Genomic DNA, 57,671 nt, shown 5'->3' with positions numbered 1-57,671 from the left:
AAAATTTTGTACACAAAACCGTCGGTTAATTCTCCGGTTCTTTGATGTTGTTTTTGAATAATCTCAACTTCCTGTCCTATTTTAATATTGCTTCGGTTTTTGCCTGAAAGTTTTGATTCTTGCATTATATATTTTTCATATTTGCTTTAATAATTTCATAAGTTTCATTACTTACAGATGCTAAAGGCAATCGTACGTGTTTTTCGCAAATACCCAGTATTTCCAAAGCAGCTTTTACACCTCCGGGGTTACCTTCTCTGAATAGGCTGTTTGATAAATCAAGTAATTTATAATGAAGTTTTTGTGCAGTTTTGAAATCATATTTTAAAGATGCTTTTACCATATCGGAAAACTCTTTCGGATAAGCATTTCCCGTTACTGAAATTACACCGTTCATTCCCATAGCAATATAAGGCATTGTGTATGTATCATCTCCTGATAAAACAGAAAAACCCTCAGGTTTATTCTTAATTATTTGCATTATTTGGTCTAAATTACCGGATGCTTCTTTTACGGCAATTATATTTTCGAAATTATTTGCTAATTTCAAGGTAGTTTCTGCATTCATATTTACTGAAGTTCTTCCCGGCACGTTATACAAAATAACAGGAACAGGACAAGCTCCTGCAATTGTTTTATAATGAGCATATAAACCTTCTTGGGTGGGTTTATTATAGTAAGGTGTTGCAGATAAAATTGCATCAATATTCGTGAAATCGGTATTTTTAATTCTGTTAACAACAGCTTGTGTATTATTACCGGCAATACCGAATACAATCGGTACTTTTTTTTCTGAAACTTCTGTAATATAGTCTAAAACAGCCGTTTGCTCTTGTTCGGAAAGAACAGGGTTTTCTCCGGTTGTTCCCATAACTACTAAAAAATCAACTCCTCCGTTAATAATATGTTCCGTTAGCTTTTTTAAAGCTCCGAAATCAATACTGTCGTCATTTCTGAACGGTGTAACCATTGCTACTCCGGTTCCTGTTAGTTTGCTTTGCATATCTTTATAATTTTTTAAGCTTTTTTAATAGTATTCAAATAATGATTAATTTGAGAAATCATATATTGCAAGCCTTTTTCTCGTTTGAAGTTAATATTTAGGTCGGAATATTTGCAATTAATAATTCCCGAAACTTTAAATTTTGCTTTTGATAAAGCAAAAATGTATTCAACATAAAAGTTATTAATACAAGATAGGTTAATTAAAATATCAAATTCTTGTTTTATAAAGTTGTTTACAACTTCTTCTTTAATTTTACCGATATTTGTTATGTGTTTTTCGGAATAAAAGTTGAAATTGCCTTGTCCGAAATATACTTGTCCTATTTCGTCCGGTTTTTTTACAAAACCTAAAGCATGTGTATTAATATTTTTTGCTTCAATTTCTTTATAATAATTTTTTACGGTATCAAATTCAGGTTTATTTCCTATGGTAAACAGAATAGCAACAGATTTTGCAGTTTCAAAATTATGAAATTGAACATTACGATTTATTTTTCGTATTTTTTTTGAAATAATGATGTCTTTTAATCCCACGATATTTTTTTATTATTCTTTACAATAATACAAAATGATGTTGAAATTATGAATTTATTTTAACATTTCAAGAAATTCATCTTCCGAAATTTTAGTAATTCCGAACTTTTCAACTTTTTCAAGTTTCGACGGACCTACATTTTCGCCGGCAAGAAAAAAATCAGTGCTTTTAGAAACAGAACTTGTATTTTTACCTCCGTTTTGTTCAATCATTTGCTTCAACTCGTTTCTTGAATGTTTTGAAAATGTTCCTGATATAACAATTTTTTTTCCTTTGAGAATATCAGTTTCCCCTTCAACTTCTTTAACTTCAAACTGTAAGCCTGCATTTTTCAGAGTATTAATGATCTTAATATTTCTTTTATTCCTGAAGAAATTAAAAACGCTTTCGGCAATACGTTCTCCTATTTCATCAACTTTTGTTAATTCTTCGATAGTTGCTTTTTCAATATTTTCGATATTTTTAAAGTTTTTTGCCAGAATTTTTGCAACTGTGTTGCCGACAAATCTTATTCCGAGGGCATACAAAACACGTTCAAAAGGAACTGATTTTGATTGGTTAATACTTTCAAGCAGATTATTTGCAGATTTTTCTTTAAACCCCTCTAAATCATATATTTGCTTGAAGGTCAAATTATAGAAATCTGCAATGTTATTAAGGTGTCCTGCATTATAAAGAGCATTAATTGTTGCTTCTCCGCAATTAATATCCATTGCTTTTCGGCTGACAAAATGTTCCGTTTTTCCTTTAATCTGCGGAGGACATTCAAGCGAATTTGTACAATAATGCTGGGCTTCTCCTTCGATTCTTAGAAGTTTACTGTCGCAAGCAGGACAATTTTTAATATAAACGGTTTCTTTTGAAAAAATATCTCTTTTATCTTTATCAACAGCTACAATTTTGGGAATAATTTCGCCTCCTTTTTCAACAAAAACAATATCACCTTCTCTTACATCCATTTCTTTTATTATGTCGGCATTGTGCAAAGATGCTCTTTTAACAGTTGTTCCTGCCAATTGAACGGGTTCAAGATTTGCAACCGGTGTTATTGCTCCGGTTCTTCCTACTTGATACGTTATTTTTAGAAGTTTGCTTACAACACGCTCTGCTTTAAATTTGTATGAAATTGCCCAGCGTGGTGATTTTCCGGTAAAACCGAGTTCATCTTGCTGTTTTTTTGAATCAACTTTAATTACTATTCCGTCAATATCATAAGTCAGGTTTTCTCGTTCTTTGTCCCAAAAGTTTATAAAGCCAATTACTTCATCAATATTATTTGCAAGTTTTTTGTCATCGGATATTTTAAAGCCCCAAGTTTTTGCGATATTTAAATTTTCAATATGAGAATCGGAAGGCAAATTATCTCCGAGAAGAAAATATAAGAATGCATCTAACTTACGTTTAGCAACTTCTGATGAATTTTTCATTTTCAAACTTCCGGAAGCAGCATTTCTGGGATTTGCAAAAGGGGTTTCTCCTATGTCTTCTCGTTCTTTATTTAATTCTTTAAAAATATTGTGAGGCATTATAATTTCACCTCTTATTTCAAAATTTTCAGGGTAGTTGCTTCCTTGCAGTCTTAACGGAATTGAACGAATTGTTTTTACGTTTTCCGAAACATTATCTCCTTTTGTGCCGTCGCCTCTTGTTACTGCTTGAAAGAACTTTCCGTTTTTATATTTAATGCTTATTGCAGTTCCGTCATATTTTAGTTCGCAAGCATACTTATATGAAGTTTCAGCACCCAGTAATTTTTTAATTCGGTTATCGAAATCTTTAAGTTCTCCGAAATTATAAGTATTCCCGAGAGAAAGCATAGGATATTCATGTTCAACTTGTATAAACGTATTATCTCTGTCGGTACCTACACGCAAGGTAGGAGAGTTTGGGTCATTAAATTCAGGATATTGTTTTTCTAATGCTTCTAATTTTTTGAGCATCATATCATAATCGTAATCCGAAATTGTAGGCTGCGAAAGTATGTAGTAATTATAATTATGTTTTGAAAGTTCTTTTCTTAATTTCTCAATTTTATTTTGAATATCTTTTTTATTCATTTTTTGATACAGAATCAGTTTCGTTAACAATAATTTTTTTTCCGAAGTTTATAGCTGAAAAACGAACATATCTTTTTGGGTTTTCTTTAATATCAATAAGAAGTTTGTCAAGTGCATCAGACGAGTTATTAAGTTTGTTATACAATTCTTCGTCTTTTAGTAATAAACCTAATGTGCCTTCGCCTTTTTCGATTTTATCCATTACTTTGCTGAATTTTGTAATAGAATTGTCGGCTTGATGAATTATGTTTATAAAATTAACAGCTGATAACGAGTCACTTATTTCGCCAAAGTTATCTAAGATTTTATTTATATTTTCATTGTTGCTTTTAAGGTTTTTTGTAATTGATTCTGCGTTACTTATAATAGCCGAGATACGTTTTTTCTCTGAAGTCATTAATGTATCTAATGTAAGTGATGTACTTTCAAGATTTGTTAAGGTTGCTTGAATATGTGCGAAACTTTTTTTAATATTTGATCTTGTTGTCGGATTAAAAACTGCCCTGAAAGCTACTAATAACGAATCCAGTGTTCCGAGCATACTTTCAGTTTTCAGTTTCAACGGAAGTATTTGCTCGTTAACTTCTTCTTGTATACTTGCTTCAACCTTTGAAATTAAAGTGTCTCCTGACGAATGAAATTTGTCAGTTTCTTTATTAATAATTATTTTAATTCCCATAGTACCCATAATATCAGTGCTGGTAATCATGGCTATTGAACTGTCCGGTATTTTAATGTCATTTCGAATATGAAATTCAACAATTAATTTATCTAAGTTTCCGTCAATAAAATCAACATGAGCAACTTTTCCTATTTTTGTACCGTTAAGAAAAACATGATTTCCTTCCGACAGCTCTTTTACGTTACTATATACACCGAATAATTTAGTTTTACTCGATAATATATCGTTGCTTCTGATATAATTTACACCCCAAATGGTAAGAAATGTTATGATGGTAAATAATATACCTGTTTTAGTTATTCTTTTTTGTTCTTTTGTCATTTTTTCAGATAGAATTAATAGTTTAACAATTGCAAAGCATCTTTAACTGTAATCAGTTTACCGTTGTTGAGTGCTACAACATAAGCTGCCGGTATTTTTTTTCTGATTTTACTTTGAAGTTCTGCAATTTCTTCATAGGTTTTAGCATTTCCGGTAAAATACCTGTAATATTTTCCGTCTTCAACTCTTTCTACATTTTCTACTCCTTTAAAATTTTCAGGAACAGTATTAATTTTTTTTCCTGAATATGCAATTTGGATTTTAAAAACAATGTTATTTTCAATAACAGGGTCTTTTATTCCTTCAATAATATTTTTATAATCTTTTATTGCTCTGTATATTGAAGAAGCAATTATTGATTGTCCGTCTTCTGTATTCAGGAATTTTTCTTCTTCCGGATTGGTTATAAAGCCTGTTTCAATTAAGATACCGGGCATGGAACAATTCCAAAGAACTACAAGTCCTGCTTGCCTTACATCTCTGTTTACTCTTTTTGCTTTTTCTGCAAATTGCTCTTGAACTTTTCCGGCAATTTTAATACTTTGTTCTAAGTATGCATTTTGGTATAATGAGAATATTATTTCAGTTTCGGGTGAATTTGGGTCAAATCCTTCATATTTTATTTTGTAATTGTCTTCTATAAGAATAACAGAGTTTTCTCTTTTAACAACTTCAAGTTGTTTTTCTGCTCTGTTAAGCCCCATAACAAATGTTGAAGTTCCTGTAACATGGCTTGCTCTACTGGCATTTACATGAATTGAAACGAATAAGTCTGCATTGTTTTTATTTGCTGTCTCAGACCTTTTATGCAGTTCGATAAATTCGTCAGTATCTCTTGTGTAAATTACTTTAACATCAGAAAGATTAGTCTCGATATATTTTCCTAATTTTAAGGCTATTGCCAAAGTTAAATCTTTTTCTTTACTTTTTTTTCCGATTGCTCCGGGATCTTTTCCTCCGTGTCCTGCATCAATAACTATTATATCAACATTATCTGTTTTATCTTGAGCAAAAGTTGTGTTAAAAAAAAGCGTGCTTACAGCAACAAATATTATTTTAAAAAGTTTTATCATTTTTAATATTGCAGTTTTAACAAATATTAATATAAACGAGTTTTAATAGTTATCTTTATTATTATAATTTTGCAATGAAAATTAACTCTTTTGAATTTCAACAAAATTAATATATTAATTATTAAAAATAGATTTTTTTATACAAAGTATTTACTGCTGTCGTTAATTTTATTTTCTGTGAAAATAGTTTTGTCTCAAGAAGATTCAATTTCGGTTGAGAAGAATATTATATTAAAAGATTCAATTATCTTGTCAGGTATTCAAACAAATAGTATCACTGCTGACAGTATTTCTGTTGATTCTGTAAAGACTAAAACAATTTCTTCGGATGCAATTGACCAAGTTATTGATTATACAAGTGCAGACTCAATATTGTTTGATTTAGCAGCAGAAAAAATGTATTTATACGGGATAGGTGATTTATCCGCAACCGACATGAATTTAAAATCTGCCTATGTTGAAATAAGTACAGATGAAAGTTATTTGTATGCAAAAATGGTTGAAGACAGTTCAGGCACAACAAAGCCTATATTAACACAAGATAAGGAATCATTTACCGTAAAAAGTATTAAATATAACTTTAAAAGTAAAAGAGCTTTGGTTATTGATACAAAGATGGATCAAGAGCAGGGTTTTCACCTACATGCTGACAGAGGTAAGATGCAATCTAATAAAGAGTTTCATATAAAAAACGGAAAGTTTACGACTTGTGATTTAGATCATCCGCATTATTATATCAGGCTAAGCAAAGCAAAAAAAATTCCTGATAAGCATGTAATTTCAGGACCGATGAATTTTGTAATTGCAGATATTCCTCTGCCTATCGGTTTACCTTTCGGTTTATTGCCTAACCAGAAACAGAATTCTTCCGGATTAATTATTCCCGAATACGGAGAAGATGTAGCCAGGGGGTTTTATTTAAGAAACGGAGGGTATTTTATGGCAATTAACGAAAAAGTAAATGCTTCTTTAACCGGTGAAGTTTATTCAAAAGGAAGTTGGGGTTTAACTTTGAATTCTGATTTTAAAGTGCTTTATAAGTTTTCGGGAAAATTAAATTTTGTTTACAGTAAACACAGAACCGGAGAAAAAGAATTGCCTAATTCTGTTGTAAGAAATACTTTTTGGGTAAAAAGCTCATACAGACAAGATACAAAAGCAAATCCTAACAGTACTTTCTCAACCAATTTAGACTTTGGAATGTCTGGACATAATGATTTGAATGCAAAGAACATTTCTGAAAATGCAAATACTCAGAAATCGTCAAATATTTCTTATATGTGGTCTAAACCCGGAAGTGTTTTTAACTTTTCTGCAAAGCTGGGGTTTAGTCAAAACACAAAAACACAGATGACAAATTTAAACCTTCCGACATTTTCTTTTAATGTAAAAAAACAGTTTCCTTTTAAGAATTTAGGAACAGGAAGTTCAAAATGGTATCAAAAAATAGGATATTCACTTAATATTAATGCAAAAAATACTGTAAATACGGTTGATACTTTACTTTTTACTCGCCAAACATTAAATAGGATGCAAAACGGTTTGCAATATTCTGTTCCTGTCAGTACATCTTTTAGTTTGTTCGAATTTATTAATGTTGCTCCGTCAATAAGCTATACCGGACGTTTATATGCAAAATATTTAAACGAAAGAAATGTATTTGTTGTCAATAATAATGAAATTATCCAAGAAGCAACACAAGATACAATTAATAAAATTTCTCATCCTTTTAATTTTAGTATTTCTGTTCCTTTTTCAACCAAACTATACGGAACTTTAAATATTAATAAAGGTCGAGTACAAGCAATAAGACATGTAATGTCTCCCGCAATTTCATTTAATTATAATCCTGATTTCAGTCGAGAATTTTGGGGTTTTTACGGTTATAACAGTTTAGACAGCATATCTCCGTACTATTCACATACAGCCGGGTTTATTTACGGAACACCTCCTACCGGAAGACGAGGTGCAATAGGTTTAAGTATAGGGAATAACTTTGAAATGAAGTTGAAAAATAAAAACGATACTATTGAAGAAGCAACAAAAATTAAGCTTTTAGATAATCTGTCAGTAAATACATCTTATAATTTAGCCGTAGATTCTTTAAATATGGCACCGATAAGAATAGCCGGTAACACAAAATTATTCGGTAATTTTTCTGCAAGATTTGCCGCAAGTTTTGAACCTTATGCTGTTGACTCTGTAGGAAAAAAAATAAATGTTTTTGAACTGGTTGAAAATAAGAGAATTGCAAGGTTTCAGAATGCGAGCTTTTCAGTTTCCGGTTCATTAAGAACTAATAAGAAAAAAAATAAATCTGCTTCAAAGACTTCCGGGTTTCTCGGCAATTCTTTTTATTATTTAAATCCGGATATCCCGTACACAGATTTTAATATTCCTTGGAATTTAAGCATAAATTATGATTTTGTATTCAATAAAACAGTTTTTGATGCCGCCACTCAATCATTTATTCCTAAAACTACGCAAACTGCATCTTTAAACGGTAGCTTTTCTTTAACAAATAACTGGAAAATAACTGCAAGTTCACGATATGACTTTTCGGCAAAAAAGTTTATTTCGGCAAATTTATCGGTGTACAGAGATTTGCACTGTTGGGAAATGAGCTTTAATGTTATTCCTTTCGGATCATGGAAAAGTTATACATTCCGTATAAATATTAAATCTTCGGTTCTTAAAGATTTAAAATACGAAAAACGTAAAGAAGTAATAAGAAATTACAATTAAACTACTCTTGTTGCGAATATGTATGAACACTGTTTTTTGCAGACGGCATATAATTTACACCAAACCAAGCTGCCAGTAGAAAAATAAAAGAAATACTTAAAACCCGTAAGTGCATTTTTGTTCTGTCTTTGTGGTGTGTTCTTATATGAATATAAATAAGGTAAACTAAAAAAGTTAATAATGCCCATGTTTCTTTCGGATCCCAAGTCCAATAATTACCCCAAGCTTCTTTTGCCCACAAAGCTCCGAATAATATGCCGAGAGTCAGAAATGCAAAACCGATAAATACAATATTGTCTGCCATTTTCAGAACTTTTTCGCTGCTTTCGTCTTCATCTTCTGAGAAAAGCTGTATTAAAAAATAAAACGGGCTTAAAAGAATCGAAACATTTTTTGCAAAACCCTTTAATTTAGAATTTGATATTGTTAAACCTTTTATTGCTACCAACCATGAAACACTTAATACTGCATAAGAAAGTATATAAACAATAACATGAGGCACAAACCAAGGGCTTTGTAAGGCTGGCATTAAAGTTTTGTTATAAGTTTCGGGATGCGATAAATTTATCAAAATAAATACAACAGCTAAAAGATTACTGTATGCCAAAAACCAAAAATACTTCCAACGATTAAAAGTTATTAAACCTAAAATCGGCAAAAATACTGCATACCAAAGGCGTGTTTCTCCTAGGGTTCGTAACGGAGGTCTTTCAAGACTTACCCATAACGAAGTTATAAAATAAGCAAACAGCAGAATTGCTGTAATTGATAAAATATTTGCCAATAAATACTTAATTTTCTTTTTAACCGGAAAGAAAAAAACAGTAAATGAAAAAGTTAAAAGCATAACAGCTGTATATGCAATATACGGGAAATCTATCCAGTTCATTTTCTTAATTTTTATTAGTTATTTCATCTTCATTTTTAATTGTTGTACCGCCTAACCAAAACAAATAAAATGCTCCGATTATCAGCAAAAATATTCCGGAATATACAACCGGTAACCAAGGATCTTTTCCTGCTTCTAAAATACTTTGATTAGACCATTTTCCTCTGGTTGTATCATAACCTGTTTGATATATTTTCCAGCCCATAATTGTTTTAGGTTTGTTAACTTTTATTATGAAATTTTCTGAAGTTCCGTCAGGCAAAAAAGCAGTTACAGCAGAACTGAATTCTTTCGGTTCGGGCTTTAACATTGCAAAATAATAGTTGTCATTAACAGCAATGTTTTTTCTGTACCAAACAAAATTTCCGGCAGTAATCCAATCTTTGTTTATTAATTCATTATTTTTATTATATATTTCAACTAATGCAGAAGGCAGAGAACCGATATAATTTGCTTCAGTGAAATTTGAATATAAACTGTCAGTAGGATATGATGATTTTAAATATTTAACAACTTTAATTTTCCATTCCTGAAATTCTCCCGTTAATGAATCTCCAGCAATAAAATGTTTATTATTATCAGGAAAAATTAAACTGTCATTTTTTGATTTAACAAGAACAATCTTAGGATTATACTCAATAATATTAAATTCTCGTAATTTCAATTTAAAAGGAGTTTTATACATTTTATCAGAATAAAAGTCCCTGACAATATTTGTAGGAATCGCATCTTTTTCAAGAGAAAAATAAGTTCTCATTGCATCTCCGCTCCCGGCAATTCCTGCAATAATGATAATGTATAACCCTAAGTGGCTGAATAGTATTCCTAATTTTTTCTTTTTAAAAGGCATAAACATTTTTACCGTAGCAAAACCTAAAGAAGTCATAAAAAAGAAATATCCGAATACCAACAGCCAACTTGTTGCCATATGTTTTAAGCCTAACGAAAAGAATATATCATCTTTTAAAACAACCCCTGTATTTACTTGCGGAACAATGCCGAGAATTAAGGAAAGAGCAGTAAATAGTATAATCGAACTTACAGCAGCAGGAATTCCGGAAAGCCATTGTACAACTTTATTATTTCTTTCAAATTTATATATAGCTGTTAATAATAATGTGTATGTTATTACAAAGGATAAATTTGTCGGGAATCCCGGAAAATTTATCGGCTCTTTTGTAATTAAGCCTAAAATCGATCCGAGTATTATTAATAATAATGAAATTACAAACCCTTCTTTGTATTGCCACGGAAATTTAAATAGTTTTCTTTTTTTATTATTATCGCTCACGTCTTTTTTTTGCAAATATAAATAATAAAAGATAATCTCATCTTTTATTATGTGTATTTGTTTTTTTAAATAGTTATTTTATATTTATGTATAACTTTAACCTTTTTTTTGATGATTTTGACATAATATATTAAATTTGCGGTCTGTATTAATTTATGTTCTATCACTTTTTAATTTAATAAATAAGAACCCATGTCTGAAAAAAATACCGAAAATACTGAAAACTTGCAAGATACTGTTAATGAAAAAAAAGAACTTAGCAGTGCTGATAAAATATTACAAAAAATAAAAGAAAAACAGAATAAAAAAAATGCTGATGATAACTTAAACAAGGAAGTTAACTCTGAATCAGAAAAAAAAGCTGCTGAACCTGAAAAAAATGAAAATTCGGAAAAAAATACTGAAAATATTTCAGAAACTAAGGAAGCGGTAATACAGCAAGAAGATACTAAAGAACAAGACATTCCGGAAGAAGAAGTATTCGACTATTCTTCTAAATCAAAAGAAGAAATAATTGTTGTTTTTAAAGAACTGCTGTTAAATGATGATACCACAAAATATAACAAAAAAGCAAAGAGTTTAAGAGATAATTTTTATAACTTAATAAAAAAAGAAGATCAAGAAAGAAAAGATAAATTTATTGAGGACGGAGGAAATGCAGATGACTATGAATCAGTTAAAGATGAAAAAGAAAATGAATTTAAAGATTTATTCCAAAAGTTTATTGATAAACAGGAAACCTGGGAAAGAAAATTAAATGATGAAAAAAAGAATAATCTTGAGTTAAAATATAAAGTTATAAAAGAAATTGAGGAACTTATAAACAAACCCGAAACATTTAATAAAACATTTAATCATTTCAGAGAATTACAAAAAAAATGGAATGCTATAGGTTTGGTGCCTAAAAATGATGTAAAAGTATTATTTGACGAGTATAATAAAAATGTTCAAAAATTCTATGATTATTTAGAAGTTAATAAAGAGCTTAGAGAACTCGATTTTAAAAAGAATTTTGATGCAAAAATTAAATTATGTGAACAAGCAGAAGAACTTCTTTTAGAGTCAAACTATTCAAAAGCAAAAAAAGAATTACAAAATCTACATAAAAAATGGAAAGAAACAGGATCTGTTTCTAATGAAAACCGAGAAGATATTTGGAGCAGGTTTCAAGCTGCAACAATAAAAATAAATGAAAAATTTTCGGAATATATTGAGGAAATAAAAGTTCAACAAGAGAAAAATCTTGAATCAAAGCAATTCTTAGTCAGCAAAGCTGATGAATATGCAATAGGAGAATATACAAATCATAAAGAATGGAAAGATGCTTCCAACCAGGTAGTTGAACTTCAAAAACTTTGGAAAAAAATAGGATATGTTCCGAAAGAACATAATAATGAAATTTATAAGCAATTTAAAACTGCCTGCGATAAATTCTTTGTTCGCATAAGAGAATTTTATAGTGAGAGCGAAAAACATAAAGATGATAATTACCAGAAAAAATTAGATTTATGTGTGCAGGCTGAAAGCCTCCAAGACAGTAATGAATGGAACAATACTTCCGAAATATATAAGCAAATTCAAAACGACTGGAAAACAATAGGACCCGTTCCTAAAAAATATTCTGATGAAATATGGACAAGATTCAGAAAAGCTTGCAATAACTTTTTTGACAGAAAAAAAGAATATTTTAAAAGTAAAAAAGCAAACGAAAAAGAAAATTTATTTCTTAAGAAAGAAATAATAAAAGAAATTGAAGAATTCAATTTTTCAGATAATCAAATTGAAGACTTGAAAAGTTTAAAAGAATTCCAAAACAGATTTTTGGAAATTGGATATGTCCCTTTCGACAGTAAAGATGAAATTTATAAACAGTATCATAATGCTATTGACACTCAATTAGGGAAGTTAAATATAAGCAAAGAAAAACAACGTGAACTTAAATTTAACGAAAATCTTGAAATTATTAAAAAATCGCCCGGTTCAGACAGATTAGCTTACAAAGAAATATCAAGACTTCAAAATCAAATCGATAAGTTAAATGATGATATCAGAATATGGGAAAATAATATTGGGTTTTTCAGTGGCTCAAAAGAGTCAGATTCGTTGATAAAAAATATTCATGATAAAATTGAAACCGCAAAAGATAAAGTTTCAATGATGAAAAAGAATATTGAAGAATTAGAAAATATAAGTGACGAATAAAATAGTAAACTCAATTTAAACCTTGAAAGAAACAAAATATATATTTATTACGGGAGGCGTTACTTCTTCTCTGGGGAAAGGCATTATTTCATCTTCTTTAGCAAAATTACTTTTGGGCAGAGGTTTTAAAGTTGCTATTCAAAAGTTAGACCCCTATATTAATATTGATCCCGGAACTTTAAACCCCTATGAACACGGAGAATGTTTCGTAACTGACGACGGAGCCGAAACAGACTTGGATTTAGGTCATTATGAGCGTTTTACCGATGTAAGAACAACACAAGCTAACAATGTTACAACAGGTCGAATTTATCAAACAGTTATTGATAAAGAAAGACGCGGAGATTATCTCGGGAAAACCGTACAAGTTATACCGCATATTACCGACGAAATAAAACGAAGAATCAAACTTCTCGGAAAAGAAGATTATGACTTTGTTATCACAGAAATTGGAGGAACAGTCGGAGATATTGAATCCTTTCCTTATATTGAAGCAATAAGGCAATTAAAATGGGATTTGGAAGGGCAAATCATTGTAGTACACCTTACTCTAGTACCTTATTTATCAACCTCCAAAGAACTAAAAACTAAACCTACGCAACATTCGGTAAAAATGTTATTGGAAAACGGTGTACAACCCGATATTTTAGTTCTCAGAACAGAAAAACCACTTACAATTGACATCAGAGAAAAAGTTGCAAAATTTTGTAATGTCAGTTTAAGTTCCGTTATCGAATCAATAGATGCATCAACAATTTATGAAGTTCCTCTTTTAATGCAAAACGAGAAGTTAGATGAAGCCGTTTTAAGAAAATTTCATTTGCCTGTTAAGGGAACACCTGAATTAAAGCAGTGGAAATCAGTTGTTGACAGAATTAAGAATGCCGAATGCACAATTAAAATTGCATTAGTCGGTAAATATGTAGAATTACCCGATGCATATAAATCAATAAACGAATCTTTAATTCATGCAGGTGCAAGAATTGATTGCAAGCCGAAAATAACATTATTGCATTCAGAGAAAATTAATAATGAAAATGCAGATGAGTTATTAAAAGAATTTGACGGAATTATTGTCGCACCCGGTTTCGGACACAGAGGAATTGAAGGAAAAATAAATGCAATAAAATTTGTAAGAGAAAATAATGTGCCTTTTCTCGGTATTTGTCTCGGAATGCAATGTGCAGTAATTGAATTTGCACGCAATGTACTTAATCTGAAAGAAGCACATTCAACAGAAATGTATCAAAATACCCCTTATCCTGTTATTGACTTAATGCAACAACAAAAAAACATTATTGATTTAGGAGGCACAATGCGACTTGGTGCATATAATTGTAAACTTAGTGAAAATTCAAAACTTTTTAATGAATACAAAAAAGCAAATATCTCTGAACGTCATCGTCACAGATACGAATTTAATAATAAATATTTAGAGGATTTTGAAAGCAACGGAATGAAAGCAACAGGATTAAATCCTGAATCAGAATTAGTTGAAATTATAGAGCTGGAAAAACATAAATGGTTTACCGGTGTTCAATTTCATCCTGAATATAAAAGTACGGTAATAAATCCGCATCCGGTTTTTATTTCATTTCTAAAAGCCTGTAAAACAAAATAGTTTAATTATTTAAAAAAAATAAGAAAGAAAAAATGGATAAAAATCAAATTATCGGAATTATATTAATTTTTGCATTGCTGATCGGTTACGGAATATACACTGCCCCGTCAAAAGAAGAAAAAGCAGCAATGCAGCAAAGACAAGATTCAATTAGCAGAGCCCGGGCAGAGCAACTTCGTTTTGATTCAATTAAACGAATTCAGGACTCAATTGAAAATGCAAAAATTAAAGAAACTCAGAATATAGTTGACACATCAGTTGTAGATTCTGTAAAAAATATAAACTTAGAAAAGGATTACGGTGTATTTGCAAATTCGGTTAACGGAAAAGAAGAGTTTATAACACTTGAAAACCAATTAATCAAAATAAAATTTACAACAAAAGGTGCATATCCGTATTTTGCTCAATTAAAGAACTTCCAAACATACGACAGCCTACCTTTAATTCTGTTTGATAATAATGAAAATCAATTTGATTTAAGCTTTTCCGGTAAGAATATTCGTATAAATACATCAGGCTTATATTTTGAAAATATGAACGGAGATACTTTAATAGATGCAAGTTCTTCAAAACAATCAGTTTCTTTAAGAATTAATGCCGGACAAGGAAAGTATATTGAATATTTATACACATTAGAACCCGAATCTTATATCCTGAAATTTGATGTCAGATTTTACGGGTTAGAAGCTGAATTAGCATCAAATTCAAGTTATATTGATATTTTATGGAAAGCAAAATCCAGAAGACAAGAGCACGGTGCTAAATGGGAAAATCAAAATACTACAATTTATTACAAGCAATTGAATGATAAAGTAACATATATGACAGGTATGTCTGATGACGATGAAGAAATATTAGACACAAAAGTTAAGTGGATTGCATATAAAGATCACTTTTTTTCAACTATTTTAATTGCACATGACAGTTTTAGTGAGGCTAAAATTAAATATAAGAAAGATGAGTTACAAGAGAAATATATAAAAGATTTTGAAAGCAATATTTATTTAGAATTTGATAAATCTAACGACCAAAAATATGAATTTTCATATTATATGGGACCGAATGACTATGATATACTAAGAAAAATTTCTGTAAGAGGTGAAGATAATTTAGATTTAAAGAGGATGATACCGCTTGGTTGGTCTGTTTTCAGATGGGTAAATCAAATTATTGTAATTCCCTTATTCAATTTCTTAGGTTCAATTTTCGGATCAAATATGGGATTAATCATTTTAATTATGACTTTAATAATTAAATTGGCTTTATTTCCTTTAACTTTTAAATCTTTTAAATCATCTGCAAAAATGCGTGTTTTAAAACCGCAAATTGATGAAATAAATAAAAAAATTCCGAAAGAAAAAACAATGGAACGCCAACAAGCAACCATGGCACTATACAAAAAGGTTGGTGTTAACCCCATGGGCGGCTGTTTGCCCATGCTGTTGCAAATGCCTATATTAATTGCGATGTTCCGGTTTTTTCCGGCATCTATTGAACTTCGTCAAAAAAGTTTCCTTTGGGCAACAGATTTATCATCTTATGATTCAATTTGGACATTCCCGGACGGATTCAGCATTCCGATGTACGGTGATCATGTCAGTTTATTTACTATATTAATGGCTGTTGCAATGTTAATCAGTCAATTGTTAAATAAAAATCAAATGTCAGGCGGTAATACTCAAATGCCCGGTATGAAATTTATGCTTTACTTAATGCCGGTTATGATGCTGTTGTGGTTCAATAATTATTCGGCAGGTTTAAGTTATTATTATTTCTTATCAAATGTTATTACAATTATTCAGACACTTGTTATAAGAAGAATGATTGATGAAAAAGCACTACTGTCTCAATTAAATGCACAAAAGAAAAAGCCTAAAAAGAAATCTAAGTGGCAAACACGCCTTGGTGAAATGCAAAAGCAACAAGAACTTCAAAAGAAAAAAAGAAGATAAATAACTTATTTTAAAGTAATATATAAAACCCGAAACCTGCAGTTTCGGGTTTTATGTTAAAAATACTTAATAATTAAGAAAAAGCATTACTAATATTTGCAAAAATCGCAAATACCAGTTTCCGGTTTGCAAAAATTGCAAATAATACTGATAAACGAGTTAATATATCCTGTTTTTTGTATTTCTTAACATATATTTATAAATGTATTGCAAATATCCGTTTTGTTTCCATCTGCTCATGTCATATCTTTGTATTAAAATAATTAAAAAAGAAGTTATGAAAACAAAAATGAAATTAACAGTTATTGCAAGTTTATTCATTTTTTTTAATCTGAATATATTTGCTCAAAAACCAAGTTTATCAGTATTAAATTTGGATTCGCAAGGACTTGAATATACTCCCGTCCAGTTAGGAAATTTGGTTAGGATGGAAATAGAAAAACTTAATAAGTTTGAAGTTATGGACAGATATGATGTTTCATATCTTGTGGAAAAACACAATTTAAAAATTGAAAATTGTTACGGAAAAATTTGTTTGGTAGAGATTGGTAAACTCCTAAAAACAGACAAAATGATGAGCGGAAGTGTTGAAATGTACGGAGATAAAATTATTTTATCGCTCAGATTAGTTGACGTAAAAACAGAACATATTGAAAAAGCACAAGTAAAAGAGTTTTTAAAATACCCTAAAGAAATACAAACAATGATAAGAATTACAATGTATGAAATGTTTGAGCTTCCCATGGATGATTTTAAGAACCAAATTAAAAGCCTGACAAATGAAGAGCAATACGAAAATGTTTTAATAAACCCCGATAAAGATAAACTAAATTTATCCGGTCCCAGATTAGGACTTACTTATTTTCAAGGTGAAATTGCCGACATAATGCAAAACCCTAGATATGAAGGCGGATATGACATGTTGCCTGTATCATTTATGTTCGGCTATCAGTTTGAAGTTCAATATCTTAATTCAGGAAACTTTCAAGCATTATTTGAGTTTTTGCCGACAATAACAGGTGTTGATCAAGGCTTGTTTATGCCTAACTTATCTGTTTTAATGGGATTCAGACACAATATAAGGGGATGGGAAATTGCCTTAGGCCCTACCGCAGGTCTTACAAAGAAAGCAAAAGGTTACTATACTGATGACGGAGAGTGGCATTTATCAACTGATTGGATAGGACCCGAAACAAATCCGAATCCTACTGAAAGACGCCTTGACAGCAGAGGATATGTTACAACTCATACAGGCTTTGTTTTCGCATTCGGTAAATCATTTAAATCAGGTCGAATGAATTATCCTGTTAATCTTTATGTAATTCCTTCAAACAGCGGAATCAGAGCAGGGCTTACTTTCGGCTTTAATGCTAAAAGTTAACAAATAGCTTTATTAATATTCGTGGATTTATTACCTTTGTTAGATGAAAAAAATATCTTATAAGTCATATATCCCCGTTTTATTCATCGCTTTCTTATTTATTTTACCAATGAATGTCGAGGCGACTGAAGCCACAATAAACATAAAGGAAACATTTAATGTTGAGATAAATAAAAGTGAACTGAGAGGAGAAAAGACCACAGACAAAGGCTTTATAAAAAAAATAATTATTAAAATAAAGAACAAAGTAAAAAAAGTTTACAGGAAAATTGCAAATAAAATAAAACGCAAAATTTCTAAACGAAAATCTAAAAAAGATAAAATGAAAAGCAGTTTTAAAAACAGAAACAGAAATTTATATAACATAATTATATTCGGAGCAATTTTTTGTTTGCTTGCCGCATTAATTATAACTGCATATTTTATTTTTCAAGGAACTGTACTTGCATCAATAATGTTAGGTTTAGGAATAGGTCTTTTAATTGCGGCAATTGTAATAAGCTTAATTTATTTTTCAAAAAGGTATATTTTAAAGCCTAATTATTAAGAAAAAGCAGAAAGAATTTTAAGGCTGTTTTTTGATTATTTTTAGCTATTTTGGTTGGGTTATTTAAGAAATGATTTTTCAGCCTTATAATTTAAAATCAAAACAATGTTTTACACAATATCAAAATGGGAGTCTGAAAATAAAAAAATTGTGGTGCAACATTATTAGTTAGGCGTTTTATCCGAAAATAAAGAATAAGAAGAACTAAGAAACTAAATGAAAATGAAAACAATTAAAAATATAGCTTTTTTATTCTTAATAACCCTCTCTGCAAGTTGTTATACTTACAATATTCCGTCAGGTGCAACTATTCCTCTGATTACCGAAGAAGGAGAAGCGAAACTATCAGCTTACGGAAATTTTAATGAAATAGGAGGAAGCTTTACTTATGCACTAACCGAGCATGTGCTGTTCTCAGCATCAGGAAACTATATTCTTGATAATGCTGACTATATTCAAGATTATGACAGTATGTTTTTAAAAAAAACACCTAATAATTTTGAGGTAGCATTCGGCTATTTCGGAAATTATAAACAACTTGCAAATCATATATCATTCGGTGTAGGTACCGGAAATATGGCTTATCAACACGGAAAAACAAATGATTATCTCAGCGGTTATTTTCAAACAGAATATGTTCAATATTTTTTACAATATACGGCAGGTTTTAAGTATCAAAAAGGAGGTCAAACTAAAAAATATAGAGAACAAGGTTTGTCTTTAAGATACGGATATCACAATTATCATGTTTTGGGAATCAGTAAAGAATATTCATATACAGAAGTTTGGAATGATGCCGGTGAATACTATGATTATATAGATGTTTGGAAAGACATAAGCATTGAAGAAACGAGTTTTTTCAATTCATTTTCTGCATATTATTTTTTCAGAACAGGAAACGAGAAAATTCAATTTGAAGTTAGTCCCGGGTTTTCTTTTTACGATAATAAACCAAATTATTATAATTATTCATTTTTTACTTCTGCCTTACATTTTAATGTAGGAATGGTTTTTAATTTGAATCAATTTAAGAAAAATAAGGCCTTATAAAAAAACTCCCAATTTTGAGGGAGTTTTTTTAAAAACTTTATGCAGCTAATATTTAGTCTGCCAAACTGTGAATAATAAGTCCGCTTCTGAGTTTTGGCTCAAACCAAGTAACTTTCGGCGGCATAATCATATCATTATCAGCAATATCCATGAGTTGCTCCATCGAAACAGGAAACAATGCAAATGCAACTTTCATTTCACCTGAGTCAACTCTTTTCTTTAATTCTCCTAAACCTCTGATTCCTCCGACAAATTCAATTCGTTCAGAACGACGAAGGTCTTTTATATTAAGGTGCGGTGCAAGAACTTGCTCTGTTAAAATGGTAACATCTAAAACTCCCACAGGGTCACTCTCATTAAAAGTTCCCGGTTTTGCAGTTAATTTGTACCAGTTATTATCAAGATACATTGAAAATTCATGAAGTTTTGTCGGTTTGTATTCTTCACTTCCGACTTTTTCAATTTCAAAACTTGCTTTTAATTTTTCAATAAACTCATCATTGCTTAATCCGTTAAGGTCTTTTACAACACGGTTGTAATCAATAATTGTTAATTGACTTGCAGGAAAATTTACAGATAAAAAGAAGTTATATTCTTCATTTCCTGTATGATTCGGATTTTGCTCTCTTCTTTCTTTTCCAACCAGTGCAGCTGCTGCAGTTCTGTGATGCCCGTCAGCAACATAAATGTATTCAACCTCTTCGGCAAAAGTTTTTTCAATTTTTGCAACTGTTTCAGTATCATTTACAACCCACATTTGATGTCTTATGTTGTCTTCCGTTGTGAAATCATATTCAGGTGTATCTTTTGTTTTTCCGGCAACTATTGTATCAATTTTTGCATTGTCTTTATACGCAAAGAAAACCGGACCAGCATTAATATTTGCAGTTCTTACATGATTCATCCTGTCTTCTTCCTTGTCTGGACGAGTTAATTCATGCTTTTTTATAATGTTATTTTCATAATCTTCAACAGCAGCACCCGCAACAAGTCCGTATTGTGTTCTTCCGAACATTGTTTGTGCATATATATAATATGCAGGTTTATCATCTTGCATTAAAGCATTTGTAAATAACTTTTCGAAATTGCTTTTTGCCTTTTCATAAATTTGTGTTGAGTGAATATCAACATCTTCGGGCAAATCAATTTCAGGTTTTATAACGTGATAAAATGAATACGGATTTCCTTTCGCTTCTTTTTTTGCTTCTTGCGAATTAAGTACATCATAAGGTCTTGATGCCACTTTTTCTGCCAATTCAGGCTTAGGTCTTATTCCTTTGAACGGTTTTAATATTGACATATTTAATTTTTTTTATTATTTATTAACTTGAAAAGTAGTATCTCCGTTTTCAAAAAAGTTAATGATTTGTTTTGCAGATGCAGCAGCAGCATTTAAATTTGCTTCAACTGTTTGTGCTCCCATTTTTTTTGGAGTAAAGAAAACTTGACTTTCAAATTTGCTCTCAAACTCGTCTTTTTTATCTGGTGCAATATCCGAAATATATGAAAAATCATTTCTTTCAGACATTAATTTTAACATATCATCTTCGTGTATAACTTCTTTTCTTGCCGTATTTACAAGTGTTGCATTTTTAGGCATTTTAGAAAGTAATTCGTAGTCAACAGATTCTTTCGTGTCTTCATTTGCAGGAATATGTAATGAAATATATTGACAATTTGAATATAGTTCTTCTGCTGAATCATAGGCTTTTATACCGTCTTTTTCAATATCCTCCTTTTTAACAAATGCATCAAAAGCTGAAATATTCATACCGAAACCTTTTGCAATTTTTGCAACTCTTTTTCCTACATTTCCGTATGCATGAATGCCCAGTGTTTTTCCCGATAATTCTGTTCCTGATTGTCCGTTGTATTTACCTCTTGCCATTAATACCATCATTCCTGCTGCAAGTTCTGCAACGGCATTTGAATTTTGCCCGGGAGTATTCATAACTACAATTCCTTTTTTTATTGCCGCATCTAAATCTATATTGTTATAACCTGCACCGGCTCTGATGATTATTTTTAATCTGTCAGTTGCTTCAATGACTTCTTTTGTTGCCTTGTCGCTTCTGATAATTAGTGCATCAGTATTTTTAGCCGCTTTAATTAAGTCATCTTTGCTTTCATATTTTTCTAACAATTCAAATTCATATCCTGCATCTTCTGCTGCTTCTTTTATAAGTTCAACTGCTGCCGGTGCAAAGGGCTTTTCTGTTGCTACTGTTATTTTCATAATCTTTATTTTATATCGGTTAATGATTTGCTTCAAATTCTTTCATAACATCAATTAAAGCATTAACGCTTTCAATTGATAAAGCATTATAAACAGATGCTCTGAAACCGCCTACGGAACGATGTCCTTTAATGCCTGTCATTCCTCTTGAAGCAGCAAATTCTGCAAATTCAGCTTCAAGACTTTTATATTCATCATTCATTACAAAACAAATGTTCATTATTGAACGATCTTCTTTTGCAACAGTTCCTTTAAATAATTTATTTCTTTCTATTTCATTGTAAAGTGCATCTGCTTTTTCTGTATTTCTTTTATTCATGCCTTCAACTCCGCCGTTTGCTTTAACCCACTTCATCGTTTGAAGTGCCGTAAAAATAGGAATTACAGGAGGAGTATTAAACATAGAATTTTTATCAATATGGGTTTGATAATTTAACATTGTAGGGATTTTGTGTTCAACTTTTCCCAAAATATCATTTTTAATTATAACAAAAGCCACACCTGAAGGAGCAAGATTTTTTTGAGCTCCTCCGTATATAATTGCATATTTTGAAATATTAATTTTTCTGCTGAAAATATCAGAAGACATGTCTGCAACTAAAGGAACATTAACGTTCAAATCTTCATGCAGTTCAGTTCCGTAAATTGTATTATTTGTTGTAATGTGAAGATAATCAATATCATCAGGAACATTATATCCTTTAGGAATCGAAAAGAAATCATCTCCTTTAATTTCAATAACTTCACCGAACATTTTTGCTTCTTTGACAGCTTTTGTTGCCCAAGTTCCGGTATTAATATACATTGCTTTCTTTCTCATTAAATTGAAAGGAATCATTGCAAATTGTAAACTTGCACCCCCACCCAAAAATAATACTGAATATCCTTCCGGAATATCTAACAGTTCTTTGAATAAAGCAACTGCATCATTCATAACCGCATCAAATTCTTTTGAACGGTGAGAAACCGATGCTAAAGTAAGACCTGTGCCATCAAAGTTTTGTAAAGCTTTTATTGTTTCATCAATTGCTTCTTGCGGCAATATTGAAGGTCCTGCATAAAAATTATGTTTTTTCATCTTATTATGTTATTAAATATGATAGTTATAAAATCAATTTTTGCAAATTTGCAATAAAATAATAAAAAACGGAACTGTTTTTGAATGATTTTTAACAGTTTTATAAAAAAACATTTTCAAACGTATAAATTTATTGATTATGAGGAAAATACTACTTTTAACATTGTTACTAATTTTCGGTATTTTAAATTCTTTTTCCCAAAGTGAGATTATTTTTGACAGGACAGAAACGCAATCTTTTCTGATTAGATACGGACAAGGTGAAAACACATATAAAAATCAAATTTTCACTAAATTAGCTAATAGTTATAACAAACCTCGGAATGCCGTAAGTTTTACCTTCTCATATAAATTGTCAAGGCAAGTTTTAAGAACCGGAAATCAACTTGAATTCATAGTAAATATGTCAGATATCAGATTGTCAGGAGATAATTTGTATCGAGAATTTGATATAAGCAATGCTTTGGTTCCGAGTAAAATGTCTTTTAAAATGCAATGGTTGAACGGTCGCAATATTATTAATACTTATACTTTTAATGATGTTTCGATTTCTGACAGTTATATTTCTTTAGTTAATATGACAGTAACAGAAGCCGAACAAAGTGTAAACATCAGTATTAATTTGATTGATAAAGTTTTTAAGTATTCGTATGATAATATGCAACTGTTTAATAATACCGTAGATTTAGTTGACAATTATTATGATGAAAATATTGTTGCACGAAATAAAATCAGAAAGTTAAACGGAATGAATATAAGTGAAGACTATTTAAGTCATTTGCAAGATTTGAATCAATTATTTACTTTAAGGGATGAAGCAAATACTTATATTGAATATACCGTAAATGTAAAGCAAAAGAATTTTTACAAAAACTTACCGATTGATACTTACGACCCGAGCGGAATAAAAAATAAATTAATTGCAATTGAGGATAAGGCAGAAACATTAAGAGATATTTGTAATGATATAATTGATAATTTCGACAGGATTTATTATGAAAGAGGAATTGAAATGTTGTCGCAACGTAAACCTGACAGAGCAGATTATTTTTTTAATAAATCATTAGAAATAAATCCGAATTTTGCTCCTTCTCATTATCAATTGGCTCGTTTATACTACAACAGCGGCTATGTTGATAAAGCAGTAGATAAGGTTTTTGAAATCAGAAGTATGAATCCTGATACGGAAACAAAATTACAGACTGTAGAACTTGCAAAAGGTATTTACAGTGATTTTCTTTTAGATGCCGGAGAATTAAATAATGACAGAAGATATAACGATGCAATTGCAATATTAAACAGAGCAGCAGAAATATGCAGAGAATTTCCCGAAGTACATTGCAGGCAAAATATGGATATTGAATTTTCAAGAGCTATAAACGGAAAATATCAAGCAATTTTAAATGAAATTGATGTTAATTTAAGAAATAATAATTACAAAGAAGCAGAAAGAATAATAGGAGTTGCACTAGATTTTGCTCAAAATAACAGAACATTTATTTCTGATAATTCTGCCGTAGCCGATAAAATTTCAAATTTATATTTCAAATATGTTGAAAACGGAAATAAATACAACTATCAATCAAAATTTTCAAAAGCAATTAACGAATTTGACAATGCTGCTCGTGTTTGTAACGGTTACAGAGAAATAAATTGTACAAATGAATTAGAAAAGGGGTACTTCAGAGCCAGAACCGGTATGTATAATTCTTTTATAAAACAAGCCGAAAATGTGTTTCGTTCAGGAAATAATTCGGAAGCCGAAAGGTACATTGACAAAGCAATTTCATTCAGGAAAAAATATAATTTAAAACAAAATGCAAAAGAAGACCGATTGTTTTTAGATATTAAGCAGTCTGTTTATGCAACTTTAATTGATGACGGAAGAAAATTCTCAAATGCAGGAAATTATAAAACAGCATTAAATAAATTTGACGAAGCTGATAATTTAGAAAAAAGTTTCGGCTTACGTTCAAATCCTAAATTAAGAACATACATTACCGATGCTGCAAAAAAAATGGTGCTTCAAACTGTTGATGCCGGAAAAAATAAAGTTAGAGTTAATAATTTAACAAAAGCTCGTAAATTATATAATAAAGCAAAAAGCTTGGTTGCAAAATATAATTTAGGAAATAATACTATTGTTAAAAGAGAATTATCTGATTTAAAAGGACAAATTTTTGCTCAAGAATGTATTAACGCACAACAAGCATATGATGTTTACGCAAATGAAGTTCAAAATTTAATTTCAGCAAAAAAATATATTGAAGCAGATAATAAGATTAATCAAGCATTTTCTCACTCAGACAGTTATGCACAGTGCGAAATTGACACACGAGAGTTAAGAGATAAAAAAGATTATATTTCAGTTGCCGTTAATTATTTGAAAAAGATTATTGCGGTTAATGATTATTTAAAAAGAAGAAATTATAAATCGGCAATTGAGAATTATATTGCTGCTGAAAATTATCATAAAGTTCAAGTTATCAGCAAATATGGCATAGCACATAAGCCGTTATTTGAATTTATTCAAGCAAGTTATACCGACTTTATAATTTATTCGGTAGGTTTTTATAATCATAATAAAGAGTATAACAAAGCATTAGATTTGTTGAGAGAACTAAGCAGAAGAAAAGTTAAAAGCAAATATACGAAAGATATGCAAACAATTCTCGGAACTGACATGGCAACAAATGATTTCGGAGAAAATTCGAGAGGAAACCTAAATTCTAATATTGCAAGTTATATTGCCGGAGATAAGTTTTTTAAATACTTTAAAAAAGCATATAAAAAACAATGGAAAAGATTGGATTAGGTTTATACATACGTTGCCAGCCATAAAAAAATAAAAATATCAAAAAGTTCCCAGAATGAGAATTTTGTATTTCCTTTGTCCATATAATAAAATAAGAAATGGAAAGAATATTTGCCAAAAGCACATTGAGGGAATATTGGGAAAATCATTCTGACACAGAACAATATTTAAAGACATGGTATGATACAGCAATGAGTTCGGACTGGAAAACACCCAATGACATAAAACAAACTTATGCAAAAGCAAGTATTTTAAAGGACAGCAGGATTTTTTTTAATATAAAAGGGAATTCATATAGACTGGTAGTAAAATTGAATTTTGAAAAACAATGGATTTTTATCCGGTTTATAGGAACACATCTAGAATATGATAAAATTGACGCAAACACAATTTAAAAGAAATATTATGAAAATAAAACCGATAAAAACTAAATCAGATTATCAAAAGGCTTTAAAAAGACTTGAAGTAATATTTGATGCAGCAATTGGCTCACAGGAAAGTGACGAAGCTGACATTCTGGGGTTATTGATTGATGACTTTGAAAAGAAACATTATCCAATTGAAGCACCTGACCCAATTGAAGCAATTAAGATTCGTATGGAAGAAATGCAACTTAAACAAGTTGATTTGGTAACTGAGATTGGCGGGAAAAGTCGAGTTTCCGAAATATTGAATCGCAAGCGTAAATTGACTGTTGAAATGATTCGTAATTTGACAACAAGGTTAAATCTTTCAGCAGGACTATTAATCCATGATTATCAACTTGCTGTATAGAAGATACGGTTGGCAACAAAAGCTAAACCCAATAAGGGTAACTTTCTGTAATTTAGCTGTTTGTATTAAGTAAACATCGCAAAATATTTGATTTTGCTTTTAAAATGATTATTATTGTAAAATCAAAAATTTGGCTATTCGCTTAAAGTAAAGTTCTAAGTTTTAAAACCTTACTGGGCTTAGCCAAACGTTAGGGGCAATCCCCCTACCGAAAAATTCCGTTGAATATTTTAGCTGACAAAGGGATAAAAAAGAAAATTAAGTGAACTAATAAGAAAAATTAAAAAAACATAAACAGATGATAATCATCAACTAATTTTGACGTTAGTCAGAAGCTAAAAGAACGAACATAGAATGATAAATTTGCCACAAAAAAATATTGAAATGAAACGCCAACGCACCGTTAATAATGAGAATTGAAATATGAAGAATGAAGCTCATGCAAGAATAAAGATTAATAAACTGCTTGAAGAAGCAGGCTGGCGATTCTTTGACAATGAGCAAGGGAAAGCAAATATATTGCTTGAGAATCATGTAAAGATTACTCAAACGGAAGTTGATGCTTGGGGAAATGATTTTGAAAAAGTAAAATCAGGTTCATTAGATTTTTTACTGGTTGACAGCAACAACAAACCGATTTGTGTTCTTGAAGCAAAGAGAGAAGATTTACATCCTTTGGCAGCAAAAGAGCAAGCAAGAAAATATGCAAAAACCGTAAATGCTCAATTTATCATTTTATCAAACGGAATTGTTCACTATTTATGGGATTTGGAAAAAGGAAATCCAAAACCAATTTATAAATTTCCTTCGCCAAACGAAATTGGAGCAATAAAAGAATGGAATCCTGACAGAGAGGCATTAGCAAACGAAATTGTTGATGATGATTATATTGTTACCGTTCAAATGCCCGATTACAAAGAAAGACCGGCTTGGAACGGTTCTATTGAAAACAGCAAAGATTTTATTTGGGATAACGGACTTCGTTTTTTACGCCATTATCAAAAAACTGCAATTCATAAATTACAAGAAGCAGTTACAAATGGCAAAGACAGATTTTTATACGAAATGGCAACAGGAACAGGAAAAACCCTGACTTCTGCTGCGGTAATTCGTCTCTTTCTGCGAACTGAAAATGCAAGACGAGTTTTGTTTTTGGTTGACCGTTTGGAATTGGAAGACCAGGCATGGAAAGCTTTTACAAATTATCTGAAACCTGATTACACTACATTTATTTACAAAGAACATAAAAGCGATTGGAGAAAAGCGGACATTGTTGTTACAACTGTTCAATCTTTGACATTCGACAATAAATATCTTTATCTGTTTTCGCCTACCGATTTTGATTTGATAATTTCAGACGAATCTCACAGGTCAATTTCAGGAAATTCAAGAGCAGTTTTTGAATATTTTCATGGTTATAAATTAGGTTTAACAGCCACACCAAAAGACTATTTGAAAAATGTTGACATCAACAAAGTAAAAGAGAATGACCCAAGAGAAATAGAACGCAGAATGTTGCGTGATACTTATGCAACTTTTGGTTGTGAAGGTGGCGACCCGACTTATCGTTATTCGTTGATTGACGGAGTAAAAGACGGATTTTTAATTAATCCGAAAGTTCTTGATGCAAGAACGGAAATAACTACTCAACTTTTATCTGATGAAGGTTATGCGGTTGCTATTCCAAAAGAAGAAGGTGAAGAGACCGAAACTTTTGTTTCCCGTGATTTTGAAAAGAAATTTTTCTCAGAAAAAACAAACCGTGTTTTCTGTAAAACATTTTTAGAAAATGCCTTGCACGACCCGATTACAAACGAAATTGGTAAAACTTTGTTTTTTGCAGTTAGTCAAAATCATGCGAGAAAATTAACCGAAATATTAAACGAGTTTGCAGAAGAACTTTATCCGGGCAAATACAAATCTGATTTTGCAGTGCAAGTAACATCGCAAATTGATAATGCTCAACAAATGACTATCAATTTCACCAACAATAATCTGAACGGTAAAACAAATTGGTTAGAGGGTTACAAATCGAGTAAAACAAGAATTTGCGTTACAGTAGGTATGATGACAACAGGTTACGATTGCCCCGATTTATTAAATCTTTGCATGGCAAGACCTATTTTCAGTCCTGCCGATTTTGTTCAGATAAAAGGCAGAGGAACAAGAAAACACACTTTTGAATTTAAGCACAAAAACGAATTGGGCGAAGATGAAATAATTCAACACGAAAAAGAGTATTTCAAACTCTTTGATTTCTTTGCCAACTGCGAATATTTTGAAGAAAAATTTGATTATGACGAGAAATTAAAACTTCCTAAACCAAGAACCAAAGGCGGTGAAGGTGGTGGTGGCGGTGTTGATATTGACAAATACACAAGTTTACGCCCCGACCCATTGGTAATGGTCAAAGAACAAGCAATCGGTTATGAAGGAATGAGAATCGACCGTGAACTGTTCAAAAAGTTTGAAGACCGCATTGTTATGGACGACATTATTAAAAAGAATGTTGAACTTGGCAATTGGGAGCATGTAATTAGTCATATTCAAAGCGAAATATTTGATAAACCCGAAGAATATTTCAATTTAGAAAAACTGCGTAAAGCAGCTAAAATTGACAGAAAAGTTTCAATTCGTGAAGTGGTAGAAAAGATTTTTGGTATTATTCCGAAATTCAAATCAAAAGACGAATTATTGGAAGAAGAATTTGACAAATTCATTTCCATTTATCCGCCTGATGAAGATGTAAATGTAAGAGCATTAAAATACTTTTTCAAAGCTTATGTTGTTGACCAAGATATACGAGAGATTTTAAAAGCAAAAGATTTTCAAGCATTACAAACCAATGCAACTTTGCCGATTTCGGAATTTAAGAAAGTTGCACCAAAGTACAGAAAAAAAGTTCCCGAATATATTGAAGATTATATTAACTTAGAGCTGTTTGCAGCATAAAAATAGCCACTAATTCACGAATAAAATTAATAACCATTCGTGTATTCGTGGCAAGCAATAAAATAAAAAATAATAGATAAAGTTTTAGGAGAATAATAATAGCCGCAAATTCACGAATAAAATTAATAACCATTCGTGTATTCGTGGCAAGCAATAAAATAAAAAATAATAGATAAAGTTTTAGGAGAATAATAATAGCCGCGAATTCACGAATAAAAAGCAAAAACAAAATTAGTGCATTCGCGGCAAATAAAAGAGAAGTATTATGACAAGTATTATTTATAAAGAAGAAAGCTATCAGATAATAGGCAAATGTATGGATGTTTATAATAATTTAGGAGCGGGATTTTTGGAGATTGTTTATAAAGATGCTCTTGAATTGGAGTTTAAAAAAGCTGATATCCCATACGAAAGAGAAAAAAAATATGAAGTAAACTACAAAGGCGTTATTTTGCCGCACAAATTTTATGCTGATTTTGTGGTGTTCGACAAGATTATTTTAGAGATAAAAGGAGTTGCAGGCATAGCTGATGAATTTACAGCACAGGCATTAAACTACCTGAAAGTATCGGGCAATAAACTTGCTTTAATTGTAAATTTTGGAGAATTGAAATTAAATTATAAAAGAATTGTATTGTAATAGCCACTAATACACGAATAAAGAAGCAAAAACAAAATTCGTGCATTCGTGGCAAACATAACAGGATTGAAAGAGTTTTGGAAGAATAATAATAGCCACTAATTCACGAATAAAAAAGAAAAAAACAAAATTCGTGTATTCGTGGCAAACATAACAGGATTGAAAGAGTTTTGGAAGAATAATAATAGCCACTAATTCACGAATAAAAAAGAAAAAAACAAAATTCGTGTATTCGTGGCAATAAGAAAAAAACAAATTTATGTTAGATAATACAACCAAAAAGAGAATAGACGATTGCAGGGATATTCTCGTAGGGAAACTTCCCGACCCGAAATCGCAAATTGAACAGATTACCATAGCTTTGATTTATAAGTTTATGGACGATATGGATAAAGAATCCATTGAGTTAGGCGGAGAAGCAAAATTCTTTTCGGGAGATTATGCCAAATACAGTTGGAACAGTCTTTTTGATGCAAAAGTTACAGCAACCGAAATGCTAAAATTATATTCGGAATCCATTGAAAGCATGGAGAAAAACCCGAATATTCCACAGCTTTTCCGCAATATTTTTAAAAATGCTTATTTGCCTTATCGTGACCCCGAAACGCTGAAACTGTTTCTGAAAACCATAGGCGAATTTGAATATACCCACAGCGAAAAGTTAGGAGACGCTTTTGAATATTTACTTTCGGTAATGGGAAGCCAAGGCGATGCAGGACAATTTAGAACACCACGCCATATTATTGATTTTTTGGTAAAAGCCGTTGACCCGGGCAAAACGGATACCATTCTTGACCCGGCTTGCGGAACAGCAGGTTTTTTGATTTCTGCTTTTAAAAGAATTAAAGAAAAAAACAATAACCAGCTTACACCTGACGAACGTAAAAAACTGATTAAAAACTTTATCGGTTACGATATTTCGCCCGATATGGTGCGACTCAGTTTGGTAAATCTTTATCTGCACGGTTTTTCTGACCCACATATTTTTGAATATGATACCTTAACAAGCGAAGAGCGTTGGAACGAAAACTTTGATGTAGTTCTTGCCAATCCGCCGTTTATGAGTCCGAAAGGCGGAATACGACCGCATAAAAAGTTTACGGTTACTTCTAACCGTTCGGAAGTGCTGTTTGTAGATTATATTGCCGAGCATCTAAACCCAAACGGAAGAGCAGGTATAATTGTTCCCGAAGGAATTATTTTCCAAAGCGGAAAAGCCTACAAAGAGCTGCGTAAAATGTTGGTTGAAAATTATCTGTACGCAGTAGTAAGTTTGCCCGCAGGTGTTTTTAATCCTTATTCCGGTGTAAAAACTTCCATTCTGCTAATGGATAAAGCCATTGCCAAAAAGAGCAATAAAATCCTTTTTGTAAAAATTGAAAATGACGGTTACAACCTCGGAGCACAACGAAATGCAATTAAGGGCGGACAGCTTGGCGAAGCTATTGAACTGCTTGGGAAATATAAGGAAGCCACGAATACACGAACGGAAGACGAATTTATTCGTGAATTAGTGGCTAAATATAAAATAGCCCACGCCGTTGAAAAAGCAAAGATTGCCGAAAATGGGGAGTTTAATTTAAGTGGGGAGAGGTATAAAAACAATAAGTTAATTAGCCACTATTATAAGTTAATTGCATTGGGTGAAATTGTTGAAGTTAAAGGTGGCAAACGGTTACCAAAAGGTTGTAAATATTCTGAAAGTATAACTAAACATCCATATATAAGAGTTGCTGATTTTGGAAAGAAAACAATAAATCAGTCAAATTTGAAATATATTTCTGAATCAATTCATAAAGGAATTTCAAGATACACAATAAGTTCAGAAGATGTGTTTATCTCAATAGCAGGAACAATTGGTCTTACAGGAACAGTACCAAGCAACTTAGATGGAGCTAATTTAACTGAAAATGCTGCTAAACTTGTTATTCGCGACTACAGTGTTATATCAAATATATATTTATCTAATATTTTGAGTTCTGATAAAGTTCAAGAGCAAATAAAAAGTTTAACTCACGCTGTTGGTGTCCCCAAACTTGCATTATCCAGAATTAGAACTTTAAAAATCCCCCTACCGCCCTTATCCGTTCAAGAAGAGATAGTAGCCGAAATAGAGGGCTACCAAAAAATAATAGACGGTGCAAAAATGGTAGTGGAAAACTACAAACCCCAAATTGATATTGACCCCGATTGGGAAATGGTGGAGTTGGGGGAGATTTGTAAAGTGAAATCAGGAGGAACACCAAGCAGAAATGAATCAAAATACTGGAATGGTGATATTCCTTGGGTTAAAACAGGCGAAATTAATTATGAAATAATTGCAGATACAGATGAAAAAATCACAGAATTAGGATTGAAAAACTCATCAGCAAGTATTATTCCCAATGGAACTATTCTTATGGCAATGTATGGTCAAGGAATAACAAGAGGAAAAGTTGCAAAGTTAGGTATTGATGCGAGTCTAAATCAGGCATGTGCTGCATTAATAATTAAAACCGAAAGACTTTCTTCTGGGTACTTGTTTTCGATATTACAAAGCAGTTATGAAAAATTACGAGAAATTAGTGATTCAAGAGGAGGAAATCAAGGCAATCTATCTGCAACAGTAATTAAACAATTCAAAATCCCCCTTCCCCCACTCGAAACTCAAAAACAAATCGTAGCCAAAATTGAAAAAGAGCAGGAGTTGGTCAATTCAAGCAAACAATTGATTGAGATTTTTGAGCAAAAGATAAAAGATAGAATTGCAAAAGTTTGGGGAGAATAATATTAGCCACGAATTCACGAATACAAAGCAAAAAACATTCGTGTATTCGTGGCAACAAAACAAAAGATAAAAGATAAAATTGCAAAAGTTTGGGGAGAATAATAATAGCCACGAATTCACGAATAAAAAAGCAAAAAACAAAATTCGTGCATTCGTGGCAACAAAACAAAAGATAAAAGATAGAATTGCGAAAGTTTTGGGAGAATAATAATAGCCACTAATTCACGAATAAAAAACAAAGAAAAAAATCGTGTATTCATGGCAATAAAACAAAAAATCAACCTACTACTTCAATATTTTTTACGGCAGAAATTTTTTTCAGTTGTTTTATTAAAGTTTCGGTGTAACCTTCTTGTTTTGTATATAACTTTATTTCTGCAGTAAAATTAGATTTAGAAGTATCAAAATTAATTGATTTGATATTTACCGATAAATTTTTTGAAATAACAGAAGTTATTTTATTAATTAATCCGATTTCGTTAATTCCCGAAATTTTAAATTCTTTTAAAACGGATATTGCTTTGTATGATGTCCAGTAGGTTGCAATTTCAATTGAGCCGAAAGCAATTTCGGTTTGAGCCGTTAAACAATTTTTATTATGTATGTGTATTATATTATTCCCCTTAGGGTCTTTTACACCTATAATTTCATCTCCGGGAATAGGATTGCAGCATTTTGCAATTTTATAAGAATCAGGCAGTTGCTTGTTAGTTTTTTCTTTGTCACCTCCCGAAAAAGGCATTTTAATTTTCCAGAATTTTGTATTTTTTTCGTTATAACAATATTTCTTAATTAATTCTTTAAGTTGTTTTTCAGAAATTGTTTGCTCTCCTATGTTTTCAAATAATTTTTCTCTGTTACGATACGATAATTTTGTACTTATTTTGTCAATACATTTTTCAATATTTGCAGTTTCCATATCTTTCAGAATATATTCCAGCATTTTCTTTCCGGTTTTTATGTTCTTCTTTATATCTTTTTTAAAATATTTTCTTAATTGATATTTAGCTCTTTGTGTAATTACTGATTCAAACCATTCTTTTTTTATATTTTCTTTTTTTGTTGTTAAAATTTCAACTTGGTCTCCGTTTTTCAGAATATAATTTAACGATTGTGATTTACCGTTTACTTTTCCGGCAATACTTCTTATTGCAATATCCGTATGTATCTTAAATGCAAAATCTAATACACTTGCACCTTTCGGAAGGCTTATAACATCACCTCTCGGTGTAAAAACAAAAATTTCTGATGTAAATAAGTTTAGTTTAAGATTATCGATAAAAGTTAATGCCGTAGAATTATCCTCCGACAAATAATCTAATATATCTTTAACTTTATTATCAAATTCAGTCTTTTTTTCTTTTAAACCTTTATATTTCCAATGTGCAGCCAGTCCGTGTTCTGCAACTTCATGCATGTCTTCAGAGCGTATTTGAACTTCTACCCAACGTCCTTCATTGCTCATAACTGTTACATGCAATGCTCTGTAGCCTGTATCTTTACCTATTTTTAACCAGTTTCTTTTTCGTTCTTTTTTTTCTTTGTAAAGATCAGTTATTAAAGTTCCTATCTGTAATGCTTCAAAATTTTCTGTTTCCTTTTTTTTTGGTTTAAAAATAATTCTTACGGCAAATAAATCGTAAATTTCTTCTAAAGGAACTTTTTTTGTTTGCATTTTCTTCCAAACAGAATATTTTGATTTTGACCTGCCGTATATTTCATATTTAAAATTATTGGAATCAAGTTTTTCTTTAATGGGTAAAATAAACTTATTTATAAATTGAATTCTTTCTCGCTCCGAATTTTGAAGTTTCTCACTAATTTGATTATAAATATACGGATTTGAGTTTTTAAGGCAAATATCTTCCATTTCCGATTTAATATCGTACAAACCCAACCTGTGAGCTAAAGGAGCATATATATTTAAAATATCATCAACAACTTTTGTTCTTTTCTTTTTTGCTAAATGTTCAATTGTTCTGACATTGTGCAACTTATCAGCAATTTTAATGAAAATAACGCGAATATCGTCAGAAATAGAAAGCAAAATTTGCCTTAATACAGATGCTTGTGCGTGATTCTCAAAATATTCTGTTTTTTTTACTTTGGTTAAGCTGCTTACTATTGAATATATTTTTTCTCCGAAATATCGCTTAATGTCTTCAAGGTCATATTCTGTTTTGTTCGGAACATCGTGTAATAATGCAGCAACAGCAGATGTTGTCCCCAAACCTATGTCCTCCGATACAATTTTTGCTACTTTAAGGGGGTGATTTATATATGGTTCTCCGGAATACCGCACCATATTTTTGTGAGCTTTATATACAAATTTAAAAGCTTTTCGCAATAACTCAGTCTGCTCCTTAGTTTTAAAACGATGTTTATTTCTCGTTAAAAAACTTTCAAATTCAGACTTAATACTTTGTTCTTGTGTTTTATGTTTAATTACCATAAAAAATAATAGCCGAAATAACTATTCTGCTTTTTGCAAATATACAAAATTATAGTTTTAAATTTGTTTGTATCTTACTGAAAAATAAAAAAATCTTGTCTGTTCGTTTTGTTTGTTTATTCTTTTTTTTTTAATTTTGTATCCCATTTAAAAAAACACCGGAAGCAGAAAACAGTTTTTTTTTATTAAATATAATTAAAAATGAAAATATTGAGTTATAAGCCGGACGGATATTTACCCGGTATTATTCTTGACAGAGATTCCGGTAAATTCGAGATTTCCGGAAAAACATGCCCGGAGGATGCTATTGAGTTTTACGATCCTGTGTTTAACTGGTTGGATGAGTATTCGCAAAACCCGCTTGAGGAAACTGTTTTTGATTTCAGACTTACATACTTTAATACTGTTTCTTCAAAAATACTAATGATGATTATGTTGAGACTTGAAGAAATTTCCGAAAAAGGGAATAATGTAAAAGTAAGATGGTTTTATCCCGAAGATGACGAAGATTTAGAAGAAGCCGGACAAGATTTTGAAAACATGTTGGATGTAAACTTTGAGTTAATCCCTTATGAAGATGATGATAACGATGATGATAACGTAGGAATTACAGATAGTTTAATAGACTCTTTATTATAACTTTCTATTATTACGAATACTAAAAAACAGTTTTTTTTGTTAAATAGATATTTAATTGACAATTATTTTAATTAAATATACAAAGCTGAAACAAACATATCTTCTTATATTATTATTGATATTTATTAATATCAAAAATTCAACATCACAACCTGTTGAAACTCCTGTTATTGACTATGTTACTGTAAATCAGGTAACGGGTAAGCCTATAGTTTCGTGGTTAATGAATAATCCGAATTTAGTAAGCGGATATTCGATAAAAAGATATATATATAATTGCTCGAATCCTGATTATGCTCCGAACAGCTTTCACACAATAAAAGTAATTAACGATTCTTTTCAACTTTTATATGAAGATAATAGTGTTGATTGCCCTGCCGAACCAAATATACGAAAAGAAACTTTCGGAATTATAGCATTCAGAATTGATGCGGGAGATACTGTCAGAAGCTCTATAGATGCATTTCACAGAACTATTTTTTTACAAGCAGAATTTGACTACTGTAATAAGCAAAATATTCTTAAATGGAATAATTATATTTCATGGGGAAGCAATTTTAAAAATTATGAAATTTACTGTAAAATAAATTCGGGTACATATACAAAAATAGGAACAACGGCATATAACGATACAATATTTGTACACAATGGGGCGGAATATGAGTTTGATTATAAATATTATGTTAAAGCAGTAAGGAATGACGGAGCCGAATCATTCTCAAATATCACAAATGTTTTTACGAATACCATTAAATACCCTGAATATTTAAAAGTTGATTCCCTAATTGTAAATGATAATATAAGTCTTTATTTTAATGTAGATCCGAATTCAGAAGTTAAAAGATATATACTTTATAAATCAGATAATTATATGGATTTATACGACTCTGTTTCAGGAGTTTATCACACCAATAAAAAATACTTAAACTTCACGGATAATTATAATAACGAAAAGAACTATTATTATTTATCGGCAATTGATTATTGCGGAGATGAAGTAAGTAAAACAGAAATTATAAGTAATATAAAAATAGAGGTAAATAAGTCAGAAGGAGTTGATAAAGTAAACAAAATTAAATGGGATTATGATACAGGCAATGAGTTCATAATATTCAGAAGAGAAAATGCCGACTCAGAATTTATAGAAATAGATAAAACACCGGAATTAAATTATACTGATGATATTCAAACTGTATTTGAAAATCAATTTATTAATAATACAGATGACGGAACTTTTTGTTATTACATTACAACCGAAAGAAATAATTTCTATAATAAATCTGATATCGGCTGTGTTGAATATGAAGAAACAGTTTTTATTGCGAATGCATTTAATCCTAACAGCAATATTGAAGAAAATAGAGTATTCAAACCTAAAATTGCTTTTATTTCTGACTATGAACTAACCGTTTACAATAATTTCGGAAATATAATCTTTCAAAGCAATAACCCTGATTCAGGCTGGAACGGATACTTGCCCGGCGGAAAACTTGCCGAACGAGCATCATATTTATATTTTATAAGCTATACAAATGCTTACGGAAAAAGAATACAAAAAAAAGGATTTGTGTCTTTGGTATATTGACGAATACAACTTGTAATCATCGTTAATTAAAATATTTCTTTCAAAATTTGTTTTAAATATAAAAAAAACTGTTATATCTTTGAAAAGTAAATTTGAAAACAGATTTTCATAATCTGTTTTTTGTTTTTGGTAAATAACAATGGAGGCAAAAGAACTTACATATTACGAAAAAAGAGCAATCGTAACTAAACGATTTAATGATTTTATTAAATCTTCTGACAAAATACAATCAAAGGAATCAATAATCAAAATTAAAAAAGCATTTGAATTAGCAGATGATGCACATATTGAACAATCCAGAAAAACAGGATTAGAACTCCCTTATATCACTCATCCTATTGCAGTTGCAAAAATCACAACTGGTGAAATGGGCTTCGGAACAACAACTGCAGTTGCAGCTTTATTGCATGATGTTGTTGAAGACAGCAACGGCAAATATACAGTAGAAGATATTGAAAATAAGTTCGGACATGATGTTGCCGTAATTGTTGACGGTGTAACAAAAATTATAGAAGGTTTTAACCCTAAAAGTACAATACAAGTTGAAACCTTCAAGAAGTTTATCAATAATATGGCTATTGATAAAAGAACTGCTTATGTTAAAATAGCTGACAGATTACACAATTTAAGAACTTTTGCAGGAATCAGAGAAAATTCTCAAATGATAAAAACTGCTGAGGCTTACGATATTTATGCACCATTAGCCCATCTTTTAGGCTTATTTGAGATAAAAAAAGAAATTGAAGATTTAAGTTTTATGTATCGGCAGCCTGTTGAGTATAATAAGACAAAAAATAAAGCCAAAAAGCTGCGACCCGAAAGAAAAAAATATTATAACGAGATAACCGAAAAACTTAAAAAATATCTTCCGAAAAATAAATTCAAATTCAGAATTGAAATAACAGAGCGTTCACTATACAGAGCATGGAGGGTAACAAAGCTTAAAAAAATAAGTTTTAACGAGATTCATAACTTTAACAGCATAAGAGTTATTATTGAACCTATGAAAACTTATTCTGAAAAACAACAATGCTATACAGTTTATTCATACCTGACTGATATTTTTCCTGTAAGACAATTTACATTTAAAGATTGGATTACAAATCCGAAATCGAACGGATTTCAAGCATTAATTGCTGATATAATGTATAAAGGAAGGTGGGCCGAAGTACAGATTATGACCGAACGTATGAATAAAGTTGCAAAAGTAGGATATGCCTCCGGTTATGAAAATCCGCATATTGAAAATATATACAGATGGGTTAATTCAATAAAAGATATTATTGAAAACAAAGATCTCTCCAACGAAGAGGTAATGGAGCTAATAAGGCCGCAGGACAGGGAAATATATGCACTAACTCCGAAAGGTAAAATAATAAAACTGCCTAAAGATGCAACAGCCTTAGATTTTGCTTTCAGAATTCATTCAGATTTCGGTATTCATTTTCAAAGTGCCGAAGTAAACGGAAAACTTGTAGGACATAATTATAAACTTAATAATGCCGACCAGGTTAAGATTCGATATTCTGATTCAATTGAACCTCAAAATGAATGGTTAAACGTGTTAGCTTGTCCGCAAAGTAAAAATGTATTACGACATTATTTAAAAAAGCAAAAAAGAAAAACAACAAATATAGGAGAAAACATATATGAAAATATTTCAACTAAATTTAAAGTTACCGAAAAAGAATTATATAAATTAATTATTAAATTTAATTGTGCCGACAACAAAGAATTTTATTTCAGAGTTGCGAATGAAACAATTACCGAAAAAGAAATTATAAGTTTTCTTAAATCAAACAGAGGAGTGTTCAGCAGAGTAACAGGAATTTGGACAAATGATAAGCAAAACAAAGTTGATATAATTAAATTTAGTGCTAAAGAGAACTTTATTTTAAAAAATTTCGTAAATATATCATTAGCTAAATGTTGCAGACCTGTTGACGGAGACTCTTCAATTATTTACAGAAAAAAAAATAATGAATTTATAATACACAGAAGTGATTGCGTGCAAGCAAAGAAGCTAAATGCATCCGACGGAAAAAATACCGCAAAAATTACATGGAACCTTATTCAAGAAATTCAGTTCAGAACAACAATAAAGTTTAACGGTGTTGATAATAAAGGCTTACTGTCGGAAATTATTGACCTTATATCAAACGAGCATAAAATAAATATGACTTCATTATCAATAAAAACTGAAAAAAGTACATTTAACGGAACAATAGATTTGATGGTATCAAATGCTGATACTTTATATAATGTTTTAAAGCAAATCAGAAAGATAAAATATATAAAAAAAGCATTCAGGGTTTCAGACAGTATTTTAGGTTAGTTAGGATTAAAAAACAGACATAAATATATGATAAACAGGAAAATACAGCCTAAATTTAAAACATCTGAAAGTTTAGAAATAATAAATGTTGAAAACCGGAAATTATTAAACAATATTCCTGTTCACATAGTAAATGCCGGAAATCAAGATGTAGTAAAAATTGATTTCATATTTGATGCAGGCACAATACATAATAACAATCCGTTAATTGCAGATTCGGTAAATGCACTGCTTGAAGCAGGAACAAAGACCAAATCTTCTGTTGAAATTGCTGAAACTCTTGACTTTTACGGTGCATATTTGGAACTGAATATAGGCAATCACTTTTCCCAAATAATATTATACTCGCTCAATAAATATTTAGAAGAAACATTAGATATTATTGAAGACATAATTTTTAACTCGATTTTTCCGGAAAACGAAGTTGATATTTATATAAAAAACAGATTGCAAAAATTTTCAATCAGCAGACAAAAAACTGATGTGTTATCACAAGAACTTTTTTCAGAATCAATTTTCGGTTCTTTCCACCCGTACGGAAGGAAAATAACCGAAAAAGACTTCAATAACATAAATTCACACAACTTAAATAAATTTTATAAAGAAAAATACCTGTTAAACAGTTTGAAAATAATAATGTCGGGAAAAGTTGAAGAATACCATGTTAATTTGTTGAATGAGAGATTCGGCAAACATAAATTAACGGAAATCAAAAAAAGTAAGCTTAATTTTAAAACTAAACCTTCTGAAACTAAGCAAAAATTTGTTGCAGTTGACGGTGCAATGCAAACATCAATAAAAGTAGGAAAAAAAATAATTAACCGAAATCATCCTGATTTCTTTAATCTGAATATTACATCAATTATTTTAGGCGGTTACTTCGGTTCAAGACTTATGAATAATATCAGAGAAGACAAAGGTTATACGTACGGAATATATGCAGGAGTAAATTCACTGCTTGATGCCGGGTTTTTCAGTATTTCGGCAGAATCAGGAAAAGAAGTATTCAGAAAAGCAATTGATGAAATATATAAAGAGTTAAAAATATTAAGAACAAGCTATGTATCAGATGAAGAGTTAAGTCGTGTAAAAAATTATTTAACAGGAAATTTTCACAGCACTTTTGACGGAGCATTCTCTGTATCAGACGCTTTCAAATCAATTTTGTTTTATGGTTTCAATTTGAATTACTATAATCAATATTTTGATACAATTAAAAAAATTACTCCTCAAATAATTAAGGAAACAGCCGAAAAGTACCTAAATGAGAATTCAATGTATGAAATTACGGTAGGTACTGAATAAAAAAAACTTATCCTGAATTTCAAGATAAGTTTTTAAGTTCTTTTTAAATATTAATTTATGGAGTACCCCAACTTGTTGTTTTAGTTTCTATCGGATTAATGCAAATAACAGGTATCTGAGATGTATTATAAATAATTTTTTCATCCCAAGACGAGAAGAATAAACTCTTATCTTTATTAACTAAGGTCATTATCAATTCTGCATCATTTTGAACAGCATAGTCAACAACTTGTTTTGCAAAATTTCCTTCGGTAGGTGATGAAACTTTATCAATATATTTAATGCCGTATTCATCAAAAATATTTTTAATTTGTTTCGTAATGCTCATAATTCTGTTTTTATAAAACCTTCCCGATTCAAATTTAGGAATCATATGAACAGTTGCCTCAAACATTTTTGCAATATTTATTGCCCAAGTAACTTTCTGCCTGTCTTGTGTCGAAGCAGTAATCGGGAATACAATATTTTTATAACCTTCAACATATTGTCGTTTTTGAACAATAACAGTAGGGGTGTTTGTAATACTTATTACTTTCAGCACATAACTTCCTGTTATTTTTTGGAATCCTACTTTTCCGTGAGTACCTAAAATAATTAATTTTGCACCTACTTTATCAGAAGATTCTTTAATATTATCAAATAAATCACCTGATTTTACAAGAAACTCTACTTGAACATCAAATTTCTTTGATGCTTCAGTTGCAATACTTTCAAGTTTTTCCGTAATAACATCCTCAGACAAGTTTTCTTCATCTAAATATTTATCAGTATCCTTATTGATTACGTGAAGTAAAACTACTCTGTACTTCATAATTGAAGCAATAGATGCTCCGTGTTCAACAGCATTCTGGCAAACTTCCGAAAAATCAGTCGGGACTAAAATTACATCATTTTTAGCTTTTTTCATGACATATAATGTTTTATGTTTTAATTTTTTTTAATATAATTAATTGCAAACTGCGTTATAAAATTATTGAAAATAACTTAAGAAACCAAATATATTTTCTATTTTTTTTATATTTGATAAATATTGAGCTTTAAAAGCTTATTTTAGTGAGCCGGTTTTATGATATAAGTAAATGAAATTTGCAAATATTTTTTTGATATAGGCATCAAGGTATGGGAGTTATAACTGCAGAATGGAAGAATATTATTAATGATTTTATGTATTATATGAAGTTAGAAAGATCATTGTCGCAAAATACTGTTGAAGCTTATATCGGAGATATTAATAAACTTGCAAAATATTCAAATAAAAGTCCTTTAAATATTAAATTGTCGGATTTAAATGAGTTTTTAAATGAATTGCAAGGTGAAAATAACAAAGATGCTGAAACAGTAATTATTAGTGCAAGATCTTTGGCAAGAACAATCTCCGGAATAAAAGCTTTTTATCATTATTTAATTCAAGAAGAATTACTTACGGAAAATCCTGCTGAATTACTGGAATCTCCTAAAATCGGAAGAAAACTTCCCGAAGTTTTATCTGTATATGAAATTGATTTGCTGCAATCAAAAATTGATTTAAGTAAACCCGAAGGACACAGAAACAAGGCGATTATTGAAACTTTATACAGTTGCGGACTTCGTGTAAGCGAATTAATCGGACTTAAAATTTCAGATTTACATTTTAAAGAAGGCTTTATTATTGTCAAAGGCAAAGGAAACAAACAAAGAATAATTCCGATAGGAGAGAGAGCTGTTGAAGAAATCTCATATTATTCAAAACATTACAGAAGTAACTTAGAAGTACATCCTGATTTTTCCGATATTTTATTCTTAAACAGAAGAGGAAAACAATTGACAAGAGTAATGATTTTTACTATAGTTAAAAACTTAGCAATTGCTGCTGAAATTAAAAAAAATATAAGCCCGCATACATTCAGGCATTCTTTTGCCACACACTTAATTGAAGGAGGTGCAGATTTAAGAGCCGTACAAGAAATGTTGGGGCATGAGTCAATAATTACAACCGAAATTTATACTCATTTAAACAGAGAATATTTAAAGCAGGTCGTAAACGATTATCATCCTCGAGGAAAGTAACTTTATCAAAAATTTCAGAAATTAATAACAGAAAAACTGAGTTATTATTGTTTTAATTCTAATTTTGGAAAGTGCAAAATCTTCCGAATGTTCAGTTAATATAATAAGCTGAGCTCACTTAAAGCATTGTAAAACATAATAGTATTATTAAATGACTATAGGAAAAATACATTTAAAATTAAAGTATCTGATATTTGCAGGAATATTAGTAACAGCAGGTGTAATTATTATTTTTTTATTTCCGAAAAAAGATAAAGAAAAACAAATTTATCCTACTCCTTTTTTGTCAGTAGAATCCGCTTGGGCTGACACAACTATAAAATATTTATCCGTTGAGGAGAAAATAGGGCAATTGATAATATATGATGCAGGTAAGATTTCTAAAAATAACAGCGACAGCTTGTTTTCGGATTTGTATAAATTTATGCCCGGAGGTATAATATTTAATACTGATTCATTAAATAAATTTGTAAAATACCAAAACAATATTCAAAAGATTTCTAAAATCAATTTGCTCACAATTTGCAAATCAGAAACAGGAATTCCTGAATTTATTGATATCAATTCTTACCCTGATATACAAACCTTACTGTCAATTAGAAACGACTCAATAACAGACATTTATGTTGATTTTTTTGCAGAGTTTAGTAAACAACTTAATATCTCATTCAATATTCTTCCGGAATTTAGAAGTTCAAGCAATGACAGTTCTTATAATAAAAAGTATTTAAACATACTTCTTTCATATAATGAAAACTTAAAAGACAAAAAGATTATTTCATGTCTTTCTGAAAAAAGTTTTTTCATGTTTGACTCAACAAATTTTGAGGTAAACAACAAAATATTTAAATCCGGCTTATCCGCAATTTTACCGAATTATAACAATATACAAAATAATGAATTCGGTTTGACAAATAATATTAAAACAAAATACAACTTCGGAGGTTTATCAGCAGTTGAAATTAAAGATGCAGACTTAACACCTGAATCAATTCTTAATTTAATAAAAAACGGTGCCGAACTTTTTATTACCGATAAACCGGAAAAAATAATAAATAATATTTCTAATTTGCTGGAAGATGAACTTATTACAGAAGAAGATATTAATTACACAGTAAGAAAAATATTATTGGCAAAAACATGGACAGGGGTTGATTCAAACATACATATTGAAGCTGATTCTGTAATTTCTTTTTCAAAGAATATTAAAAATCAAGTAATTTTAAGAAATGTTTTAAAAAAAACAATTACTTCCGTAAAAAATAATTTATTGCCTTTTATGAACTTGAGAAAATTAAATTTTAAGGTGTTAAATATAGGAGAACAAAATTATACATCTTTTAAAAAAACATTTTCAGAATACTCCCTTTCATCTTTTTCAAGTTTCGATTCTGAAGATGATGCTTTTATTTCGAAATTAAAAAAGCATAAAAAGAAGTCCGATTTAATAATTTTGTTTAATAATATAAAGGCAGATACTAATATTATAAATGCAATATTTGAAAATAATTCATCAAAAACAATAAGCTTAATAAACTTCGGAAATATTGAGAATTTACAATTTGCAGACAGTTTTAATGCAGTTATTCAAGTTTACGGAAATTCTGAAATTGAACAAAAATATGTTGCTGATGCAATATTCGGCGGTATATCAATGCAAGGGCAACTTCCTGTGAATATTAACGATTCTCTCTATTTCGGAAAATCTGTTAAGGCAAAAAAAGTAAGAGTTTCCCGTGTTTTACCGGAAGAAGAAGGTTTAAATTCAAAAATTCTGTCAAAAATTGATTCAATTGCAAACGACGGAATCAGAAGAGGAGCTTTTCCGGGTTGCCAGGTTGTTGTTTTTAAAAACGGAAATGCAGTTTTTGATAAAACTTTCGGGTATCATACTTACGCAAAACAAAGAAGAGTAAGAAAAACTGATTTATATGATTTAGCTTCGATTACAAAAATTGCAGCAACAACATTGGCGGCAATGAGGCTGTATGACAACGGCAGACTTCGACTAAACAATAATTTGGGGCGTTTTTTCCGAGATACCGAAATTGACTATTCTAATATTAAGCCCGATACAATTTTTAATATTGACACCCTTAAATTTGCAGATGTTAAAGACTTTCGTAAGATATTAAGATACCAAGATACTATTCATCTTAACGATTCTGTGTTTGTTGCTTTTGATACATTAATTGTAACAACAACACCCGGGAATAACATTTTTAAAGTTAAAATAAGAGATTTGCTTTTGCATAAATCAGGTATTACGCCGACTTTGCCTATTTTACCCTATGTTTTGTATAAAAAGAATTATTATGATTCTCTTGAACTAATTAAACAACGGTTTTACAAAAAAATTAAAAATGACACTTTAAAGAATAACGCAGATACAATATTTAATGTTAAAAAAGGCTTGCAAGAAGTTTTTGATAAGTACTTCACAAGAAAATATATTAAAGACAGTTCAGAAACAAAAATTGCAAACAGTTTTTTTCTTCAAAACAGATATTTTGATACACTTTGGAGAGATACAAAACGTTTAAGGGTTTATTCCAGAAAAATATATCAATATGCAGATATCAATATGATATTGCTTCAACAGGCAATTGACAGCATAAACCGAAGAGGTATTGATAGATATTTAAGATATAATGTTTATCAACCTATGGGCTTAAATACAATGTGTTATAAGCCCACAAAATATTTCTCAAAATATAATATTGTTCCTACCGAAAATGATAAATATTGGAGAGAACAAGTTCTGCGAGGAAATGTACACGACCCTTCTGCTGCTTTGCTGGGAAGAGTTTCCGGAAATGCAGGATTATTTTCAGATGCCTATGATTTAGCTTTATTAGGGCAAATGTGGTTAAACGGCGGCTCGTACGGCGGAATGAGTTTTATTTCAAAAAAAACGGTGCAAAAGTTTACCGGTTTTCAGGAAGACAGTCACAGAGGTTTAGGATTTGATAAACCCGGTAAAAAAAGTATCATAGGCAAAGGAGCACCGCCGGAATCATACGGACATACAGGCTTTACCGGAACCTGCATTTGGGTTGACCCCGTTAATGATATTGTTTATGTATTTCTTTCGAACAGAGTTTACCCCAGTGCAAAAAATTGGAGAATTAACAGGCTGAAAATAAGACAAAAAATTCATACGGTTGTTTATGATGCAATAATAAAGTAACGCATACCGGCAAGATGTTTTTTAAATGCAAATTTTATTAAGTATTTTTATCCTTTTTTAAAAAAAATGTTGAATATGAGATATTTATTTTCTTCTTTTTTATTAATAATCGGTTTTTTATCTTACTCTCAATTACCGGTTACCTTTGACTTAAGGAATTATAACGGTACAAATTATGTTACTTCAGTAAAATCGCAGGGAGGCGGAACCGGTTGGGCATTCGGAACAACGGCATCAATTGAAAGTAATTTAATGATTACGGGAATATGGACTTCTAACGGAGAAACAGGAGAGCCTGATTTGGCAGAATATCACTTAGATTGGTGGAACGGTTTTAACCAATACAATAATGACGATTTGGGAGGTGTAAATTCGCAAGGATTAGATGTGCATTTGGGGGGTGATTACAGGATTTCAACAGCTTATTTATCAAGATTGGAAGGCGTTGTAAGAGATGTTGACGGGCAATCATACGATAATCCGCCTGTTAGGAGTGATGCCGGTTTTCATTATTATTATCCTAGAAATGTGGAGTGGTACACCGCCGAAGAAGATTTGTCGAAAATTGATACAATTAAAGCAAAATTAATGCAATATGGTGCAATGGCAACTTGTATGCACTTTGACGGAAGTTTTATTGATGCTGATTACAATCATTATCAGCCGAACACAAGTTCTTTATTGCCTAATCATTCGGTAACTGTTATAGGTTGGGATGATAACCGTAATGTTCCGGCAGCCGGGCAAAATGGTGCATGGCTGGCAAAAAATAGTTGGGATACAAGCTGGGGTTTTTCCGGTTATTTCTGGATTTCGTACTATGATAAATGGGCATGTAAAGAACCTGATATGGGAGCAGTTTCGTTTATTGATGTTGAACCTTTGCAATATGAGATGGTTTATTATCATGATTATCACGGTTGGCGAGATACGAAGGCAGACAGTGATTCTGCTTTTAATGCTTTTCATGCAAAAGAAAATATAATATTAAAATCAGTAAGTTTTTTTGCAGATTCTGTTGACCTAAACTTCGAGATAAAGATTTTTAGGAACTTTGACGGCTCACTTTTAAGTAATTTAAGCTCAGTTGTGTCGGGAAATATTATGCACAGAGGTTTTCATACCGTAGATTTGGAAACTCCGGTTACGATTAATAACGGCGAAGATTTTTATATTTTCTTATATTTATCAAAAGGCGGGCAACCGTATGACAGAACTTCTGATGTTACTGCTTTGCTCGGCAGTAAAATAAAAACCGTTGTTCCTTCTGTTGCTAATCCTGCCGAAAGTTATTATTATGAAAAAGGTAAGTGGAAAGATTTATACAACTATAATGACCCTTCAAGTTTTAACCAAACAGGAAACTTTTGCATAAAAGGTTTGGCTGTATATAACCAAAATGTAGGATTTGAAGAACTTGATGAAAACAGTTTTGAAATTTATCCTAATCCTGCAATAAATTTTATACAAATTAATACTGAATTTAACGATATTATTTCTTATCAAGTAGCCGATATAAACGGAAAAGAATTAAATTCGGGAAAAGTTTTTAAGAAACAGCAAATTAATGTAAGTGATTTAAGTAAAGGCTTCTATCTTGTCAAGTTAAAAGTCGGCAATAAGCAATTTGTGAAAAAGATGATAATAAGGTAGAGAACCGGTATAAATTGATTCAATATCCGAAACGTTTTAAATCACTTGATTTTGAACGCCAATCATCAGCTACTTTTACATATAGTTCAAGATACACTTGTTTTTCAAAGAATTTTTCAATATCCTTTCTGGCATCAATACCTACATGTTTTATTGCTTTTCCTTGATGACCGATAATAATGCCTTTTTGCGATTTTCGTTCAACATAAATAATGCTTCTTATTCTGATAATATCCTCACTTTCTTTAAATTCTTCAACTTCAACTTCAACAGAGTAGGGGATTTCCTTTTTATATCTTATTAAAATTTTTTCTCTTATTATTTCAGAAACAAAAAAACGTTCTGTTTTATCGGTTAATTGGTCTTTCGGAAAAAAAGGCGGAGACTCGGGAGCTAATTCAATAATTCTGTTAAACAAATTCCTCACATTAAATTTTTCAAGTGCTGATGTAGGAAATATTTCAGCATTCGGAAGTTCATCTTGCCATTTTTTTACATGTTTAACAATGTCTTCTTGGCTTGATAAGTCAATTTTATTTAAAACCAACAAAACCGGAACCTTCGCACTTTTAACTCTTTTAAGAAATTCGGGGTTTTTGTCTGTTTTTTCATAAATATCAGTAACATAGATTATTATATCGGCATCAATCAATGCAGTTTCAGAAAATTTAAGCATTGATTCTTGCAACTTGTAATGAGGTTTTAAAACTCCGGGTGTATCCGAAAAAACTATCTGGTATTCATCGGTATTTACTATGCCTTTAATATTATGGCGTGTCGTTTGTGATTTTGAAGTAATAATCGAAAGTTTTTCTCCGACAAATTCATTCATTAGGGTTGATTTCCCGACATTGGGATTTCCTATTATATTTACAAATGCAGCTTTATGGGTCATTTATTCAGATAGAGTAGAAAGTGAGAATTAAATATGTGTATATTAATAATTTACAGTATTGATTATTGAGTCTTTGTCTTGTATATTTTCAAAGTAATCTTTATTTCTGGCATTTTCTTCGGGTAAAATAATCGTGTAAGTTTTTTTATATTTATTCGTAAGAAAATTGTCTCGTAACCAAGGGTTAAAAATTTTAAGCATTTTATAGTTTGTTCCGAAATGCTTTGCGTAAGCTGCAAAATCAGTAACTGCACTGTCAAGTTTAACTTTATAGGTCGGAATCTGAGGATATAAATCTTTTTTTCTGAATTTGAAACCGTAATCTTGCGGATTGCTCATTATTAATTTAAAAGCAATTATTCTGTAAACATACCTTGAAGTTTCTGAATTTAATAATAAATCGTAATAGTTATTATTGTTTTGTCTTATTGTTTGTTTATTCAAATTTCCCGGTCCGGTATTGTATGCTGCGGCAGTCATTGCCCAATCTTTGTATTTTCTGTGAATATCTTTTAAAAATTTACAAGCGGCAACAGTTGATTTTTCAAGATTGTATCTTTCGTCAACTTCTTTATTTATTTCTAATCCGTAACTTTTGCCGGTTGCTTTTAAGAATTGCCAAAATCCGGCAGCTCCGGCAGGAGAAACGACATCGGTTAAACCGCTTTCGGCAACTGCAAGATATTTAAAATCATCATGAATACCGTTTTCTGCAAGTATTTTCTCAATAACCGGAAAAAAACGATGAGCTCTTTTTAAATATAAGAAAGTTTCTGAATGCCAATACGTTATCTTGTGAAGTTCTTTGTCTAATGCTTCACGCACATCAAAGTTTTCGACAGGTACATATTCTCCTGCAAATGTAATACTGTCCGGTAACGGCAAAGCATAAACTGAATATGTGCTGTCTCTTAGCTCTTTATATTTTTTATCAAGTGTATAGTAATTTTTTGCAAATATAAACACAGTTACTACACCGATGATTGCAAAACTTATTGTTAATCCTGAACTTATTTTCTTCATTGTAAATTTTATCTTTTTTATCTACTCAATCAAAACAGCATCACCATTTTCAATATCAACTAAAACTTTTTTGTATTTTCCTTCAACAATTTTACCGTTTTTATATTGAACTTTTACCAAATCGTTTCTTCCTATTTTTTTCCCTACTCTTACAGGTTCAGCTTTTTTCTTTTCTTGACCTTGACCTTGTGCCGAAGCCTGCCCGCTGTATTCTTCTTTTTCGGTGTCGTATTTACTGATGTCAAGTTTTTGAACACGCCCTTGACGAATATCTCCTGCTTCTTGAGTATGAAGTTTTGCTTTCAGAAGTGCATTTACAACAGTTTTATTGTTTTTATCAAGCATACCTTTAAATAATTCATAAGATTCAAATTTATAAATCAATAAAGGATCTTTTTGTTCATAAGATGCATTTTGAACAGATTGTTTTAAATCATCCATTTCACGAAGATGATCTTTCCAAGAAGTATCAATTGTAGAAAGAACAATTTGTTTTTCAAATTCTGTTGCAACATCTTTACCGTTAGAGTTGTATGCTCGTTCAAGGTTAACAATAATGTGATAAATATTTCTTCCGTCGGTAATAGGTACGTCAATGTTTTTGTATTGTCCGGACATTGTTTCATAAACATTTTTGATAACGGGAAATGCTTGTTCAACAATATTTTGTTTTCTTCGTTTATAATCTTCAACAACTACATTAAATATTTTTTCTGTAATAACATCGGGTTTTAGTTCTTTGAATTCTTCTTCTGTAACCGGAGGTTCAACTGCAAGAATTCTGAACAATTCCATTTTAAAATCTTCATAATCGTAGCCGTAATTATCGTGTGCAACACTTGTACATGTATCATAAAGCATATTAGCAAGATCAACGCTGAGACGGTCGCCGTGCAGTGCGTGTCGTCTTAATTTATAAATAACTTCTCTTTGCGAATTCATAACATCGTCATATTCAAGAAGTCGTTTACGAATACCGAAGTTGTTTTCTTCAACCTTTTTTTGAGCTCTTTCAATAGATTTTGAAATCATGGAGTGCTGAATAACTTCTCCGTCTTTCAATCCCATTCTGTCCATCAGTTTTGAGATTCTGTCGGAACCGAACATTCTCATTAGATCATCTTCTAATGAAACAAAGAATTGAGAAGAGCCGGGATCTCCTTGTCTTCCGGAACGACCTCTTAATTGTCGGTCAACACGACGAGAATCATGTCGTTCTGTACCGATAATTGCTAAACCTCCGGCTTCTTTTACTTCATCAGTCAATTTAATATCAGTACCACGACCTGCCATATTTGTTGCAATTGTAACAATTCCGGCTTTACCGGCTGTTGCAACAATATCAGCTTCTCTTTTGTGTAATTTGGCATTTAAAACATTATGCTCAATTTTACGAATTTTAAGTGTTCTGCTGAGAAGTTCCGAAATTTCTACGGAAGTTGTTCCCACTAATACAGGCCTTCCTTCTTTAACAAGGTCGTTAATTTCATAGATTACTGCATTATATTTTTCACGTTTTGTTTTATAAACTTTATCATATCTGTCATCTCTGATAATAGGAACATTTGTAGGTATAACCGTAACATCAAGTTTGTAAATGTCCCAAAATTCACCTGCTTCAGTTTCGGCAGTACCGGTCATTCCTGAGAGTTTATGGTACATTCTGAAATAGTTTTGCAAAGTAACTGTTGCCATTGTTTGGGTAGAAGCTTCGACCTTTACATTTTCTTTTGCTTCAATTGCTTGGTGCAAGCCGTCGGAATATCTTCTGCCTTCCATTATACGCCCTGTTTGTTCATCAACTATTTTTATTTGATTTTCAATGATAACATATTCAACATCTATTTCAAACATTGCATATGCTTTCAGAAGTTGGTTCATTGCATGAACTCTGACGGTTTTAGCAGAATAATCAGACAATAATTCATCTTTTTCTTTCAGAATTTCTCTTTCGGATTTTTCGGAGTTTTCAATGTCTGCAATTTTAGAGCCTATATCGGGCAATACAAAAAATTCTTTATCTTCAATTTCGGCTGAAATTATATCAATACCTTTATCAGTTAATTCAACGGAATTATTTTTTTCCTCAATTACGAAATATAAATCATCCGTAATTTCAGGCATTCGTTTTGCGTTTTCGGCAAGATATATGTTTTCTGTTTTGTGCATTAAGGTTTTCATTCCTTCTTCACTAAGGAATTTAATAATTGCCTTATTTTTGGGTAAACCTTTATGTGCTCTTAATAAATAAATTGCACCTTTTTCTTGCTCTTTTTTCTTGTCTGAATTAATCAGTTTTTTTGCATCAGTTAATAGTTTTGTGACAAGCTGTTTTTGAAGGCTGTATATTTTTTGGATTCTTGGTTTAAGTTCTTTAAAAAGTTCTTCGTCTTTTGTTTGACTTCCTCTGTCAACTGCACCTGAAATAATTAAAGGAGTTCTTGCGTCATCAATTAAAACTGAGTCAACTTCGTCAACAATAACATAATTATGTCTTCTTTGAACTAAATCACTCGGGCTCAGAGCCATGTTATCTCTTAAATAATCAAATCCGAATTCATTATTTGTACCGAAAGTAACATCTGCCCTGTATGCTTGTCTTCTGGATTCTGAATTTGGTTGATGTTTATCAATACAATCCACACTTAATCCGTGAAATTCATATAAAGTTCCCATCCATTCGGCATCTCTTTTTGCAAGGTAATCGTTAACGGTAACGATGTGAACACCTCTTCCGGTAAGTGCATTTAAGAAAACGGGCAATGTTGCAACTAATGTTTTACCTTCACCTGTTGCCATTTCGGCAATTTTTCCTTCGTGGAGAATAATACCGCCTATAAGTTGAACATCATAATGAATCATTTCCCATTTTATTTCAACACCTCCGGCTAACCATTTGTTATGGTAAACGGCTTTATCATTTTTTATAATAATATCTTCTCTGTGAGGAGCTAATTGTCTGTCAAAATCAGTAGCTGTTACTATAATTTCTTCATTTTCAAAGAAACGTCTTGCTGTATCTTTAATTATTGCAAATGCTCTCGGAAGAATTTCATTAAGTTTTGATTCTATTTTTTTGTCAATTGTATCTTCCAGTTTATCTATTTCCTTATAAACGTCTTCTCTTTCAAGCATATCAAATTTATCTGCTTCAATATCTGCCTTAAGAGAATTTATTTCATCTTGCTCAACTTTAAAGAAATCTGTAATTTCTTTTTTTAACTCTTTTGTTTTTTCTCTTAAAAGGTCATTTGAGAGTGTTGAAAGTTTATCAAATTCTTCATTAATTAGGGCAACAGCCGGCATTACTTTTTTAATATCTTTATCAGATTTATTTCCCAGAAATTTTCCGAGTACTTTGTCTAATATTGCCATGGGTTATATTTTTTCAGTTTTTTTATTTTATATTATTTGAACACGATATTACTATTTATCATGTACTATTTTTGCTATATTAACTATTGTTTCAACAGTTTTCATCATTGATTGCAAAGAAATATATTCATATTTTCCGTGAAAATTGTGACCTCCCGTAAAAATGTTAGGACAGGGGAGTCCCACATACGATAGTTTTGCTCCGTCGGTTCCTCCTCTGATAGGTTTTATAATCGGTGTTATTCCTGCTTTTTTCATAGCTTCTTTTGCTATATCTACAATATACATAACAGGTTCAATTTTTTCACGCATATTATAATAACTGTCTTTTACTTCAACCGAAATAAGTTCTTTGTGATGTGATTTGTTGAGAAGTTCGGCAACATGTTTAACATGTTCTTTCATTTCTTCAAATTTATTTCTGTCATGGTCTCTGATGATATAATTTAACTTTGTTTCGTCAATTGTACCGGTAATATTTGTAAGGTGATAGAAGCCTTCATAACTTGTTGTGTGTTCGGGTCTTTTAATATGCGGTAACATTGCATGAAATTCGTGAGCAACATTTATTGAGTTAATCATTTGGTTTTTAGCTGTTCCGGGATGTACATTTCTTCCGGTAACGATAACTTCTAAACTTGCGGCATTAAAATTTTCATATTCTAATTCTCCTAATTCTCCGCCGTCAACAGTATATGCAAATTCTGCATTAAAGAAATCAACATCGAAATTATCTGCACCTCTCCCTATTTCTTCATCAGGTGTGAATGCGATTTTTATGTCTCCGTGTAATATTTCCGGGTTATTTTGCAAGTATTCAATTGCAGTAATAATTGATGCAACGCCTGCTTTGTCATCGGCACCGAGAAGTGTTTTTCCGTCGGTTGTTATAAGTGTTTGTCCTATGTATTTTTTTAATTCGGGAAAATCATTCGGAGAAAGAATTATATTTTTCTCTTTGTTGAGTTCAATGTCTTTTCCGTTGTAATTTTCAATAACTTGCGGATTAACACCTTCGCCGGAAGTGTCGGGTGCTGTATCTAAATGAGCAATAAATCCTATTGCGGGAACTTTTTTATCAGTATTTGCCGGTAAAGTTGCATACAAATAACATTTGTCAGTCAGTTTTATATTTTTCAATTCAAGAGCCTCGAGTTCATTTTGTATTTCTTTTGCAAGGTCAAATTGTTTAACTGTACTTGGTGTTGTATTTGAATCGGGGTTTGATTGTGTGTCGAATTTAATATATTTTAAAAACTTATATTTTACTTTCTTCATTTTAGCTTACTTTTTGTAATAGTATCAGTTACAGATACATTTTTTGTCTTATTTTTTTTTATTTACAATTTTGATTTTGATTTTATCTTTATTTATTCCGACTTTAATTTCATCGCCTTCTGAGATTTCAGCTTCAATAATAACTTCAGCCATTTCGTCTTCGAGATATTTTTGAATTGCTCTTTTCAGAGGTCTTGCTCCGTATTTAATATCTAACCCTTTTTCTGCAATAAATTCTTTTGCTTCTTCTGTTATATTTAACTTATAACCAAGGTCTTCAACACGTTTATAAAGTCCTTTCAGTTCTATGTCGATAATTTCAAAAATATGTTCTTTTTTTAGTGTGTTGAAAATAACAACATCATCAATTCTGTTAAGAAATTCGGGTGCAAAGGTTCTTTTAAGAGCTTTTGTAATAACAGTTTTGCTTTGTGCGTCATCATCACTTTCTCCGAAACCTATTCCTTTGCCGAAATCTGCTAATTTTCTTGCTCCGACATTGGAGGTCATAATAATTACGGTATTTTTAAAATCGACTCTTCTTCCGAGGCTGTCGGTTAATTGTCCGTCGTCAAAAACTTGAAGAAGTATATGAAAGACATCGGGATGAGCTTTTTCGATTTCATCTAACAAAATAACTGAATAGGGTTTTCTTCTTACTTTTTCGGTTAATTGCCCGCCTTCTTCATGACCGACATATCCGGGAGGAGCTCCTATTAATCTTGAAACAGAGAATTTTTCCATATATTCACTCATGTCAACTCTTATTAATGCTTCTTCGGTATCGAATAAAAATTCTGTGAGTTTTTTTGCAAGGTGGGTTTTTCCTACGCCCGTAGGTCCGAGAAATATGAAAGTTCCTATCGGTTTTCCGGGGTCTTTTAAACCTGCTCTGTTTCTTTGTATTGCTTTAACTATTTTTTCAACAGCATTGTCTTGTCCTATTACTTTTTCTTTAAGTTGGGATTTCATTTCAAGAAGACGAACACTTTCTGCTTTGGCAATTCTTGTTGCAGGAATTCCCGTCATCATTGCAACCACTTTTTCTACTTGCGGTTGGCCAACAGTATCTCTGTTTTTAGAAAGGTTTTCTGACCACTGTTGTTTTGCTTTTTCAAGTTCTTTAAGTAAATTTCTTTCATTATCTCTGATAGAGGCAGCTTTTTCAAATTCTTGATTATTAATTGCGTCTTGTTTTACTTTAATCAGGTCGTCAATTTTTTGTTCAATTTCGGAAATATCTTCCGGCACTTTTAAATTCATAATGTGAACTCTTGAGCCTGCTTCGTCTAATGCGTCAATAGCTTTGTCGGGTAAGTGTCGGTCGCTTATGTATCTGTCGGTAAGCTTTACGCATGAATCCAGGGCATCATCTGTATAATAGACATTATGATGGTCTTCGTATCTGTCTTTTATGTTTTCAAGAATTTCTCTTGTTTCTTCGACTGTTGTGGGGTCAACCATTATTTTTTGGAAACGTCTTTCTAATGCTCCGTCTTTTTCAATGTGTTGACGGTATTCGTTTAATGTTGTTGCTCCTATTGTTTGAATTTCGCCTCTTGCAAGTGCGGGTTTTAACATATTAGATGCGTCTAAAGAGCCGCTTGCCCCGCCTGCTCCTATGATTGTGTGTATTTCATCAATGAATAATATAACATCTTGGTTGTCTTGAAGTTCGTTGAGTATTGATTTCATTCGTTCTTCAAATTGACCTCTGTATTTTGTTCCTGCTACAACTGATGCCATGTCGAGAGTTACAATTCTTTTGTTGAATAATACTCTTGAAACTGCATTTTCGGTGATTCTTATTGCAAGTCCTTCAACAATTGCAGATTTACCTACACCCGGTTCTCCTATCAGAACAGGATTGTTCTTTTTTCTTCTGCTAAGGATTTGTACTAATCTTTCAATTTCATTTTCTCTGCCGACAACCGGGTCAAGTTTATTTTCTGTTGCAGCTTTTGTTAAATCGACACCGAAATTATCAAGAACGGGAGTGTCGCTGTCGGTTTTGGATGTTCTTTTTCGTTTTGAAGCTTCAAAAGATTCGTCATCGTCATAATCATCGTCGAAATCGTCATCATCTTCATCTATGTCGCCGGGACCTCCTGCTTGGTTATAGATTAAACTTATAAGTGAGTCTTTAATTTTATCGTAGGTAAGTTCATTTTCATTAAATATATTGAAAATAATACCTTTATCTGCCTGTTCTTCTTTCAGGATTGCAAGAACCAGATGGTCGGGTGTTGCAAATTTTTCTTGAAAATCTTTTGCTTCAAACCAAATAAATTTTAGTGTTCTGACTGCAGATTTCAGCAAGGGAAGTTCATCGGGGTGGTGTTTGCTTACATCTTTGTTTTTTATTTTATTTTCGATTGATTTTTTAATAGTGTTTAAATCAATTCCGTTATCTACAAGGATTTGCAGTATGTTTGAGGTTCCGTCTCTTAAAATTCCGAGAAATAAATGTTCGTTACCGATATAGTCGTTCCCTAATCTTACAGCTTCCTCTCGGCTGTATGATATTACTTTTTTCAAATGTTTTGAATACTTTTTATTCATCTTTATTTTTACTGTTTTAGAACTTGCAAAGTTATAAAAAACTTGTGTATTTTAGCTTTTTTTGACTTTGTTTTTTTATTTAGTCAAAAGTATAAAGATGAAAGATGAAAGTTTTTTATGTTTATGTTAAATATTCCTTTTGAAGGGTTGGGGTAAATTGTAATGTTTTCGGTTTCGGGCAATTCTATATTGCTTGTTTTATTTTTATTTTTGTATGTTTTGTTTTGTTTATCGTCTTCGGTCCATTCTTCCGTAATTAAGTTATTTATATATGCTCCGGTGTGCAAATGCAACTTATCGCTTGCACTTGCGTGAAAACCGTTTGTAATATGTATGCTTGTTACGGCTTGCATTTCGCCTTGATGCCAATCGGCATTCGGTAAATGTATATTTTTTAGAATATTATCTGTTGTTGATTATTACTTTAGTTTATATAAAGGAAATCCTTGTTTTTTTATGTATCCGGGATCATAATTTAATGTTTTAATATAATTATTATTCATATATCAATGTCGTTTAGTTAAGGATTAATCATAACTGTGTAAAAATAAGAAAAATATAATAAAAAGTTCTTTGAAATTTTGCTTTTTAAGAATAGTATTTATTTTTACGGTATATATAGGGGGTAAGTGTAATCCCGAAGAAAACCAAAAAGAAGACTATCGAATAATATTAACAAAAAATATTGATTATGAGCTTAATGAAGAAAAGTTCCACAGC

At 31.0% G+C, this 57,671-nt stretch carries 39 protein-coding genes (1 of these 39 running past the window's edge); 20 read left to right on the top strand and 19 right to left on the bottom strand.

Annotation, left to right across the window (positions count from 1 at the left end; genetic code table 11):
- The 6 genes in view from L3J35_09025 to L3J35_09000 are tightly spaced (at most 54 nt apart) and all read right to left on the bottom strand, a layout consistent with a single transcriptional unit that may run on beyond the window.
- On the bottom strand, nucleotides 1-125 hold the 5' portion of the coding sequence (locus L3J35_09025; GenBank protein MCF6366331.1) for a YwbE family protein. The gene continues 91 nt to the left of window position 1, outside the view; only the first 125 of its 216 coding nucleotides appear in the window; it begins with the start codon at nucleotides 123-125; its stop codon lies beyond the left edge, outside the window.
- On the bottom strand, nucleotides 125-1,003 hold the full coding sequence (dapA, locus tag L3J35_09020; GenBank protein ID MCF6366330.1) for a 4-hydroxy-tetrahydrodipicolinate synthase: 879 nt from the start codon (nucleotides 1,001-1,003) through the stop codon (nucleotides 125-127). Before dapA ends, L3J35_09025 begins: the two co-directional genes overlap by 1 nt.
- A gap of 14 nt (nucleotides 1,004-1,017) precedes the next feature.
- Nucleotides 1,018-1,539 (bottom strand): hypothetical protein, encoded by a 522-nt coding sequence (locus L3J35_09015; GenBank protein ID MCF6366329.1) that lies wholly within the window; start codon nucleotides 1,537-1,539, stop codon nucleotides 1,018-1,020.
- A 54-nt stretch (nucleotides 1,540-1,593) separates the two neighbouring features.
- Nucleotides 1,594-3,597: an NAD-dependent DNA ligase LigA gene (gene ligA, locus L3J35_09010; protein ID MCF6366328.1), complete on the bottom strand. Its 2,004-nt coding sequence runs from the start codon at nucleotides 3,595-3,597 to the stop codon at nucleotides 1,594-1,596.
- A complete protein-coding gene (locus tag L3J35_09005) occupies nucleotides 3,590-4,600 on the bottom strand; it encodes an MlaD family protein (protein MCF6366327.1) in 1,011 nt (336 codons plus the stop codon). Before L3J35_09005 ends, ligA begins: the two co-directional genes overlap by 8 nt.
- A gap of 14 nt (nucleotides 4,601-4,614) precedes the next feature.
- Nucleotides 4,615-5,673, bottom strand: a complete 1,059-nt coding sequence (locus L3J35_09000) for an N-acetylmuramoyl-L-alanine amidase (GenBank protein MCF6366326.1) — start codon at nucleotides 5,671-5,673, stop codon at nucleotides 4,615-4,617.
- Between the two features lie 177 nt (nucleotides 5,674-5,850).
- Here L3J35_09000 and L3J35_08995 point away from each other — a divergent pair, with 177 nt between their 5' ends.
- Nucleotides 5,851-8,418 carry a hypothetical protein gene (locus tag L3J35_08995; GenBank protein ID MCF6366325.1) on the top strand — a complete coding sequence of 856 codons (2,568 nt, stop codon included), beginning with the start codon at nucleotides 5,851-5,853 and terminating at the stop codon, nucleotides 8,416-8,418.
- 1 nt (nucleotide 8,419) lies between these two features.
- Here L3J35_08995 and ccsA read toward each other — a convergent pair whose 3' ends face one another.
- Complete coding sequence (ccsA, locus tag L3J35_08990; GenBank protein MCF6366324.1) at nucleotides 8,420-9,307, bottom strand: cytochrome c biogenesis protein CcsA; 888 nt, start codon at nucleotides 9,305-9,307, stop codon at nucleotides 8,420-8,422.
- A 4-nt stretch (nucleotides 9,308-9,311) separates the two neighbouring features.
- Entirely contained in the window at nucleotides 9,312-10,598 is a 1,287-nt protein-coding gene (locus L3J35_08985) for a cytochrome c biogenesis protein ResB (GenBank protein ID MCF6366323.1), read from the bottom strand.
- A 192-nt stretch (nucleotides 10,599-10,790) separates the two neighbouring features.
- On the opposite strand from L3J35_08985, the gene L3J35_08980 reads away from it, so the two are divergent.
- The 6 genes from L3J35_08980 to L3J35_08955 all read left to right on the top strand — a co-directional run bounded on the left by L3J35_08980 (nucleotide 10,791) and on the right by L3J35_08955 (nucleotide 19,351).
- Complete coding sequence (locus L3J35_08980; GenBank protein ID MCF6366322.1) at nucleotides 10,791-12,800, top strand: DUF349 domain-containing protein; 2,010 nt, start codon at nucleotides 10,791-10,793, stop codon at nucleotides 12,798-12,800.
- A gap of 22 nt (nucleotides 12,801-12,822) precedes the next feature.
- Nucleotides 12,823-14,421, top strand: a complete 1,599-nt coding sequence (locus tag L3J35_08975) for a CTP synthase (GenBank protein MCF6366321.1) — start codon at nucleotides 12,823-12,825, stop codon at nucleotides 14,419-14,421.
- A gap of 32 nt (nucleotides 14,422-14,453) precedes the next feature.
- Entirely contained in the window at nucleotides 14,454-16,373 is a 1,920-nt protein-coding gene (gene yidC / locus L3J35_08970; protein ID MCF6366320.1) for a membrane protein insertase YidC, read from the top strand.
- A gap of 277 nt (nucleotides 16,374-16,650) precedes the next feature.
- Nucleotides 16,651-17,754 (top strand): hypothetical protein, encoded by a 1,104-nt coding sequence (locus tag L3J35_08965; protein MCF6366319.1) that lies wholly within the window; start codon nucleotides 16,651-16,653, stop codon nucleotides 17,752-17,754.
- Nucleotides 17,755-17,797: 43 nt separating this feature from the next.
- Nucleotides 17,798-18,301, top strand: coding sequence for a hypothetical protein (locus L3J35_08960; GenBank protein MCF6366318.1), 504 nt, complete (start codon nucleotides 17,798-17,800; stop codon nucleotides 18,299-18,301).
- A 222-nt stretch (nucleotides 18,302-18,523) separates the two neighbouring features.
- Complete coding sequence (locus tag L3J35_08955) at nucleotides 18,524-19,351, top strand: hypothetical protein (GenBank protein MCF6366317.1); 828 nt, start codon at nucleotides 18,524-18,526, stop codon at nucleotides 19,349-19,351.
- Between the two features lie 52 nt (nucleotides 19,352-19,403).
- Here the strand turns inward: L3J35_08955 and L3J35_08950 are convergent, their stop codons facing one another.
- The 3 genes from L3J35_08950 to serC are packed head-to-tail and all read right to left on the bottom strand — an operon-like array spanning nucleotide 19,404 to nucleotide 22,665.
- The gene (locus tag L3J35_08950; GenBank protein MCF6366316.1) at nucleotides 19,404-20,651 is read right to left on the bottom strand and encodes a DUF1015 family protein; all 1,248 of its coding nucleotides are present in this window, start codon (nucleotides 20,649-20,651) and stop codon (nucleotides 19,404-19,406) included.
- A 15-nt stretch (nucleotides 20,652-20,666) separates the two neighbouring features.
- Complete coding sequence (locus L3J35_08945; protein MCF6366315.1) at nucleotides 20,667-21,587, bottom strand: NAD(P)-binding domain-containing protein; 921 nt, start codon at nucleotides 21,585-21,587, stop codon at nucleotides 20,667-20,669.
- Between the two features lie 19 nt (nucleotides 21,588-21,606).
- The gene (gene serC, locus L3J35_08940; protein MCF6366314.1) at nucleotides 21,607-22,665 is read right to left on the bottom strand and encodes a 3-phosphoserine/phosphohydroxythreonine transaminase; all 1,059 of its coding nucleotides are present in this window, start codon (nucleotides 22,663-22,665) and stop codon (nucleotides 21,607-21,609) included.
- Between the two features lie 139 nt (nucleotides 22,666-22,804).
- On the opposite strand from serC, the gene L3J35_08935 reads away from it, so the two are divergent.
- The 6 genes from L3J35_08935 to L3J35_08910 all read left to right on the top strand — a co-directional run bounded on the left by L3J35_08935 (nucleotide 22,805) and on the right by L3J35_08910 (nucleotide 32,613).
- Nucleotides 22,805-25,480 (top strand): tetratricopeptide repeat protein, encoded by a 2,676-nt coding sequence (locus tag L3J35_08935; protein MCF6366313.1) that lies wholly within the window; start codon nucleotides 22,805-22,807, stop codon nucleotides 25,478-25,480.
- A 98-nt stretch (nucleotides 25,481-25,578) separates the two neighbouring features.
- Nucleotides 25,579-25,875 carry a type II toxin-antitoxin system HigB family toxin gene (locus tag L3J35_08930; protein MCF6366312.1) on the top strand — a complete coding sequence of 99 codons (297 nt, stop codon included), beginning with the start codon at nucleotides 25,579-25,581 and terminating at the stop codon, nucleotides 25,873-25,875.
- Nucleotides 25,876-25,885: 10 nt separating this feature from the next.
- Nucleotides 25,886-26,254, top strand: coding sequence for a hypothetical protein (locus L3J35_08925; GenBank protein MCF6366311.1), 369 nt, complete (start codon nucleotides 25,886-25,888; stop codon nucleotides 26,252-26,254).
- 423 nt (nucleotides 26,255-26,677) lie between these two features.
- Nucleotides 26,678-29,206, top strand: coding sequence for a DEAD/DEAH box helicase family protein (locus L3J35_08920; GenBank protein ID MCF6366310.1), 2,529 nt, complete (start codon nucleotides 26,678-26,680; stop codon nucleotides 29,204-29,206).
- 265 nt (nucleotides 29,207-29,471) lie between these two features.
- Complete coding sequence (locus tag L3J35_08915) at nucleotides 29,472-29,846, top strand: GxxExxY protein (protein ID MCF6366309.1); 375 nt, start codon at nucleotides 29,472-29,474, stop codon at nucleotides 29,844-29,846.
- A 259-nt stretch (nucleotides 29,847-30,105) separates the two neighbouring features.
- The gene (locus L3J35_08910) at nucleotides 30,106-32,613 is read left to right on the top strand and encodes an N-6 DNA methylase (protein MCF6366308.1); all 2,508 of its coding nucleotides are present in this window, start codon (nucleotides 30,106-30,108) and stop codon (nucleotides 32,611-32,613) included.
- Nucleotides 32,614-32,890: 277 nt separating this feature from the next.
- Here L3J35_08910 and L3J35_08905 read toward each other — a convergent pair whose 3' ends face one another.
- Nucleotides 32,891-35,065, bottom strand: a complete 2,175-nt coding sequence (locus L3J35_08905) for a RelA/SpoT family protein (protein MCF6366307.1) — start codon at nucleotides 35,063-35,065, stop codon at nucleotides 32,891-32,893.
- Between the two features lie 210 nt (nucleotides 35,066-35,275).
- Here L3J35_08905 and L3J35_08900 point away from each other — a divergent pair, with 210 nt between their 5' ends.
- The 4 genes from L3J35_08900 (at nucleotide 35,276) to L3J35_08885 (ending at nucleotide 40,929) form a co-directional block, all read left to right on the top strand.
- The gene (locus L3J35_08900; GenBank protein ID MCF6366306.1) at nucleotides 35,276-35,704 is read left to right on the top strand and encodes a DUF1987 domain-containing protein; all 429 of its coding nucleotides are present in this window, start codon (nucleotides 35,276-35,278) and stop codon (nucleotides 35,702-35,704) included.
- Between the two features lie 55 nt (nucleotides 35,705-35,759).
- Nucleotides 35,760-37,289 (top strand): gliding motility-associated C-terminal domain-containing protein, encoded by a 1,530-nt coding sequence (locus tag L3J35_08895; GenBank protein MCF6366305.1) that lies wholly within the window; start codon nucleotides 35,760-35,762, stop codon nucleotides 37,287-37,289.
- Between the two features lie 139 nt (nucleotides 37,290-37,428).
- Nucleotides 37,429-39,624, top strand: coding sequence for an HD domain-containing protein (locus tag L3J35_08890; protein MCF6366304.1), 2,196 nt, complete (start codon nucleotides 37,429-37,431; stop codon nucleotides 39,622-39,624).
- A 27-nt stretch (nucleotides 39,625-39,651) separates the two neighbouring features.
- Nucleotides 39,652-40,929 carry an insulinase family protein gene (locus tag L3J35_08885; GenBank protein ID MCF6366303.1) on the top strand — a complete coding sequence of 426 codons (1,278 nt, stop codon included), beginning with the start codon at nucleotides 39,652-39,654 and terminating at the stop codon, nucleotides 40,927-40,929.
- Nucleotides 40,930-40,984: 55 nt separating this feature from the next.
- On the opposite strand, the gene L3J35_08880 is transcribed toward L3J35_08885, so the two are convergent.
- Nucleotides 40,985-41,836 carry a universal stress protein gene (locus tag L3J35_08880; protein ID MCF6366302.1) on the bottom strand — a complete coding sequence of 284 codons (852 nt, stop codon included), beginning with the start codon at nucleotides 41,834-41,836 and terminating at the stop codon, nucleotides 40,985-40,987.
- A 212-nt stretch (nucleotides 41,837-42,048) separates the two neighbouring features.
- Between L3J35_08880 and xerD the strand changes: the two genes are divergently transcribed.
- The 3 genes from xerD (at nucleotide 42,049) to L3J35_08865 (ending at nucleotide 47,818) form a co-directional block, all read left to right on the top strand.
- Nucleotides 42,049-42,975 carry a site-specific tyrosine recombinase XerD gene (xerD, locus tag L3J35_08875; GenBank protein MCF6366301.1) on the top strand — a complete coding sequence of 309 codons (927 nt, stop codon included), beginning with the start codon at nucleotides 42,049-42,051 and terminating at the stop codon, nucleotides 42,973-42,975.
- Nucleotides 42,976-43,126: 151 nt separating this feature from the next.
- Nucleotides 43,127-46,165 (top strand): serine hydrolase, encoded by a 3,039-nt coding sequence (locus tag L3J35_08870; protein ID MCF6366300.1) that lies wholly within the window; start codon nucleotides 43,127-43,129, stop codon nucleotides 46,163-46,165.
- Nucleotides 46,166-46,240: 75 nt separating this feature from the next.
- A complete protein-coding gene (locus L3J35_08865; protein MCF6366299.1) occupies nucleotides 46,241-47,818 on the top strand; it encodes a lectin like domain-containing protein in 1,578 nt (525 codons plus the stop codon).
- Nucleotides 47,819-47,837: 19 nt separating this feature from the next.
- Here L3J35_08865 and era read toward each other — a convergent pair whose 3' ends face one another.
- The 6 genes from era to L3J35_08835 all read right to left on the bottom strand — a co-directional run bounded on the left by era (nucleotide 47,838) and on the right by L3J35_08835 (nucleotide 57,304).
- Nucleotides 47,838-48,713 carry a GTPase Era gene (gene era / locus L3J35_08860; protein MCF6366298.1) on the bottom strand — a complete coding sequence of 292 codons (876 nt, stop codon included), beginning with the start codon at nucleotides 48,711-48,713 and terminating at the stop codon, nucleotides 47,838-47,840.
- 42 nt (nucleotides 48,714-48,755) lie between these two features.
- Nucleotides 48,756-49,736, bottom strand: a complete 981-nt coding sequence (locus tag L3J35_08855; GenBank protein ID MCF6366297.1) for a lytic transglycosylase domain-containing protein — start codon at nucleotides 49,734-49,736, stop codon at nucleotides 48,756-48,758.
- A gap of 21 nt (nucleotides 49,737-49,757) precedes the next feature.
- Complete coding sequence (secA, locus tag L3J35_08850) at nucleotides 49,758-53,111, bottom strand: preprotein translocase subunit SecA (protein ID MCF6366296.1); 3,354 nt, start codon at nucleotides 53,109-53,111, stop codon at nucleotides 49,758-49,760.
- A 51-nt stretch (nucleotides 53,112-53,162) separates the two neighbouring features.
- Nucleotides 53,163-54,389, bottom strand: a complete 1,227-nt coding sequence (pepT, locus tag L3J35_08845) for a peptidase T (GenBank protein MCF6366295.1) — start codon at nucleotides 54,387-54,389, stop codon at nucleotides 53,163-53,165.
- Between the two features lie 48 nt (nucleotides 54,390-54,437).
- Nucleotides 54,438-56,951 carry an ATP-dependent Clp protease ATP-binding subunit gene (locus tag L3J35_08840; GenBank protein ID MCF6366294.1) on the bottom strand — a complete coding sequence of 838 codons (2,514 nt, stop codon included), beginning with the start codon at nucleotides 56,949-56,951 and terminating at the stop codon, nucleotides 54,438-54,440.
- A gap of 83 nt (nucleotides 56,952-57,034) precedes the next feature.
- Nucleotides 57,035-57,304 carry a hypothetical protein gene (locus L3J35_08835; protein ID MCF6366293.1) on the bottom strand — a complete coding sequence of 90 codons (270 nt, stop codon included), beginning with the start codon at nucleotides 57,302-57,304 and terminating at the stop codon, nucleotides 57,035-57,037.
- Between the last annotated feature and the right edge of the window lie 367 nt (nucleotides 57,305-57,671).

This window comes from Bacteroidales bacterium, assembly GCA_021648725.1.
GTDB lineage: Bacteria > Bacteroidota > Bacteroidia > Bacteroidales > JAADGE01 > JAADGE01.
This window is presented reverse-complemented; position numbering and strand designations above follow the sequence as displayed.

What these genes read in the sequence shown, in the direction of transcription:
- dapA (MCF6366330.1), bottom strand. Translation starts at nt 1,003, where the DNA reads ATGCAAAGCAAACTAACAGGAACCGGAGTAGCAATGGTTACACCGTTC.
- ligA (MCF6366328.1), bottom strand. Translation starts at nt 3,597, where the DNA reads ATGAATAAAAAAGATATTCAAAATAAAATTGAGAAATTAAGAAAAGAA.
- L3J35_09005 (MCF6366327.1), bottom strand. Translation starts at nt 4,600, where the DNA reads ATGACAAAAGAACAAAAAAGAATAACTAAAACAGGTATATTATTTACC.
- L3J35_09000 (MCF6366326.1), bottom strand. Translation starts at nt 5,673, where the DNA reads ATGATAAAACTTTTTAAAATAATATTTGTTGCTGTAAGCACGCTTTTT.
- ccsA (MCF6366324.1), bottom strand. Translation starts at nt 9,307, where the DNA reads ATGAACTGGATAGATTTCCCGTATATTGCATATACAGCTGTTATGCTT.
- L3J35_08980 (MCF6366322.1), top strand. Translation starts at nt 10,791, where the DNA reads ATGTCTGAAAAAAATACCGAAAATACTGAAAACTTGCAAGATACTGTT.
- yidC (MCF6366320.1), top strand. Translation starts at nt 14,454, where the DNA reads ATGGATAAAAATCAAATTATCGGAATTATATTAATTTTTGCATTGCTG.
- L3J35_08965 (MCF6366319.1), top strand. Translation starts at nt 16,651, where the DNA reads ATGAAAACAAAAATGAAATTAACAGTTATTGCAAGTTTATTCATTTTT.
- L3J35_08960 (MCF6366318.1), top strand. Translation starts at nt 17,798, where the DNA reads ATGAAAAAAATATCTTATAAGTCATATATCCCCGTTTTATTCATCGCT.
- L3J35_08955 (MCF6366317.1), top strand. Translation starts at nt 18,524, where the DNA reads ATGAAAACAATTAAAAATATAGCTTTTTTATTCTTAATAACCCTCTCT.
- L3J35_08950 (MCF6366316.1), bottom strand. Translation starts at nt 20,651, where the DNA reads ATGTCAATATTAAAACCGTTCAAAGGAATAAGACCTAAGCCTGAATTG.
- L3J35_08945 (MCF6366315.1), bottom strand. Translation starts at nt 21,587, where the DNA reads ATGAAAATAACAGTAGCAACAGAAAAGCCCTTTGCACCGGCAGCAGTT.
- serC (MCF6366314.1), bottom strand. Translation starts at nt 22,665, where the DNA reads ATGAAAAAACATAATTTTTATGCAGGACCTTCAATATTGCCGCAAGAA.
- L3J35_08935 (MCF6366313.1), top strand. Translation starts at nt 22,805, where the DNA reads ATGAGGAAAATACTACTTTTAACATTGTTACTAATTTTCGGTATTTTA.
- L3J35_08930 (MCF6366312.1), top strand. Translation starts at nt 25,579, where the DNA reads ATGGAAAGAATATTTGCCAAAAGCACATTGAGGGAATATTGGGAAAAT.
- L3J35_08925 (MCF6366311.1), top strand. Translation starts at nt 25,886, where the DNA reads ATGAAAATAAAACCGATAAAAACTAAATCAGATTATCAAAAGGCTTTA.
- L3J35_08920 (MCF6366310.1), top strand. Translation starts at nt 26,678, where the DNA reads ATGAAGAATGAAGCTCATGCAAGAATAAAGATTAATAAACTGCTTGAA.
- L3J35_08915 (MCF6366309.1), top strand. Translation starts at nt 29,472, where the DNA reads ATGACAAGTATTATTTATAAAGAAGAAAGCTATCAGATAATAGGCAAA.
- L3J35_08910 (MCF6366308.1), top strand. Translation starts at nt 30,106, where the DNA reads ATGTTAGATAATACAACCAAAAAGAGAATAGACGATTGCAGGGATATT.
- L3J35_08905 (MCF6366307.1), bottom strand. Translation starts at nt 35,065, where the DNA reads ATGGTAATTAAACATAAAACACAAGAACAAAGTATTAAGTCTGAATTT.
- L3J35_08890 (MCF6366304.1), top strand. Translation starts at nt 37,429, where the DNA reads ATGGAGGCAAAAGAACTTACATATTACGAAAAAAGAGCAATCGTAACT.
- L3J35_08885 (MCF6366303.1), top strand. Translation starts at nt 39,652, where the DNA reads ATGATAAACAGGAAAATACAGCCTAAATTTAAAACATCTGAAAGTTTA.
- L3J35_08880 (MCF6366302.1), bottom strand. Translation starts at nt 41,836, where the DNA reads ATGAAAAAAGCTAAAAATGATGTAATTTTAGTCCCGACTGATTTTTCG.
- xerD (MCF6366301.1), top strand. Translation starts at nt 42,049, where the DNA reads ATGGGAGTTATAACTGCAGAATGGAAGAATATTATTAATGATTTTATG.
- L3J35_08870 (MCF6366300.1), top strand. Translation starts at nt 43,127, where the DNA reads ATGACTATAGGAAAAATACATTTAAAATTAAAGTATCTGATATTTGCA.
- L3J35_08865 (MCF6366299.1), top strand. Translation starts at nt 46,241, where the DNA reads ATGAGATATTTATTTTCTTCTTTTTTATTAATAATCGGTTTTTTATCT.
- era (MCF6366298.1), bottom strand. Translation starts at nt 48,713, where the DNA reads ATGACCCATAAAGCTGCATTTGTAAATATAATAGGAAATCCCAATGTC.
- L3J35_08855 (MCF6366297.1), bottom strand. Translation starts at nt 49,736, where the DNA reads ATGAAGAAAATAAGTTCAGGATTAACAATAAGTTTTGCAATCATCGGT.
- secA (MCF6366296.1), bottom strand. Translation starts at nt 53,111, where the DNA reads ATGGCAATATTAGACAAAGTACTCGGAAAATTTCTGGGAAATAAATCT.
- pepT (MCF6366295.1), bottom strand. Translation starts at nt 54,389, where the DNA reads ATGAAGAAAGTAAAATATAAGTTTTTAAAATATATTAAATTCGACACA.
- L3J35_08840 (MCF6366294.1), bottom strand. Translation starts at nt 56,951, where the DNA reads ATGAATAAAAAGTATTCAAAACATTTGAAAAAAGTAATATCATACAGC.
- L3J35_08835 (MCF6366293.1), bottom strand. Translation starts at nt 57,304, where the DNA reads ATGCAAGCCGTAACAAGCATACATATTACAAACGGTTTTCACGCAAGT.